53 protein-coding genes, 1 tRNA gene, 2 pseudogenes and 1 riboswitch (1 of these 57 only partly in view) are annotated in these 56,079 nt (G+C 75.0%); of the genes and pseudogenes, 26 read left to right on the forward strand and 30 right to left on the reverse strand.

Annotated elements, in window-relative coordinates; translation table 11 throughout:
• Both ACYVJ4_RS04655 and mscL read left to right on the forward strand, forming a co-directional pair.
• Positions 1–387, forward strand: a pseudogene (locus ACYVJ4_RS04655) (hypothetical protein); the annotation flags it as partial.
• A gap of 80 nt (positions 388–467) precedes the next feature.
• Positions 468–899 carry a large conductance mechanosensitive channel protein MscL gene (gene mscL / locus ACYVJ4_RS04660; RefSeq protein WP_460458946.1) on the forward strand — a complete coding sequence of 144 codons (432 nt, stop codon included), beginning with the start codon at positions 468–470 and terminating at the stop codon, positions 897–899.
• Positions 900–997: 98 nt separating this feature from the next.
• On the opposite strand, the gene ACYVJ4_RS04665 is transcribed toward mscL, so the two are convergent.
• Together ACYVJ4_RS04665 and ACYVJ4_RS04670 are read right to left on the reverse strand one after the other, a co-directional pair.
• Positions 998–1,234, reverse strand: a complete 237-nt coding sequence (locus ACYVJ4_RS04665; RefSeq protein WP_460458947.1) for a hypothetical protein — start codon at positions 1,232–1,234, stop codon at positions 998–1,000.
• Entirely contained in the window at positions 1,231–5,367 is a 4,137-nt protein-coding gene (locus tag ACYVJ4_RS04670; protein ID WP_460458948.1) for an AAA domain-containing protein, read from the reverse strand. Before ACYVJ4_RS04670 ends, ACYVJ4_RS04665 begins: the two co-directional genes overlap by 4 nt.
• 336 nt (positions 5,368–5,703) lie before the next feature.
• Here ACYVJ4_RS04670 and ACYVJ4_RS04675 point away from each other — a divergent pair, with 336 nt between their 5' ends.
• Entirely contained in the window at positions 5,704–6,960 is a 1,257-nt protein-coding gene (locus tag ACYVJ4_RS04675) for a geranylgeranyl reductase family protein (RefSeq protein ID WP_460458949.1), read from the forward strand.
• Positions 6,961–6,980: 20 nt separating this feature from the next.
• Here ACYVJ4_RS04675 and ACYVJ4_RS04680 read toward each other — a convergent pair whose 3' ends face one another.
• The 4 genes and pseudogenes from ACYVJ4_RS04680 to ACYVJ4_RS04695 all read right to left on the reverse strand — a co-directional run bounded on the left by ACYVJ4_RS04680 (position 6,981) and on the right by ACYVJ4_RS04695 (position 9,910).
• Positions 6,981–7,244, reverse strand: a complete 264-nt coding sequence (locus tag ACYVJ4_RS04680; RefSeq protein ID WP_460458950.1) for a DUF6295 family protein — start codon at positions 7,242–7,244, stop codon at positions 6,981–6,983.
• A gap of 10 nt (positions 7,245–7,254) precedes the next feature.
• The gene (locus ACYVJ4_RS04685; RefSeq protein WP_460458951.1) at positions 7,255–7,995 is read right to left on the reverse strand and encodes a dienelactone hydrolase family protein; all 741 of its coding nucleotides are present in this window, start codon (positions 7,993–7,995) and stop codon (positions 7,255–7,257) included.
• A 13-nt stretch (positions 7,996–8,008) separates the two neighbouring features.
• Positions 8,009–9,394: pseudogene (locus ACYVJ4_RS04690) on the reverse strand (GH1 family beta-glucosidase).
• A 15-nt stretch (positions 9,395–9,409) separates the two neighbouring features.
• Positions 9,410–9,910 (reverse strand): DUF4240 domain-containing protein, encoded by a 501-nt coding sequence (locus ACYVJ4_RS04695; protein ID WP_460458952.1) that lies wholly within the window; start codon positions 9,908–9,910, stop codon positions 9,410–9,412.
• Positions 9,911–10,008: 98 nt separating this feature from the next.
• Here ACYVJ4_RS04695 and ACYVJ4_RS04700 point away from each other — a divergent pair.
• Positions 10,009–10,081 (forward strand) — tRNA-Arg (locus ACYVJ4_RS04700).
• 17 nt (positions 10,082–10,098) lie between these two features.
• On the opposite strand, the gene ACYVJ4_RS04705 is transcribed toward ACYVJ4_RS04700, so the two are convergent.
• A complete protein-coding gene (locus ACYVJ4_RS04705) occupies positions 10,099–10,821 on the reverse strand; it encodes a GntR family transcriptional regulator (RefSeq protein ID WP_460458953.1) in 723 nt (240 codons plus the stop codon).
• A gap of 135 nt (positions 10,822–10,956) precedes the next feature.
• Here ACYVJ4_RS04705 and ACYVJ4_RS04710 point away from each other — a divergent pair, with 135 nt between their 5' ends.
• Together ACYVJ4_RS04710 and ptsP are read left to right on the forward strand one after the other, a co-directional pair.
• The gene (locus tag ACYVJ4_RS04710; RefSeq protein WP_460458954.1) at positions 10,957–11,226 is read left to right on the forward strand and encodes an HPr family phosphocarrier protein; all 270 of its coding nucleotides are present in this window, start codon (positions 10,957–10,959) and stop codon (positions 11,224–11,226) included.
• A gap of 1 nt (position 11,227) precedes the next feature.
• Positions 11,228–12,889, forward strand: coding sequence for a phosphoenolpyruvate--protein phosphotransferase (ptsP, locus tag ACYVJ4_RS04715; RefSeq protein ID WP_460458955.1), 1,662 nt, complete (start codon positions 11,228–11,230; stop codon positions 12,887–12,889).
• 4 nt (positions 12,890–12,893) lie between these two features.
• Here the strand turns inward: ptsP and nagA are convergent, their stop codons facing one another.
• The 3 genes from nagA to ACYVJ4_RS04730 are packed head-to-tail and all read right to left on the reverse strand — an operon-like array spanning position 12,894 to position 16,031.
• The gene (gene nagA / locus ACYVJ4_RS04720) at positions 12,894–13,994 is read right to left on the reverse strand and encodes an N-acetylglucosamine-6-phosphate deacetylase (RefSeq protein WP_460458956.1); all 1,101 of its coding nucleotides are present in this window, start codon (positions 13,992–13,994) and stop codon (positions 12,894–12,896) included.
• Between the two features lie 22 nt (positions 13,995–14,016).
• The gene (locus ACYVJ4_RS04725) at positions 14,017–15,273 is read right to left on the reverse strand and encodes a PTS transporter subunit EIIC (protein WP_460458957.1); all 1,257 of its coding nucleotides are present in this window, start codon (positions 15,271–15,273) and stop codon (positions 14,017–14,019) included.
• The gene (locus ACYVJ4_RS04730; RefSeq protein WP_460458958.1) at positions 15,270–16,031 is read right to left on the reverse strand and encodes a GntR family transcriptional regulator; all 762 of its coding nucleotides are present in this window, start codon (positions 16,029–16,031) and stop codon (positions 15,270–15,272) included. Before ACYVJ4_RS04730 ends, ACYVJ4_RS04725 begins: the two co-directional genes overlap by 4 nt.
• 122 nt (positions 16,032–16,153) lie before the next feature.
• On the opposite strand from ACYVJ4_RS04730, the gene ACYVJ4_RS04735 reads away from it, so the two are divergent.
• Entirely contained in the window at positions 16,154–16,384 is a 231-nt protein-coding gene (locus tag ACYVJ4_RS04735; RefSeq protein ID WP_460458959.1) for a PTS transporter subunit EIIB, read from the forward strand.
• A complete protein-coding gene (locus tag ACYVJ4_RS04740; RefSeq protein WP_460458960.1) occupies positions 16,381–16,830 on the forward strand; it encodes a PTS sugar transporter subunit IIA in 450 nt (149 codons plus the stop codon). Before ACYVJ4_RS04735 ends, ACYVJ4_RS04740 begins: the two co-directional genes overlap by 4 nt.
• 82 nt (positions 16,831–16,912) lie before the next feature.
• Here ACYVJ4_RS04740 and ACYVJ4_RS04745 read toward each other — a convergent pair whose 3' ends face one another.
• Positions 16,913–17,116, reverse strand: a complete 204-nt coding sequence (locus tag ACYVJ4_RS04745) for a cold-shock protein (protein ID WP_460458961.1) — start codon at positions 17,114–17,116, stop codon at positions 16,913–16,915.
• 244 nt (positions 17,117–17,360) lie between these two features.
• On the opposite strand from ACYVJ4_RS04745, the gene ACYVJ4_RS04750 reads away from it, so the two are divergent.
• From ACYVJ4_RS04750 to ACYVJ4_RS04760, 3 genes are all read left to right on the forward strand, one after another.
• Complete coding sequence (locus ACYVJ4_RS04750; protein ID WP_460458962.1) at positions 17,361–17,654, forward strand: TFIIB-type zinc ribbon-containing protein; 294 nt, start codon at positions 17,361–17,363, stop codon at positions 17,652–17,654.
• A gap of 52 nt (positions 17,655–17,706) precedes the next feature.
• Positions 17,707–18,360 (forward strand): DUF2461 domain-containing protein, encoded by a 654-nt coding sequence (locus ACYVJ4_RS04755; protein WP_460458963.1) that lies wholly within the window; start codon positions 17,707–17,709, stop codon positions 18,358–18,360.
• 88 nt (positions 18,361–18,448) lie between these two features.
• Positions 18,449–18,829, forward strand: coding sequence for a hypothetical protein (locus ACYVJ4_RS04760; protein ID WP_460458964.1), 381 nt, complete (start codon positions 18,449–18,451; stop codon positions 18,827–18,829).
• 7 nt (positions 18,830–18,836) lie between these two features.
• Here the strand turns inward: ACYVJ4_RS04760 and ACYVJ4_RS04765 are convergent, their stop codons facing one another.
• A complete protein-coding gene (locus tag ACYVJ4_RS04765; RefSeq protein WP_460458965.1) occupies positions 18,837–20,279 on the reverse strand; it encodes an MFS transporter in 1,443 nt (480 codons plus the stop codon).
• Positions 20,280–20,384: 105 nt separating this feature from the next.
• On the opposite strand from ACYVJ4_RS04765, the gene ACYVJ4_RS04770 reads away from it, so the two are divergent.
• The gene (locus ACYVJ4_RS04770) at positions 20,385–20,816 is read left to right on the forward strand and encodes a MarR family winged helix-turn-helix transcriptional regulator (protein WP_460458966.1); all 432 of its coding nucleotides are present in this window, start codon (positions 20,385–20,387) and stop codon (positions 20,814–20,816) included.
• Positions 20,817–20,828: 12 nt separating this feature from the next.
• Here ACYVJ4_RS04770 and ACYVJ4_RS04775 read toward each other — a convergent pair whose 3' ends face one another.
• From ACYVJ4_RS04775 to ACYVJ4_RS04790, 4 genes are all read right to left on the reverse strand, one after another.
• Complete coding sequence (locus tag ACYVJ4_RS04775; RefSeq protein WP_460458967.1) at positions 20,829–21,533, reverse strand: DsbA family oxidoreductase; 705 nt, start codon at positions 21,531–21,533, stop codon at positions 20,829–20,831.
• 39 nt (positions 21,534–21,572) lie between these two features.
• On the reverse strand, positions 21,573–22,085 hold the full coding sequence (locus ACYVJ4_RS04780; protein ID WP_460458968.1) for an HNH endonuclease: 513 nt from the start codon (positions 22,083–22,085) through the stop codon (positions 21,573–21,575).
• 208 nt (positions 22,086–22,293) lie between these two features.
• Positions 22,294–23,055 (reverse strand): C40 family peptidase, encoded by a 762-nt coding sequence (locus ACYVJ4_RS04785; protein ID WP_460458969.1) that lies wholly within the window; start codon positions 23,053–23,055, stop codon positions 22,294–22,296.
• 3 nt (positions 23,056–23,058) lie between these two features.
• A riboswitch (cyclic di-AMP (ydaO/yuaA leader) is annotated at positions 23,059–23,244 on the reverse strand.
• Between the two features lie 159 nt (positions 23,245–23,403).
• Complete coding sequence (locus ACYVJ4_RS04790) at positions 23,404–24,096, reverse strand: metal-dependent transcriptional regulator (protein ID WP_460458970.1); 693 nt, start codon at positions 24,094–24,096, stop codon at positions 23,404–23,406.
• A gap of 132 nt (positions 24,097–24,228) precedes the next feature.
• Here ACYVJ4_RS04790 and ACYVJ4_RS04795 point away from each other — a divergent pair, with 132 nt between their 5' ends.
• The 6 genes from ACYVJ4_RS04795 to ACYVJ4_RS04820 all read left to right on the forward strand — a co-directional run bounded on the left by ACYVJ4_RS04795 (position 24,229) and on the right by ACYVJ4_RS04820 (position 29,773).
• Positions 24,229–25,596: a cryptochrome/photolyase family protein gene (locus ACYVJ4_RS04795; protein WP_460458971.1), complete on the forward strand. Its 1,368-nt coding sequence runs from the start codon at positions 24,229–24,231 to the stop codon at positions 25,594–25,596.
• Between the two features lie 25 nt (positions 25,597–25,621).
• Complete coding sequence (locus ACYVJ4_RS04800; protein WP_460458972.1) at positions 25,622–26,371, forward strand: hypothetical protein; 750 nt, start codon at positions 25,622–25,624, stop codon at positions 26,369–26,371.
• A 55-nt stretch (positions 26,372–26,426) separates the two neighbouring features.
• Complete coding sequence (locus ACYVJ4_RS04805; RefSeq protein WP_460458973.1) at positions 26,427–27,068, forward strand: malonic semialdehyde reductase; 642 nt, start codon at positions 26,427–26,429, stop codon at positions 27,066–27,068.
• A gap of 162 nt (positions 27,069–27,230) precedes the next feature.
• Entirely contained in the window at positions 27,231–28,346 is a 1,116-nt protein-coding gene (locus tag ACYVJ4_RS04810; protein ID WP_460458974.1) for a phosphodiester glycosidase family protein, read from the forward strand.
• A 93-nt stretch (positions 28,347–28,439) separates the two neighbouring features.
• Entirely contained in the window at positions 28,440–29,057 is a 618-nt protein-coding gene (locus tag ACYVJ4_RS04815) for a sigma-70 family RNA polymerase sigma factor (protein WP_460458975.1), read from the forward strand.
• Positions 29,054–29,773, forward strand: coding sequence for an anti-sigma factor (locus ACYVJ4_RS04820; RefSeq protein ID WP_460458976.1), 720 nt, complete (start codon positions 29,054–29,056; stop codon positions 29,771–29,773). Before ACYVJ4_RS04815 ends, ACYVJ4_RS04820 begins: the two co-directional genes overlap by 4 nt.
• 304 nt (positions 29,774–30,077) lie before the next feature.
• Here the strand turns inward: ACYVJ4_RS04820 and eda are convergent, their stop codons facing one another.
• The 4 genes from eda to pdxH all read right to left on the reverse strand — a co-directional run bounded on the left by eda (position 30,078) and on the right by pdxH (position 34,419).
• Positions 30,078–30,728, reverse strand: coding sequence for a bifunctional 4-hydroxy-2-oxoglutarate aldolase/2-dehydro-3-deoxy-phosphogluconate aldolase (eda, locus tag ACYVJ4_RS04825; protein WP_460458977.1), 651 nt, complete (start codon positions 30,726–30,728; stop codon positions 30,078–30,080).
• Positions 30,725–32,578 (reverse strand): phosphogluconate dehydratase, encoded by a 1,854-nt coding sequence (edd, locus tag ACYVJ4_RS04830; protein ID WP_460458978.1) that lies wholly within the window; start codon positions 32,576–32,578, stop codon positions 30,725–30,727. Before edd ends, eda begins: the two co-directional genes overlap by 4 nt.
• 181 nt (positions 32,579–32,759) lie before the next feature.
• A complete protein-coding gene (locus ACYVJ4_RS04835) occupies positions 32,760–33,698 on the reverse strand; it encodes a homocysteine S-methyltransferase family protein (protein WP_460458979.1) in 939 nt (312 codons plus the stop codon).
• Positions 33,699–33,723: 25 nt separating this feature from the next.
• Complete coding sequence (gene pdxH, locus ACYVJ4_RS04840; RefSeq protein ID WP_460458980.1) at positions 33,724–34,419, reverse strand: pyridoxamine 5'-phosphate oxidase; 696 nt, start codon at positions 34,417–34,419, stop codon at positions 33,724–33,726.
• Between the two features lie 87 nt (positions 34,420–34,506).
• Between pdxH and ACYVJ4_RS04845 the strand changes: the two genes are divergently transcribed.
• Both ACYVJ4_RS04845 and serC read left to right on the forward strand, forming a co-directional pair.
• Positions 34,507–35,634 carry a citrate synthase 2 gene (locus ACYVJ4_RS04845; RefSeq protein WP_460458981.1) on the forward strand — a complete coding sequence of 376 codons (1,128 nt, stop codon included), beginning with the start codon at positions 34,507–34,509 and terminating at the stop codon, positions 35,632–35,634.
• A 1-nt stretch (position 35,635) separates the two neighbouring features.
• On the forward strand, positions 35,636–36,763 hold the full coding sequence (gene serC / locus ACYVJ4_RS04850) for a phosphoserine transaminase (protein ID WP_460458982.1): 1,128 nt from the start codon (positions 35,636–35,638) through the stop codon (positions 36,761–36,763).
• Here the strand turns inward: serC and ACYVJ4_RS04855 are convergent.
• On the reverse strand, positions 36,726–37,814 hold the full coding sequence (locus tag ACYVJ4_RS04855) for a hypothetical protein (protein ID WP_460458983.1): 1,089 nt from the start codon (positions 37,812–37,814) through the stop codon (positions 36,726–36,728). The genes serC and ACYVJ4_RS04855 overlap by 38 nt on opposite strands.
• Positions 37,811–38,986 (reverse strand): class I SAM-dependent methyltransferase, encoded by a 1,176-nt coding sequence (locus ACYVJ4_RS04860; protein WP_460458984.1) that lies wholly within the window; start codon positions 38,984–38,986, stop codon positions 37,811–37,813. Before ACYVJ4_RS04860 ends, ACYVJ4_RS04855 begins: the two co-directional genes overlap by 4 nt.
• A gap of 97 nt (positions 38,987–39,083) precedes the next feature.
• On the opposite strand from ACYVJ4_RS04860, the gene ACYVJ4_RS04865 reads away from it, so the two are divergent.
• From ACYVJ4_RS04865 to ACYVJ4_RS04875, 3 genes are all read left to right on the forward strand, one after another.
• Positions 39,084–39,695, forward strand: a complete 612-nt coding sequence (locus ACYVJ4_RS04865; protein WP_460458985.1) for an ArsR/SmtB family transcription factor — start codon at positions 39,084–39,086, stop codon at positions 39,693–39,695.
• Positions 39,695–41,047: an MFS transporter gene (locus ACYVJ4_RS04870; protein WP_460458986.1), complete on the forward strand. Its 1,353-nt coding sequence runs from the start codon at positions 39,695–39,697 to the stop codon at positions 41,045–41,047. Before ACYVJ4_RS04865 ends, ACYVJ4_RS04870 begins: the two co-directional genes overlap by 1 nt.
• Positions 41,048–41,148: 101 nt before the next feature.
• Positions 41,149–42,483: a lytic transglycosylase domain-containing protein gene (locus tag ACYVJ4_RS04875; protein WP_460458987.1), complete on the forward strand. Its 1,335-nt coding sequence runs from the start codon at positions 41,149–41,151 to the stop codon at positions 42,481–42,483.
• Between the two features lie 3 nt (positions 42,484–42,486).
• Here the strand turns inward: ACYVJ4_RS04875 and ACYVJ4_RS04880 are convergent, their stop codons facing one another.
• From ACYVJ4_RS04880 to ACYVJ4_RS04900, 5 genes are all read right to left on the reverse strand, one after another.
• Positions 42,487–45,543: a hypothetical protein gene (locus ACYVJ4_RS04880; RefSeq protein WP_460458988.1), complete on the reverse strand. Its 3,057-nt coding sequence runs from the start codon at positions 45,541–45,543 to the stop codon at positions 42,487–42,489.
• 193 nt (positions 45,544–45,736) lie between these two features.
• Positions 45,737–47,062 carry an MFS transporter gene (locus ACYVJ4_RS04885; RefSeq protein ID WP_460458989.1) on the reverse strand — a complete coding sequence of 442 codons (1,326 nt, stop codon included), beginning with the start codon at positions 47,060–47,062 and terminating at the stop codon, positions 45,737–45,739.
• Positions 47,059–47,526: a MarR family winged helix-turn-helix transcriptional regulator gene (locus ACYVJ4_RS04890; protein ID WP_460458990.1), complete on the reverse strand. Its 468-nt coding sequence runs from the start codon at positions 47,524–47,526 to the stop codon at positions 47,059–47,061. Before ACYVJ4_RS04890 ends, ACYVJ4_RS04885 begins: the two co-directional genes overlap by 4 nt.
• A gap of 81 nt (positions 47,527–47,607) precedes the next feature.
• Positions 47,608–48,420 (reverse strand): maleylpyruvate isomerase N-terminal domain-containing protein, encoded by an 813-nt coding sequence (locus ACYVJ4_RS04895; protein ID WP_460458991.1) that lies wholly within the window; start codon positions 48,418–48,420, stop codon positions 47,608–47,610.
• A gap of 34 nt (positions 48,421–48,454) precedes the next feature.
• Entirely contained in the window at positions 48,455–49,978 is a 1,524-nt protein-coding gene (locus ACYVJ4_RS04900; protein ID WP_460458992.1) for an NCS2 family permease, read from the reverse strand.
• Positions 49,979–50,096: 118 nt separating this feature from the next.
• Between ACYVJ4_RS04900 and ACYVJ4_RS04905 the strand changes: the two genes are divergently transcribed.
• Positions 50,097–50,348: a DUF2530 domain-containing protein gene (locus ACYVJ4_RS04905; RefSeq protein ID WP_460458993.1), complete on the forward strand. Its 252-nt coding sequence runs from the start codon at positions 50,097–50,099 to the stop codon at positions 50,346–50,348.
• 89 nt (positions 50,349–50,437) lie between these two features.
• Here ACYVJ4_RS04905 and ACYVJ4_RS04910 read toward each other — a convergent pair whose 3' ends face one another.
• Entirely contained in the window at positions 50,438–51,331 is an 894-nt protein-coding gene (locus tag ACYVJ4_RS04910; RefSeq protein ID WP_460458994.1) for a DUF3027 domain-containing protein, read from the reverse strand.
• Between the two features lie 79 nt (positions 51,332–51,410).
• Here ACYVJ4_RS04910 and ACYVJ4_RS04915 point away from each other — a divergent pair, with 79 nt between their 5' ends.
• The gene (locus ACYVJ4_RS04915; RefSeq protein ID WP_460458995.1) at positions 51,411–52,808 is read left to right on the forward strand and encodes an MFS transporter; all 1,398 of its coding nucleotides are present in this window, start codon (positions 51,411–51,413) and stop codon (positions 52,806–52,808) included.
• Between the two features lie 20 nt (positions 52,809–52,828).
• Here ACYVJ4_RS04915 and ACYVJ4_RS04920 read toward each other — a convergent pair whose 3' ends face one another.
• Positions 52,829–53,212 carry a cold-shock protein gene (locus ACYVJ4_RS04920; RefSeq protein ID WP_460458996.1) on the reverse strand — a complete coding sequence of 128 codons (384 nt, stop codon included), beginning with the start codon at positions 53,210–53,212 and terminating at the stop codon, positions 52,829–52,831.
• Positions 53,213–53,343: 131 nt separating this feature from the next.
• Positions 53,344–54,753: an ATP-dependent sacrificial sulfur transferase LarE gene (larE, locus tag ACYVJ4_RS04925; protein WP_460459009.1), complete on the reverse strand. Its 1,410-nt coding sequence runs from the start codon at positions 54,751–54,753 to the stop codon at positions 53,344–53,346.
• A 115-nt stretch (positions 54,754–54,868) separates the two neighbouring features.
• On the opposite strand from larE, the gene ACYVJ4_RS04930 reads away from it, so the two are divergent.
• A protein-coding gene (locus ACYVJ4_RS04930) for an MFS transporter (RefSeq protein ID WP_460458997.1) crosses the window boundary here: on the forward strand, positions 54,869–56,079 show its 5' portion. 91 nt of this gene lie beyond the right edge of the window; the window shows 1,211 of its 1,302 coding nt (coding positions 1–1,211); it begins with the start codon at positions 54,869–54,871; its stop codon lies beyond the right edge, outside the window.

Consider the following 56,079-nt stretch of genomic DNA (forward strand, 5'->3'; position numbering starts at 1 on the left):
GCCGTCGACGCCGGCGAGGTGCTCGTGCCGTCCCGGTTGGTCGGCGCCGGGCTGCTGGCCGGACGTCCCGCCGACGAGGTCGCGGCCCGGGTGCTGGCGGCCGACCCCGAGGTGGCGACGCTGCTGCGAGCGGGCCAGCGGGTCGACGTCCTGGCCGCGGTCGAGGGCGGCACCTCCGCCCGCACGGTCGCCCGCGGCGCGACGGTGCTGGCGGGCGCCCGAGCTGCCTCGTCGTCCGGTGCAGGGCTGTCCGGCGCAGGTCTGCTCGGCGGCGGGTCGGGCGACGGCGACGGGGGCGGCCTCGTGGTGCTCGCGGTCGACCCGCCGACGGCGGCCGACCTGGCCCAGGCCGCGGCCCAGGGGGTGCTCTCGGTGGTGCTCGACTGATCGTTCCCGCGCGCGACGGGGTGCGGTACGTTCGGCCCCGCTGGATCTTGTCCTCAGTTCTCGAGCAGACGGGCAGACACATGGTCAAGGGCTTCAAGGACTTCCTGATGCGGGGCAACGTCGTCGACCTCGCGGTCGCCGTCGTCATCGGCGCGGCGTTCGGCGCCGTGGTCAAGGCCCTCATCGACGGCTTCATCAACCCCCTGATCGCGGCGATCTTCGGCAAGCCGGACCTGTCCGGGGTCGGGGCGTTCACGATCAACAACGCGCAGTTCTCGATCGGCGTGATCCTCAACGCGATCATCAACTTCGTGCTGGTGGCCGGCGCGGTGTACTTCGTGATCGTCGTGCCGATGAACCACCTGGCCGAGCGACGCAAGAAGGGCATCGAGCCCGAGCCGGAGGCGCCCGCCGAGGACGTCATCCTGCTCACCGAGATCCGCGACCTGCTGGCCCGTCAGGGCGGTGGCACCACCACCGCCACGACGCCGCCCCCCGCCGGCGGCATCTGAGCCCCGACCCGTCGCACGACGAAGGGCCTGACCGTCGCGGTCGGGCCCTTCGTCGTGCCGGCACTGCCCGCCTCGGCGCTGCTCAGCTCCGGCGCAGCTCAGTCCCAGTGCGGCGGGCGCTGCTCGTGCAGCCATCGTTCGTGGTCGTCCTCGGCCGGGTCGCGCGGCGTCCGCTCGCCCCAGCCGACGTCGCCGTCGTCCGCGGCCGTGCCCGACGCCCCCGACCCCGTCCCGGGCCGCGTGGCGCGTCGGCGTCGCCGTCGAGAGCGCGGCTCGGCCTCCTCGACCTGGTCGGCCTCCTCGGCGGGCGCGTCGCCGCCGGACGGCTCGCTCACGACCCGGACCCGCGCACCCGCGCGATGGCGGCGTCGACCGCGGCGTCGATCCGGCTTCCGCGCCGGGTCAGGCCGAGGTGCTGGCGGGTCAGCGCCGCCACCTCCTCGTGGGTCCGCAGCAGGGTGTCGGAGGTGATCCAGCCGACCACGCGGTCGAGGTCGCCCTCGCTGTACTCGTCGATCGGCAGCCCGGTGGGCACGCGCGGCCGCGGGCCGACCCGCTGCGGCGCCGTCGACCCCGGCGCCGTCGTGGCACCGGAGGTCGTGGCACCGGACGTCGGCGCGGACGGCGGGTGGTCGGCGTCCCAGCGCACGCCCGGCAGCGGCTCCTCGCCCGAGCGACCGCGCGCCTCCGGCTCGGACGCCGGCGTCCCGGCTGCGGCGTGGGCTGCAGGCGCGGTCACCGGGACGTCGACCGCCGCGAGCGCGCGGATCCGGGCCACCTCGCGAGCCGGGTCGCGGAACACGTCGGTCGACCAGACCCGTAGGTGCCGCCAGCCCAGCCGCTCGAGCTGCTCGACCCGCAGCCGGTCGCGCTCGCGGGTGCTGCGGACCGCGGCGTACCCCGGCCCGTCGGCCTCGACCGCCAGGGTCAGCGGGCCGTTCTCGAGGCCGACGGCGAGGTCGACCGTGGCGTGCGAGGAACCGAGGTCGCGCTCGACGCGCAACCCCTGGTCGCGCAGGCGCGTGGCCAGGTCGCCCAGCAGCGCGTCGTCGACGACGTCCTGCGGCGCCGCGTCGCCGTCCGCGGGCTCGAGCACCTGTCCGCCGCTCGCGGCGTAGGTCAGGTAGTCGCGCAGCAGCCGCGCGCCGTCGGCCGACAGGCGCGCCGGGTCGAGGTCGGTCGGCCCGAACGACGCCACCACGGTCATCCGGGCTCGGGCTCGGGTGATGGCCACGTTCAGCCGGCGCTCGCCCCCGGCCTGGTTGAGCGGCCCGAACCGGTGCAGCACCCGGCCGTGCGGCGTGCGGCCGTAGCCGACGGTCAGCACCACGGCGTCGCGCTCGTCGCCCTGCACCCGCTCGAGGTTCTTGACGAAGAACCGCTCCGGCCGGTCGTCGGCGAAGAAGGCCGCGAGCTCGGGGTGGTCGGCGAGCGCCAGGCGCAGCGCGTCCTCGACCCGGTGCGCGTGCCGCAGGCCGAGCGCGATGACGCCCAGCGACTCCTGCGGCCGCATGCGCGCGTGCCCGAGCACCAGCTCGACGACCCGGGCCACCTCGGCGTCCGTGCTCTCGACCGACTCGGCGTCCGGCGCGAGCACCCCGCGGCCGTCGACCTCCTCGAACGACAGCACCGGCGCGCCGCCGACACCGGGGAAGGTGACGAGCCGCCCGTCGTACACGTGCCGGTTGGCGAAGGCGACCAGCCGCTCGTCGCGCGAGCGGTAGTGCCACCGCAGCTGGGCGACGGGCAACGTCGCCGAGAGCACATCCAGCACCGACTCGAAGCCCTCGGTGAACGCGGCGGACGACGGGTCGTCGGCGGGGCCGTCGTCCGGGACGGCGCTGGTGAAGAAGGCCGTCGGGGGCAGCTGGCGCTCGTCGCCGGCGACGACGACCTGGCGCGCGCGGCTGATGGCGGCCACGGCCTGCGCGGGCGGCACCTGCGAGGCCTCGTCGAAGACCACGACGTCGAACAGCTCGCCCGGCGGCAGCACCTGCGAGACCACCAGCGGGCTCATCGCCCAGCACGGCTTGGCCGCGGTCAGGACGTCGGGGCAGCCGCGCACCAGGTCGCGCAGCGGGCGGTGCCGGCGCTGCTTGGCCGCCTCCGCCCGCAGCAGCGCGGACTGCTCGGCGTGCCGGTCGAGCGAGGCGACCAGCCGCTCGGCGGTGGCGCGCCGCACGCGCTGGGCGCCGCTGGCCAGGTGGTCGCGGTCGGCCTGGCCGAACTCGGTGCCGACCTGGCGCAGCAGGTCGCCGTCGTGCGCGCCGTACCGGGGGTCGCCGACGGCCAGCTGCTCGAGCACCGAGGTCCACCAGACCAGCTCGAGCTCGCTGCCGACGTCCGCCGCCGCGACGTCGCGCGAGGCGAGGTCGGCGAGCAGCGGCTCCAGCCCGGCGCCGCGCAGCCGCTCGCGCAGCGCCACGGTGCGCGGGACGACGGGGAGCGACGCCGTGCGCTCGCCGAGCAGCTCGAGCCGCCCGGTGAGCACCTCGAGCTCGAGGTCGGCGAGGTCGCCGCCGGCCGGCGTCTCGGCCAGCCGCTCGGACAGCCAGGCCACGGGCTCGGCGGCGTCCAGGTAGGCCTGCTCGGCGGCGTCCAGGCCCGGCGGCAGCTGCGGGCGCGCCCCGCGGCCGGCCAGCACCTGCCACTCCTCGCGCTGGCGGTGGGCGAGGGCGAGCGCCGCGTGCAGGTCGTCCGGCGGGGCACCGGGCCGCAGCAGCTTGCGGGCCTGGCGGGCCAGCCGGCGCCGCTGCCACCAGCCCAGCGAGATCCCGCGCTCCTGGCGCCAGTCCTTGGTCGCCGTGGCCGCGACGGCGTCGGACAGCGAGGTGTCGAAGACCGTGGGCGCGAAGACGTCGAGCGTGCGGCGCACCGAGCCGACCAGCGCCAGGCAGCGGCCCCACTGCGCCAGCGTGCGCGCCGCCGGCATGCCGGCCTCGGCCAGCAGCGCGGTCATGGCGTGCTGCGCCTGCGGCAGCGCCTGCTGCACCAGCAGGGTGACCTTCTCGAGCGCCTCGGCGGCCTCCTCGGGCGTGCGCAGCAGGGCGCCGAACCACGGGTCGTCGTCCGGGCCGGCGCGGAAGGCACCCAGGCTGGCCGCCTCGCGCAGCTCCTCGCGCAGCACGTCGAGCTCGGCGCGGTCGAGCTGCTCCAGCGCGGCGCCGCGCACCCGCACGCGCGAGCGCGGCGCCGGACGGCGGTCGGTGAGCCGGGCCAGCGCCTGCTGGGCGTCGTAGGCGGACACCCCCCAGGGCTGGCGCTGCTCGTGCAGGGCCTCGGCGTGCCCGGCCAGCCGCGAGCGGCGCTCGACCAGCGTCGCGACGGTGGCGTCGACGTCCGGCCTGGCCACGCGTCCGGCCCGCTCGAGCGTCAGCGCGATGTCGCGCGCAACCCGGCGCCGGTTGCTCGCGCCGTCGTGCAGGTCGAGCACCAGGTCGTCGAGGCCGACCGCGGCCAGGCGCGAGAGGACGGCGTCGATGGCCGCGCGCTTCTCGGCGACGAACAGCGTGCGGCGCCCCGCGGCGGCCAGGCTGGCCACCAGGTTGGCGATCGTCTGGGACTTGCCGGTGCCGGGCGGGCCCTTCACCACCAGGTGCGAGCCGGCCAGCACGGCGTCGACGACCGCCTGCTGCGAGGCGTCGGCGTCCAGCACCAGGTGCTCGGACGACGGGTCGGCGTCCCCCGCGGGGGCGAGAGCCGAGGTCGCCCCGGCGCCGACCGCGGCCAGGGCCCCCGGGTCGCCGGCGATCGCGGCGACCACGTCGTGCCGGGCCAGCTGGTCGCGCTGCGCCTCGAGGTCGGTCACCATCGGCAGCCGCGCGTACGAGAACGTGCCGACCACCAGCCGGTGCTCGACGGCGAAGCCCGGCACGTCGCGGCAGGTCTCGGCGACGCGCTCGAGCACCGGGCGCGGGTCGAACCCGTCGTCGGTCATGGCCAGGTCGGCGATGACGTCGGCGTCGAGGTGCACCCCGTGCTCGCTGGCCAGGTAGTGCACGAGCACCGGGTTGAGCTCGGCGGCCGGGCCGAGGTCGACGTCGAAGTCCTCGCCGGCGGCGCCGCGCGGGCGCAGGCCGCACGCGCGCAGGAGCACGGGCGCGGCGGGAGGCCGGGCGGCGTCCGGGGCGTCCCAGGTGGCCAGGCCGACCGCGAGCCAGCCCGCCTCGATGCCGCGCTCCTCGGCGAGCTCGACGGTCTTGGACCGGATCGCGCGGGCCCGGCGGCGGCTGTCGGCGAGCGAGCCCGGCTCGCGCACCAGCGCCGACAGCCGGGTGGGCCGGCCGGCGAGCAGCATGGCCAGTCCGCTGGGGTGGGCGTGCGTGAGGTCGAGGGTGCCGACCGCGAGGTCGCGGTACCACAGCAGCGTGTTGCGCCCGCCGAGGTCGACCAGCTCGCGCGCCCAGCCGTCGACGGCGCTCGCGACCCGCTGCTCGCGGGAGGGGCTCTCGGACGGTGCTGCGCTCACTCCCCCACGCTAGCCGTCCGGGCGGCGCGGCCCGGACACCGCTGCTGGGTGTCGGCGCTGGTGTCGGGGCCCTGACGAACCAGGACGAGCCCGGACATGGCTGACGGTGTGCACCGCGCAGGGGGGGCAAGCGGTGCACACCGTCCCGCCCAGGATGCGCCAGGACCGGTTGCATCGTCAAGCACAAGTCAGGAACTGGTCCGGTGCTGGCGCCGGGGCGTGCGGATTCGTGCCGTTGCGCCCGGTTCGGACGACGGAATCCGTCGTGAGAGCGCGTCCATCAGCGGTCCGGGGCCTCGGTGCAGAGCACTCCCGGCGACCAGGGACAATCGAGCCGTGAGCACCGTCCCCGCCGAGCGCACCCCGCCGACGTCCACGGACGTGCTCGTCGTGGGCGCCGGCCCCGCCGGGGCGGCCGCGGCCGCGTGGTCCGCGCGGGCCGGGCTGGACGTCGTGCTCGCCGACAAGTCCACCTTCCCCCGCGACAAGGCGTGCGGCGACGGCCTGACGCCCCGCGCGATCGCCGAGCTGCGCCGGCTCGGGCTGGGCGGCTGGCTCGGCGGCCGCACCGTGAACTGGGGCCTGCGGGCGCACGGCTTCGGCCAGGAGCTCTACCTGCCCTGGCCCGGTGGCAGCCTGCCGGCGTACGGCAGCGCCGTGCCGCGCACCGAGCTCGACCACACCATCCGGGCCGTCGCGCTCGACAGCGGGGCCACCGGTCTGGACGACGCCCGGGCCGTCGACGTCGTCCGTGACGGCGACCGCGTGGCCGGCGCGGTCTTCCGGCGCGGCTCGTCGACGTTCGAGGTCGGCTGCCGGCGGCTCGTCGTCGCCGACGGCGCGCGCTCGCAGCTGGGCCGCGTCCTGGGGCGCGAGTGGCACCGCACCACCGCGTACGGCGTGGCGATCCGCGGCTACGTGAAGTCCGGTCGCGCCGACGACCCGTGGATCAGCTCGCACCTGGAGCTGCGCGGCGCGGACGACGAGATCCTGTCGGGCTACGGCTGGGTGTTCCCGCTCGGCGACGGCGAGGTCAACGTCGGCGTCGGCACGCTGGCCACCGCCCGGCGTCCGGCCGACGTCGCCCTGCGCGGGCTGCTCGACGTCTACACGAACGCGCGGCGCGACGACTGGCAGCTCGACGGCGAGGTGCGCGCCCCGTGGTCGGCGCTGCTGCCCATGGGCGGTGCGGTGTCGGGCGTGGCCGGGCCGAACTGGGGCTTCGTCGGCGACGCGGCCGGGTGCGTCAACCCGCTCAACGGCGAGGGCATCGACTACGGGCTCGAGACCGGGCGGCTGCTGGCCGAGCTGCTGGTCGAGGGTGGCGACCTGGCCGCCGCGTGGCCGGCCGAGCTGCGGCGCCACTACGGCGAGGCGTTCTCGATCGCGCGGCGGCTGGCCGGCCTGCTGACGGTGCCGGGCCTGCTGCCGCTGGCCGGACCGGTCGGCATGCGCTCGCGAGCGCTGATGACGTTGGCGCTGCGGTTGATGGGCAACCTCGTGCAGCCCGAGGACACCGACGTGGTGGCCCGCCTGTGGCGCGCGGCCGGCCGCGCGTCGTCCGCCCTCGACGACCGCCCGCCCTTCAGCTGACCTCCCGCTGGTCCCGCCGGTCAGGTGGTGAGGTCGGCCGGGACGGCGGCGAGGGCCTCGGTGATGGCGGCGGCCAGGGCGCGAGCGGACGACGCCGTGAGCTCGACCGCCACGCGCGCCGACGGTCCGCGGTCGGGCGCCAGGAAGTCGAGGTTCAGGGTGTGCTCGGCCTGGGCGTGCACCGGGTGGTCGAAGTAGACCGACGCGGTGCTGACCGTGAACCAGCCCTGCGCCCCCTTGCCGCTGCCCTCGAGCGCGACGGCGTGCGTGTCGTAGGTGCACATGCGGTCCTCCTCAGGCCAGCGTGCGGGCGAAGAAGTCATTGATGAGCGCCCAGCCCTCGGTGGCCGCCGCCGATCGGTAGCCCGGGCGGTCGACCGCGAAGAAGCCGTGACCGGCCTCGGTGAAACGGTGGAAATCGTACGGCTTCCCGTTGTCCTGCAACGCCTTCTCCAGCTCGTCGACGTGCTCGGGCGAGGGGTACTTGTCCTCGTCGCCGAACAGCCCGAGCAGCGGGCAGGACAGCTGCGGCGTGCGGTCGACCAGCGGCCGCACCTGCAGCGGGTGGCCCTCGGGCGGCTCGCCGACGACGAACGCGCCGTAGCAGTCGACGGCCGCGTCGAGCTCGAGGCTGGTGGCGGCGAGGAAGGCCTGGCGGCCGCCCGAGCAGTGGCCGATCACGGCGACCTTGCCGTTCGACGAGTCCAGCGACCGCAGGTGCGCCGCCGCGCCCTCGACGTCGCCGACCAGGCGGTCGTCGGGCACGCCGCCGCGGGCCCGCACCGCGGCCGCCGCGTCGTCCGGGTCGGCGCCAGGAGCCTCGCGGGAGTAGAGGTTCGGGCAGATCGCGTCGTAGCCCATCACCGCGAAGCGGCGCACCATCTCCTTCGTCGACGCGTCGTAGCCGGGCATGTGGTGGATCACCACGACGCCGCCGCGCGGTCCGGGCCGCTGCGGCCGGGCCAGGTAGGCCTCGAGCTCGTCGCCGCCCGCGCCGGTGGTGGTGGTCGTGCCGGCGGTGATCGTGTCGTCCACGGTGGTGCCCTCCTCAGGAACGGTTGCGCTGCGCCAGCTCGGCGTACCAGCGGAACGAGCTCTTCGGCGTCCGGCGCTGGGACTCGAAGTCCACGTGCACCAGACCGAAACGCTGGGTGTACCCCTCGGCTCACTCGAAGTTGTCGAGCAGCGACCAGGCGAAGTACCCGCCGACGTCCACGCCGTCGTCCATCGCGCGGCGCACCGCCCGCAGGTGCCCGTCGTAGAAGGCGATCCGCCGGACGTCGTCGACCTGGCCGTCCGCGTCCGGGACGTCGGGGAAGCTGCAGCCGTTCTCGGTGACGAAGACCTGCGGCAGCCGGTCGCCGTACCGGTCGCGCAGACCGACGAGCTGCTCGTGCAGGCCGTCCGGGACGACGGGCCAGCCGAAGCCAGTCACCTCGTCGGCCGGCACCGGCGCCATGGCGAACGGCATGCCCGCGAAGGCCGGGTCGACGTCCACTCCCTGCAGCGCAACGGATCCCGAGGCCGCGATGCGAGTCGGGTTGTAGTAGTTCACGCCGTAGAAATCGAGCGGCGCGCCGACCAGCCGCACGTCGTCGGCCACCGGTCCGGGCATCGCGTCGGCCATGCCCTCGGGGTACTCCCCCAGCAGCACCGGCTCCGCGAACAGCCGGTTCCACAGCAGGTCGTAGAGCCCGGCCGCGTCGACGTCGGCCTGGTCGTCGGTGGCGGCGTGCACCGGCGTGTGGTTGGTGGCGGTGCCGACCGACCGGGCGCCGCCCGCGCGCAGGGCCTGCACGCCCAGCCCGTGGGCCAGCAGCAGGTGGTGGGCCACCGGCAGCACCTCGAAGCCGAGGGTGCGGCCCGGGGCGTGCGCGCCGACGGCGTAGCCGAGCGTCATCACCACGTTGGGCTCGTTGACCGGCGCCCACATCGCGACGCGGTCGCCGAGCCGGTCGGCGCAGAGGGAGGCGTAGTCGCCGAAGCGTTCCGCCGTGTCGCGCTCGAGCCAGCCGCCGCGGTCCTCGAGGGCCTGCGGCAGGTCCCAGTGGAAGAGCGTGGCGAACGACGCCACGCCGGCGGCCAGCAGCTCGTCGACCAGCCGGTCGTAGTAGCCCAGGCCCTCGGCGTTCGCCGGGCCGGAGCCGTCCGGCTGCACGCGCGGCCACGCGACCGAGAACCGGTACGCCCCCGCACCGAGGTCGCGCAGCAGCGCGACGTCCTCGGCGTAGCGGTGGTACTGGTCGCAGGCGACCGCGCCGCTCGAGCCGTCGCGCACACGGCCGGGCTCGGCGCAGAAGGTGTCCCAGACCGACCGGCCGCGGCCGCCCTCGTCGACCGCGCCCTCGACCTGGTACGACGCGGTCGCGGCGCCCCAGACGAAGTCGTCGGGAAACGTCGGGAAGTCGGCGGCGAGCAGTCCCGGGTCGCTCATGGCCGCGACGCTACGTCAGCCGAACCGCTCCGTCAGCCGGGGGTAGCGGGTGGCCAGCCACTCGGCGTCCTCGGCGAACGGCTCGCCCGCCGGCTCGGAGGGCAACGGCTGCAGCCCGGTGACCCGAGACATGCTGCCGCCCAACGCTTCCAGCGCCGCCGCCCCGACGTAGCCGAACGCCTCGGGATCGCCGACGCCGTCGTCCGGCACCAGGTCGACCAGGGCCTCGGGGTCGGCGCGCACCGCGTCGTAGGCTGCACGGCCCTGCGACACGACCCACGCCCGGAAGTCGGTGAAGCCGTCGTCGCTGAGCCCGCCCTCGACGACGTAGCCCGCGCCCCAGAGGTCCCACGTGAAGAGCGACTGCGCATGCTGCTGGTAGAGCCGCACGAAGTCGGCGACCTCGTCGAGCGGGAGGCGCTGCAGGCGCGCCAGCAGGCGGTCGGCGTGCGCCTCGACGTCGCCGTCGTCCCCGCGCGTCTGGTCGACCACGGCCCAGAACTGGTCGGCGTCCACGACCCCTCCTCGCTCGGCGTGCCCGGAGCCTACGGCCTGCCCAGCGCCCGCGCCGTCAGGTCGGGCGCGAGCGACGCAGGTGGCAGGATGGTGCGGTCGCCCCCGTAGCTCAGGGGATAGAGCAAGGGTTTCCTAAACCCTGTGTCGCAGGTTCGATTCCTGTCGGGGGCACGCGACGCGCCACACCGTTACTGCGTCAACGTCATCTGCAGCTCGTAGCGATCCGAGCGGTACCACGACGCGGCGTGCTCGAGCGGCTGGTCCTGGTGGTAGGCCACGCGGGCGAACTTCAGCACCGGCGACCCCGGCCGGACGCCGAGCACCGTCGACACGACGTCGTCCGCCTCGGCGGCGTGCACGGTCTGCTCGGCGCGGTCGACCGGCAGTCCGTAGACCTCGTCCAGCGCCTGGTAGATCGAGCCCTGCAGGTCGACCTGGTCGAGCCCGGGCAGCCGGCCCAGGTGGTACCAGGCGTCGTCGACCGACATCGGCGCCCCGCCGGCCAGCCGCAGCCGGCGCAGGTGCAGCGCCTGGTCGCGCGAGCGCAGCCCCAGGCTCACCACCGTCTTGGGCGGCGGGACGGCGATCTCGGTCAGCAGGACGACGGTGGTGGGCGTCAGCCCGAGCCGGCGCATGTCCTCGTGGAACGACGCGAGGTGCAGCTGCGAGCGCGCGTGCGGCTCGGCGACGAAGGTGCCCTTGCCGTGGATCCGCACCAGCATGCCCTCGCGCACCAGCTGGCCGACCGCGTCGCGCACCGTCGTCCGGCTCACGCCGTACAGCTCGCACAGCTGGCGCTCGGACGGCAGGGCTTCTCCCGCCGCGAGCTCGTCGCGGCACATGGCGGCCAGCCGCGCGCGCAGCTGCTCGTGCTTCGCGACGGCGCCTGCGCGCAGCGTGTCCCGGCCCACGGCGCCATCGTCGCACAGTGGTCGTGACCACCGGACGTCGACGCGCGCCCTCCGCCTTGACACGCCTCGCCGTCGCGCGGAATGCTGACGCAACTGGTCATGACCACTTCACCGAGAGCTGTCAGGAGCGCCACCATGCCCGAGCGCCGGGTCACCATCGGGTCGAGCGTCGGACTGCACGCCCGTCCGGCCGCCACCTTCGCGCGCGCCGCGGCCGAGACCGGCGTGGCGGTCACGATCGCCACGGCCGACAAGGGCCCGCTGCCGGCCGGCAGCCTGCTGTCGGTGATGACGCTGGGCGCCGAGCACGGCACCGAGGTCGTGCTGGCGGCCGAGGGCGACGGCGCCGACGCGGCCCTCGACCAGCTCGCGACGTTGCTGGAGTCCGACCTGGACGCCGGCTGACGTGGCCTCGTCGCTGCAGGGCCGCGGGGTCAGCGCCGGGCTGGTCTGCGCGCCGGTGCTGCAGCTCGTCGTGCCCGCGTCGTCCGGCGCGCGGTCGACCCCACCGCCGGACGACGGCACGCCGGAGCAGCGCCGAGGACGGGTCGTCGAGGCCCTGGACGCCGTGGCGCGCGACATGGAGCAGCGGCTCGCCACGGCGCCGACGGCCGCGGCCGAGGTGCTGCAGATGACGGCCCAGCTGGCGCGCGACCCCTCGCTCGAGACGGCGGTCGCCGGCCACCTCGACCAGGGCCTGGACGCCGAGGCCGCCCTGAGCGCTGCCGTCGAGGACTACTGCAGCCAGCTGGAGTCCCTGGGCGGCTACCTCGCCGAGCGCACGACCGACCTGCGCGACGTCCGCGACCGGGCCACGGCGCACCTGCGCGGCGAGCAGGCGCCGGTCGTCCCGACGCCGGGCCACCCGTTCGTGCTGGCCGCGCGCGACCTCGCGCCGGCCGACACCGCCACCCTCGACGGCTCGGACGTCGTCGGGATCGTCACGGACGAGGGCGGCCCGACCAGCCACACCGCGATCCTGGCGCGGTCGTTGGGCCTGCCCGCCGTGGTCGGCTGCGCGGGCGCCACGGGCATCGCTGACGGCACGGTCGTCGTCCTCGACGGCACCAGCGGGGTCGTCGAGCTGGACGTCGACGACGACCGCCGCGCGGCCGTCGAGCAGTTGCAGCGCAACGCCTCTGGCCCGGCGTCCACCGGTACGGGCCGCACCCGGGACGGCCACGCCGTCGCCCTGCTCGCCAACGTCGGCACCCTCGCCGACGCCGAGCGCGCCGCGGGCGTCGAGAACGAGGGGGTGGGCCTGTTCCGCACCGAGTTTCTCTTCCTCGACCGCACCGAGCGCCCGGACGTCGACGAGCAGACCGCCATCTACGAGCGCGTGCTGCAGCACTTCGACGGCAAGCCGGTCACCGTGCGCACCCTCGACGCCGGGTCGGACAAGCCGATCGCGTACCTGCCGCTCGAGCCCGAGGAGAACCCCGCGCTCGGCATCCGCGGCCTGCGCGTCGCGCGGGTCGAGCCCACGCACCTCGCCGAGCAGCTGGAGGCGCTGGCGCGCGCCCGGCGCAGCACCGGCGCGCGGCTGAAGGTCATGGCGCCCATGGTGTCGACGCCCGACGAGGCCCGGGACTTCGTGGCGACCGCCCGCGCCGCCGGGCTCGCGGACGTCGGCGTGATGGTCGAGGTGCCGGCCGCGGCGCTGCGCGCCACCCACCTGCTGGCGGAGGTCGACTTCGCCAGCATCGGGACGAACGACCTGTCGCAGTACACGTTCGCCGCCGATCGGCTGCTCGCCGGCGTCGGCGACCTGCTCGACCCGTGGCAGCCCGCCCTGCTCGACCTGGTCGCCGCGGTGGCGGCCGCGGGCAGGGCCGCCGACAAGCCGGTGGGCGTGTGCGGCGAGGCCGCGTCCGACCCGCAGCTCGCGGTGGTCCTGGTCGGTCTGGGCGTCTCGACGCTCTCGATGGCCGCGCCGGCGCTGCGCGGCGTGCGCGACCAGCTGGCGCAGGTCGACCTGGCGCGGTGCGAGCAGGCGGCCGATCTGGCGCGCGCCGCACGGTCGGCGGCCGACGCGCGCACCGCCGTGCTGGACCTGCTGCGGCAGTAGTCTTCTAGGCCACCCAGCGGCCGCGGTGCAGCACCCGCTGCACCGCCAGCTCGTCGTCCAGCACCACCACGTCGGCCCGGGCGCCGGTCTCGAGCGTCCCGACGCCGTGGAGGCCGAGCATCGCCGCGGGGGTGGTCGACGCGGCGCGCACCGCGTCCGCCAGCGGCACGCCCGCCACCTGCACCGCCACCTTCAGCGCGGCGCCGACGGTCAGCGTCGAGCCCGCGATGGCGCCGCCCCCGGCCAGCCGGGCGACCCCGTCGCGCACCTCGACGGTCATCCGCCCGAGCCGGTACTCGCCGTCCGCCGCGGCCGCCGCGGCCATGGCGTCGGACACCAGCGCCGTCCGGCTGACCTTCGCGGCCAGCACGAGCCGGAGCACCGCCGGGTGCACGTGCACCCCGTCGGCGACGAGCTCGACGTAGGCGTCCGGGCGCTCCAGCAGCGCGGCCACCGGCCCGGGCTCGCGGTGGTGCGGGCGCCGCATCGCGTTGAAGAGATGGGTGCCGACGCGGGCGCCGGCGTCCAGCGCCGCGCGCGCCACCTCGTACGTCGCGTCGGTGTGGCCGATCGCCGGCACCACCCCCGCGGCGGCCAGCTGCCGCACCGCGTCGAGCCCGCCGGGCAGCTCGGGCGCGAGCGTCACCATGCGCAGCTGCCCGCGCGCCGCCCGCACCAGCGCGTCGACGTCCGCGGACGTCGGCTCGCACAGCAGCGCTGCGTCGTGCGCCCCCGCGTGCGCCGGGCTGAGCCACGGCCCCTCCAGGTGAACGCCCGCCAGCACGCCGTCGTCCACGACGTCGGCCAGCGCCGAGACCCGTTGCACGAGAGCGGAGACGCGGTCGCCCACCAGGCTGGCGACCATCGTGGTGGTGCCGTGCCGGCGGTGCGTCTCGACCACCGTGGCCGCGGCCTCGGCGGAGCCGGTGTCGAAGGACGCACCGCCACCGCCGTGCACGTGGACGTCGACGAAGCCGGGCACCAGCGTGGTCCCCGGCAGGTCGACGTCCGCGGGGAACGGCGGCATGCCCTCGCCGACGTCCACGACCGTCTCCCCCTGGACGTGCAGCCACCCCGGCGCGAGCACGCGCGCCGGGGTGACCACCCGTGGAGCCGTCAGGAGCACATCAGGCACTCGTGTCGGGGCCGACGAGCGACTCGGCCTCCTCGTCCTCGCGGCCCGGGGTGCGCAGGTTCCAGCGCCGGATCACGAACCGGAAGAGGAAGTAGTACACGACGGCGTAGCCGAGCCCGATCACGATGAGCCACAACGGCTTCGTCGCGATGTTGAAGTTCAGCACGTAGTCGAACAGACCGGCCGAGAAGCCGAAGCCGTCCTTGATGCCGAGCGCGTTGACCAGCGCCAGCGAGGTGCCCGTGAGGAGCGCGTGGATGACGTACAGCGGCCACGCCACGAACATGAACGCGAACTCGAGCGGCTCGGTCACGCCGGTGAGGAAGGCGGTCAGCGCGGCGGAGAGCATGATGCCGCCGACGACCTTCTGCTGCGCCGGGCGCGCCTCGCGCCAGATCGCCAGCGCCGCGGCCGGAAGGGCGAACATCATGATCGGGAAGAAGCCGGTCATGAACGCACCGGCCGTCGGGTCGCCCGACAGGAACCGCGCGATGTCGCCGTGCACGACCGCGCCGCCGCCCGCGGGCGTGTACGAGCCGAACACGAACCACGGCGGGTTGTTGATGATGTGGTGCAGGCCCAGCGGGATCAGCAGCCGGTTGAGCGTGCCGTAGACGAACCCGCCGATGACGTCGTTGTTGGTGACCCACTCGCCGAGCGAGGTGATGCCCGAGTTGAACGCCGGGTAGACCAGGCCGAGCAGCACCGAGATGACGATGGCCGCGAGCGCCGTGATGATCGGCACGAACCGTCGTCCGCCGAAGAAGGCGAGGTACGGCGGCAGGCTGATCCGGTGGTAGCGCTGCCACAGGAAGGCCGAGACCAGGCCCATGACGATGCCGCCGAGGACCCCGTAGTTGATCAGCTCCTGCGCGGCGTCACCCTCGGGCAGGCCGAGGACGAACGGCGAGATCGCGTCGCCGACCGAGGTGAAGACCAGGTACCCGACGACGGCGGCGAGCGCCGTGGAGCCGTCGGCCTTGCGGGCCATGCCGATCGCGACGCCGACCGCGAACAGCAGCGGCAGGTTGGCGAACAGCCCGTTGCCCGCGGCGCCCAGGACGGCCGCGACCTTCTCCCACCCGAGGCCGTCCGCGCCGAGCAGGTCGGGCTGGCCGAGCCGCAGCAGCAGGGCCGCGGCCGGCAGCGAGGCGATCGGCAGCATGAGGCTGCGGCCGAACTTCTGCAGCGGGGCGAGGTTGATCCTGCGCCCTGCGGTCGCGCCCGTGGACGCTTCAGCTGTGCTCACAGTGCAGTTCCTTCCAGGTGGTTGCTGCTCGGACCGGTCTGGTCGCCGCCGAGCGACATGTGGATCTGGTAGCGGTCACCGCGGTACCGCGACACGACGTGCTCGACCGGGACGCCCGCGGCGCACGAGACCCGGCGGAAGACGAGGAGGGGCGTGGTGACGGGCGCGTCCAGCCGGCGGGCGGTGGCGGCGTCCGCCGTCTCGCCCCACAGCGTCTGCTCGGCGCCGTCGATGGTCAGGCCGTAGCGCGTGGCGAACAGCTCGTAGAGCGAGCCGCCGAGGTCCTGCCGGTCGAGGTCCGGCAGCAGCTCGCTCGGGTACCAGCCGTGCTCGAGGGCGATCGGAGCGCCGTCGGCCAGCCGCACGCGGTCGACCCGCCAAGCGGCCTGCGAGGGCCCGAGGCGCAGCGAGCCCGCGACGTCCGGCGGCGGCTCCTCGCGCCCCACCTGCAGCAGCACGGTCGAGGGCTGCAGGCCGCGCCGGCGCATGTCCTGGCTGAACGACGCGAGGTGCAGGCGGCTCTCCAGGCGCGGTGTCGCGACGAACGTCCCCTTGCCGTGGATGCGGTGCAGCAGGCCGTCGACGACGAGGCCGTCGATCGCCGTCCGCACCGTCGCGCGGGAGACGCCGTAGGTCTGCATGAGCTCGCGCTCGGACGGGATCGCGGCCTCGGGTCCGAGGTCGTGCACCGCGAGGTCGGCCAGGACGTCGCGCAGCTGCGCGTGCTTGGGGCGCGGGCCGTCGCTGATGCGGCGCACCGGGCGGCTCCTGGGCATCGCGACCTCTCGACCTCGGGGAGGACCACTGGTACGTTCTGGTCCGTACCAGTGGGCGAGCGTGCCGTTGGTCCGCCCGGTTGTCAAGAGTCGTGGAGGAGCACATGAGCAAGGCCGAGCAGATCCTGGCCGGGCTCGGCGGCGCCGAGAACGTCGTCGAGATCGAGCCCTGCATCACGCGCCTGCGCACGGAGGTGAAGGACGCCTCCAAGGTCGACGAGGCCGCGCTGAAGGGCGCCGGCGCCTACGGCGTCGTCGTCAGCGGGACGGTGGTGCAGGTCGTCGTCGGCCCGCAGGCCGACAACATCGCCGACGACATCGAGGACCTGATGTGACGACGGTCGTGGCCCCCTGCCCCGGGCGGCTGCTGCCGCTGGCGCAGGTGCCCGACCCCGTGTTCGCCGCCGAGATGGTCGGGCCCGGCGTGGGCCTGGACCCCGACCCGGGCGAGGTGGCCGTGGTCTCCCCGATCGCCGGGACGGCGGTCAAGGTGCACCCGCACGCGTTCGTCGTGCAGGGCGCGGACGGCCTCGGGGTGCTGGTGCACCTCGGCATCAACACGGTGCGGCTCGAGGGCCGCGGCTTCGAGGTGCTGGCCCAGGAGGGCGCGGCGCTCGAGGCGGGCACGCCCGTGGTGCGCTGGGACCCCTCGACGATCTCGGGCCCGGACCTGTCGCCGGTGGTGCTCGTCGTCGCGCTGGACCAGCCGGCCGGCTCGGTGCCGGCGCCGGTCGAGGGCACCGCGGTCGTCGCGGGCGACCCGCTGTTCGACGTCGGCTGAGCTCGACCAAGGCTGGGCAGCAGGAAGGCCCCGCCGTCGCCGGCGGGGCCTCCTGGGTGTCCGGTCGTCGACCGGACGGGTGTCAGATCGCGCGGACGTTCTCGGCCTGCGGGCCCTTGGGGCCCTGGGTGACCTCGAACTCGACGCGCTGGTTCTCGTCCAGCGAGCGGTAGCCGTCGCTGGCGATGGCCGAGTAGTGCACGAAGACGTCGGCGCCGCCGCCGTCCTGGGCGATGAAGCCGAAGCCCTTCTCGGCGTTGAACCACTTCACGGAACCCTGGGTCATGACATACCTCCTGGTGGTGCGGTACGGACCCGCACGTCGCGGGTCCGGGCTGCCGCGTGATCGACGTCCACGAAGAAGGCGTGCCTTGCAACGAGAAGACGCCCGCGGAAGAGATCCTGCGGGCGTCTGAGTCAAACGAGCGAGGAACTGCAACTGCAGCCGATGTCCAGGGTACCCGCCCCGGCCCGTCCGGCCCAACTCGTGCCCTCGGAACCTCGGCCGGACGTCGGCCGTTGGGCCGGGCATGAGCACCCTGACCTGCCCCAAGTGCCAGAGCGAGATGCGCAGCTACGAGCGGCACCGCGTGCTCGTCGACCAGTGCAGCGGCTGCGGCGGCCTGTTCCTGGACCGCGGCGAGCTCGAGCAGCTCGCCGCCGCCGAGAACGGCTGGCACCAGGGCCCGCCGGTGCAGCAGCAGAGCCACCCGCAGGGCCACCCGCAGGGCTACCAGCAGAGCTACCAGCAGGGGTACCCCCAGCAGCACGGCAAGCCCTACCGCAAGAAGAAGTCCTTCCTGTCCGAGCTCTTCGACGACTGAGCCTCGACGACCGGCGCTTGTCGCGGCCCGGCCGGCCTGCCAGGGTCGGGCCGTGACGACGTCCGTGCCGCGCGACTTCACCGGCTTCTCGCCCCGCGCCACCGCCTTCTACGCCGAGCTCGAGGCGACCTGCACCAAGGCCTGGTGGGACGAGCACAAGAGCGAGTACGAGGCCGAGGTGCGCGGGCCGCTGCTCGCGCTCACCGCGGCGCTCGAGCCGGAGTTCGGACCGGCCAAGCTCTTCCGTCCGTACCGCGACACGCGCTTCTCGCACGACAAGACGCCGTACAAGACGCACCAGGGCGCGCTCGTCGGCGACGGCCAGGGCGTCGGGTACTACCTGCAGCTGGACTCCGACGGGCTGCTGGTGGGCGGCGGGTTCCGCGCGCACTCCGCCGACCAGGTGGCGCGCTACCGCGCCGCGGTGGACGACGACGCCTCGGGCGAGCGGCTGGCCGCCGTCGTCGCGACGCTGCGCCGCCAGGACTTCGAGGTCGAGGGCGAGCAGCTGAAGACCCGGCCGCGCGGGGTGGCCGCCGACCACCCGCGCCTGGAGCTGATGCGCAACCGCTCGCTGATGGTGCTGCGCCGGTGCGGGACGCCGGCCTGGCTGGCCACGCCGCAGGCGCTGGACGTCGTGCGCGACGCCTGGCGCGACGTCCGCCCGCTGCGCGACTGGGTGGCCGAGCACGTCGGGTCACCTTAGGGCCACAACGACTTCTGATGGCCACCTGTCGGGCTGTCGGTGGCCGCCGGTACAACAGAGCTCTGTCGCCGCCCCCGGAGGAGCCCCGTTGCCCGACGTCCTGGTCCGCACCGCCGAGTCGCTCACCGCCGACCTCGCCCGTCGCATGCTCGCCGCCCGGCCGGGCGAGTGCGTGCTCTGCCACACCTGCCGGCTGGTCGACGACTTCGGCTGCAACGGCACCCCGCGCTTCTCGGTGGGCTGGCTCGAGCAGCACCGCCGCAGCCGCCCGGACGTCGCCGGCGACCAGCCGGGCACGGCCGACGACGGCCCGGTGTGCGACTGCTCGCTGCTGCTGACGGTCTGGACGCTGCGAGACGACCTGCTGGTCTGGTCGGCCGAGCTCGGGGCGCTGGACTGGCCCGCCACGACCCCGCCCTGCGCGGGCGCCGCCGAGGGGCGGGCCTGCGCGGTGTGGGTGCGGCAGTGACCGGGCGTCAGGCGGGCACCCGCAGCAGCGCCTCCTGCTCCTCGACGTGGGCGAGCACGTCGGCGCGCGCCGGCAGCAGCAGGCTGGCGGCGGCCGACAGGGTGTACCCCACGACCGAGACCCAGCCCGCGGCCAGCAGGCCCGCCCGCAGCGACGCCGCGGAGAAATCCGCCCCCACGACGTGGAAGAACACCACGCCCGAGACCGCGACGCCCAGCGCCGCCCCGACCTGCTGGAAGGTGCCGTACACGCCCGAGGCGGCACCGGCGTCCGCCGTGGGCACGGTGGCCAGCGCGACGTCGACGAGCGGCACGACGAGCAGGCCCAGCCCCACGCCCATCACCGCGAGCGGCGGCGCGAGCTGCCAGCCGCCGAGGTCGTCGAGGCGGTCGCGCACCACCGCGAGCGCCCACAGCACGCCCCCGGCCTGCAGCAGGCCGCCGGCCACCATGACCGCCTTGCCCACGCGGGTGCCCAGGGGCACCGCCACCGCGGTGCCGACGAACGCGCCCAGGCTGAACGGCAGCAAGGTCAGCCCGGCCGCCATCGCGGTGAAGCCGAGCCCGGTCTGCAGGTAGAGCGCGAGCACCAGCACCAGCGCACCCATCGCGCCCTGGAACGTCGCCTGCGTGACCAGCCCGGCCGAGAAGCCGCGGTTCGCGAAGAGCTGCGGCGGCAGCAGGGCCGAGGCGTCGCGCCGGTCGCGCGCCCGCTGCTGCACCACGAAGCCGGCCAGCACGGCGAGCCCGGCCGCCAGCACCCCCCACAGCCACACCGGCCAGCCGAGCTGGCGACCCTCGACGAGCGGGTAGACCACCCCCAGCAGGCCGGCGCTGCCGAGGCCGACGCCGAGCAGGTCGAGGGCCGGGGCGTGCTCCGAGCGGGTGTCGGGCACCCAGCGCAACGCGGCCACGGCGAGCACGACCCCCACCGGCAGGTTGATCAGGAACACGCTGCGCCAGCCCAGTCCGAGGGCGTCGCTGGTCACCAGCCACCCGCCGAGCAGCGGGCCAGCCACGGCGGCCAGGCCCGACACCGCGCCGAGCACGCCGTAGATCGGTGCCCGCTCGCGCGGCGCGTACAGGGCCTGCACGGTCGACAGCGCCTGCGGCACCATCAGCGCCGCGAACAGGCCCTGCAGCACCCTGGCCGCGACGAGCGTGCCACCGCCCTGCGCCGCGGCGGCGAGGGCCGAGCCCGCCGTGAACCCCAGCACGCCCACCACGAACACCCGCTGCCGCCCGACGACGTCGCCGAGCCGGCCACCGGTGATGAGCAGCACCGCGAAGGCGAGCAGGTACGCGCCCACCACCCACTCCAGCTGGGACGCGCTGGCGTGCAGCCCGTCCCGGATCGACGGCAGGGCGACGTTCACGATCGTCGCGTCCATCAGGTCCATGAAGGAGGCCACGACCAGCACCCCGGTCGCCAGCCCACGAGATCGCACCACGACCCGCTCCGTCCACTAGTCTCGATGGGACGGAGAGTTCCCACGACGAGATATCTCTGATTCGGGATCTCTCCGATTCGGAGAGAGTAGAGGAGGGACGTCGCCGTGTCCACCCGCGCGCAGGTGACCGAGCGCATCACCCAGGTCATGCAGGAGGTGATCGCCTCGAGCGTGCTCACGAACGAGCGGATCGCCCGGCACGTGGGGTTGAACGTCGTCGACTGGCAGACCTACGGCGTGATCGGCCGGCACGAGGGCGCGATGACCCCTGGCCAGGTGAGCGCGGCCACCGGGCTGCCCTCCAGCACTACCACCCGCGTGCTCGACCGGTTGGAGGCCAAGGGCCTGGTGCAGCGCGACGCCGCGCCCGACGACCGTCGCAAGGTGCTCGTCACCGCGCTGCCGGTCACGGTCGTCGAGGTGGGCGAGGCGTACGAGCGCATCCTCGACCAGCTCGAGCAGGTGCACCGCGAGTTCACGGTCGACCAGCTCGAGACGGTCGCGCGCTACCTCGAGGCGGTCAAGGACGTCGGGTGACGCGCGGCGGCGTCAGCAGCCCTCGGGGCCGCACGCCTCGGCGTCCTCGGCGCCGCGCACGCCGACCAGCGCCGGCGTCCGCTCGCCCCAGGCCTGCCGCAGCGCCTGCTCGAACAGCGCGGCCGGCTGCGCCCCGCTGACGCCGTAGCGACGGTCGAGCACGAAGAACGGCACCCCCGTCGCCCCCAACGCCGCCGCCTCGGCCTGGTCGGCCTCGACGTCGCGCGCGAACTCCTCGGAGGCCAGCACCTCCCGCACCCGCTCAGGGGGCAGGCCCACCTCGTCGGCCAGCCCCGCCAGCACCTCGTGGTCGCCCACGGCCAGCGACTCGGTGAAGTAGGCGCGCAGCAGCCGCTCCTTCAGCTCGTCCTGGCGCCCGTGCTCGGCCGCCAGGTGCAGCAGCCGGTGGGCGTCACCGGTGTTCGCCCGCTGCGCGTCGTCCAGGTGGTACTCCAGCCCGTCCTGCGCCGCGACCTCGCTGACCCGCGCGTTCATCGCCAGCCCCGCGTCGCGGCCGCCGCCGTACTTGCGCCCGAGGTAGGTGGCGGTGTCCTCGACCGACTGGCGCGGGGCGGTCGGGTCGAGCTGGAACGAGCGCCAGACGACGTCCACCGGGACGCCGGTCGCCGCCACCGCCTGCTCGAACCGGCGCTTGCCGATGTAGCACCAGGGGCACACGACGTCGGACCAGATCTCGACCTTCAGCGCTTCGCTCACGAGGGGGCCAACCGCGGGCGGCGCCGCCCTCTTCCCGGCTCAGGCGGCCAGGCCGAGGAACTCCTCCCAGGTGGGGTCGACCGCCTCGGCGCCGCGCAGCACCCAGACCGGTCCGGCCGGGGCGTGCGGGCGCACGTGCAGCCGCCAGCCCATCTCGTCCGGCGTCCGGTCGCCCTTGACGCCGTTGCAGCGCAGGCAGCAGGCCACGAGGTTCTCCCAGGTGTCCGCTCCCCCGCGCGAGCGCGGCACCACGTGGTCGACCGTCGCGGCCGACCCCTGGCAGTAGGCGCAGCGGTGCCCGTCGCGCCGCAGCACGCCGCGTCGGCTGACCGCGACGGCTCGACGGCGGGGCGCCCGCACGTAGCGCACCAGCAGGATCACCGACGGGGTGCCGAAGGCCAGGCCGGTGCGGTGCAGGGGGCCGGCGCTGCGCAGCGGCTCGCCGGTGTCGGCCAGGACGGTCGCCTTGCCGGCCAGCACGAGCACGACGGCCCGCTTGAAGGACACCACCGACAACGGCTCGTAGCCGGCGTTGAGCACGAGCGTGCGCATCGCGCGCTCCCTCCTCGCCGGCGGGCCCAGCTGGCGTGCGGGACACGGCGGCGTCCGCGGTCCGCCCGGGGTGACGGCCCAGTCGAAGGGTAAGCGGCGGCGTGCCGTCAGGTCACGCACATTGCGCGCCCGGCCGACGTCCGAGTGCCGGGACGACGACGGGCCCGGCACCACGGGGGTGCCGGGCCCGGTCGTCGGGGCGCGCTGGTCAGCCGACGACGCGGCCGTACGTGGCGCTGCTGGAGTAGACCGCCCGCTTGCTCACCGACTCGCCGGTGCGCGGGGAGTCCCACATCATGCCGTTGCCGGCGTAGATGCCGACGTGGCCGGGGAAGAAGACCAGGTCGCCCGGGACGGCCTCGGCGCGCGAGATGCGCGTGGTGGCCGCGCGCTGGGCGCTCGAGGTGCGGGGCAGGCTGATGCCGACCTGGTTGAAGACGTACCCGGTGTAGCCCGAGCAGTCGAAGCCGTTGGGCGTGGTGCCGCCGTACTGGTACGGGGTGCCGGCGTAGCGGGCGGCGATCGCCATGACCGCCGCGCCGAACTCGGCCGAGCCCGGGTCGCCGGCCTTGATGTGCACCGGCGCGGGGATCTCGCGGCGCTCGGTGCTGCGGCTGACCTTCTGGACGGCGCGCTGGATCTGCACCACCGGCTTGGGCTTCGGCTTCGGCTTGGCCTTGGCGGTGAAGCCGATCTCGCCGAACTCCGGGGCCTTGGCGACGCCGCTGGTGAGCGCGGCGGGGACGCCGGACGCCTGCTGGGTCGTGGCCTCGGCGGTGTTCGCCGCGGTGTCGACCGTCGCCGGGGTCGCGGCGTGGGCCTGCAGACCGAGCGAGGCGACCAGACCGCTGGAGACCGCGATGACGGCGCCGGTCTTGGCGACGGCGCCGGACGGCGTCTGGGCGATGGCGAGGACGGGGGACGCAGAACGCGCAGGCGCCCGATGGCGCCCGGTGCTACGGGTCGTCACGTGGAAGTGCCTCTCTGACGCCTTCGAGGTGAGCTGTCGGGTTCGGGTGGAGAGTGATCACCCGGCCACGTCGCGCCACGACCCGCAGGTCGTGCCGCTCGGTGGCTTCACCCCGAGGACGGTCGCGGCTGGCTGCTGCGTTCGTCCGGAAGTGGGTCCCCCGCCTCTGCCAGACGGTGTCGTACGAGGCCTCGGTACGTGGTGGCAGAGCTCGGCGTCCACGCTGAGGGCCCCCCGACAGGGACGGGAGGCACGGGCCAAACTACACAAGAGGACGCCGCGCTGTCACCTTCCCGGCGTGCCGCGGTCACCCCGCCGCAGGTGCGGCTGCCGACCGTGGCCGGGCGGTCACCCGCTGGTGACGAAGACGTGCTCGGCGATCTGCTTCTGCACCTCGACCTCGGCGCCGTCGCCGCCGGCGACGAGCAGCTGCCCGGCGTCCAGGCGCACCTGCACGCTCTGGCCCGGCCGCAGCCCGGCCGAGTGCAGGGTCTGCAGCACGGTCGGGTCGGCCTGGGCCGGCTCCCCGATCCGGTGCACGACGACCTGCTGGACCGTGCTCGAGGCGAGCTCGGTGAGCTGGCTGAGCCCCTCGCGCAGGAACAGCTCGCCCTGACCGGCCTCGCCCAGCTCGTCCAGCCCCGGGATCGGGTTGCCGTAGGGCGACAGCGTGGGGTGGTCGAGGATCTGCAGCAGCTTGCGCTCGACCCGCTCGCTCATGACGTGCTCCCAGCGGCAGGCCTCCTCGTGCACGAACTCCCACTCCAGGCCGACGACGTCGACCAGCAGGCGCTCGGCCAGGCGGTGCTTGCGCATCACGCGGGTGGCCTTGGCTCGGCCGTCGACGCTGAGCTCGAGGTGGCGGTCGCCGCTGACGTGCAGCAGACCGGCCCGCTCCATGCGCGCCACCGTCTGCGAGACGGTCGGGCCGCTGTGCCCGAGCCGCTCGGCGATGCGCGCGCGCAGGGGGACGGTGCCCTCCTCCTCGAGCTCGAAGATGGTGCGCAGGTACATCTCGGTGGTGTCGATCAGGTCGCTCACGCGCGCTGGCCCTCTCTGCTGGTCGCCCAGGTGGAGCGTACGCGGTCGGCGAGACATTCCGGTCCGGCCGGCTGGCGCGCTCCGCCGTCCGCCGGGCGGGCCGGACGTCGACCCCGCCCCTAGCGTGGGCGGGTGCCCGACACCGTGCTGTGGCTGCGCCGCGACCTGCGGCTGCACGACCACCCCGCCCTGCACGCCGCGGCCGAGCAGGCCGATGGCGGCCGGGTGCTGCTGCTGTTCGTCGTCGACCCGGCGCTGTGGGGGCCGTCCGGCGCCCCGCGCCAGGCCTGGCTGGTGCGCTCGCTCGCCGCGCTGCGCACCGCCACCGACGGCGCGCTGGTGCTGCGCCGGGGCGACCCGGTCGACGTCCTGCCCCGCGTGGCCCGCGAGCTGGGCGCCGCCTCGGTGCACGTCACCGCCGACGCCGGCCCCTACGGCCGTCGCCGCGACGACGCGGTGGAGCAGGCGCTGGCCGAGCACGACGTCCCCCTGGTGCGCACCGGCACGCCCTACGCCGTGGGGCCGGGCACCGTCACCAAGGACGACGGCACGCCGTACCAGGTGTTCACGCCGTTCAGCCGGGCCTGGCGCGACCACGGCTGGCCCGCCCCGGCCGGCCCGCCGCCGTCCGGGCTGCGCTGGGCGCGGTCGGTCGAGGGCGTCGACCTGCCCGCCGAGCCGGGGCTGGGCGACCTCGAGCTGCCGGACGTCGGCGAGCAGGCGGCGCTCGAGCGCTGGCACGCGTTCGTGGACGACGACCTGGCCGGCTACGCCGAGGGGCGCGACCGGCCCGACCTCGACGCCACGTCCGGGCTGTCGGCGCACCTGAAGTACGGCGAGGTGCACCCCCGCACGCTGCTGGCCGACCTGGCCGGACGACGGGGCCGCGGCGCCGACACCTTCCGCACCGAGCTGTGCTGGCGCGAGTTCTACGCCGACGTCCTGTGGCACCGACCGGAGACCGCCCGCGAGTACCTGCGGCCCGAGTACGCGCGCATGGACTACGCCCGCCCCACCAGCAACGCCTTCCACGCCTGGCAGGAGGGCCGCACCGGCTACCCGTTCGTCGACGCCGGCATGCGCCAGCTGCTCGCCACCGGCTGGATGCACAACCGGGTGCGCATGGTGACCGCGAGCTTCCTGGTCAAGGACCTGCACGTCGAGTGGCAGCACGGCGCGCGGCACTTCCTGCGCTGGCTGCGCGACGGCGACCTGGCCAGCAACAACCACGGCTGGCAGTGGGTGGCCGGCAGCGGCACCGACGCCGCCCCCTACTTCCGCGTCTTCAACCCCGTCACCCAGGGCAAGAAGTTCGACCCGGACGGCGCGTACGTGCGCCGCTGGGTGCCCGAGCTCGCGCACCTGGCGGGCGCCGCAGCGCACGAGCCGTGGGAGGCCGACGACGGCTACGACCACGGCTACCCCGAGCGGGTCGTCGACCACGGCGAGGAGCGCGGCGAGGCGCTGCGCCGCTACGAGCAGATCCGTCGCCGCGGCTAGGACCGGCCGTGGCTAGGTTGTCGGCGTGAGCGCGCCCCTCGTCGTCCCGGCCCGGTTCAACGGCCCGCCCCGCTCCGGCAACGGCGGCTGGACCTGCGGGGCGCTCGCGGCCCGGCTGCGTCCCGGCCCCGGCGAGGCGGTCCAGGTGCGGCTCAGCGCTCCCCCGCCGCTCGACGTCCCGCTCGAGGTGACGACCGAGGACGACGGCTCGGTGCTCGCGCTGGACGCCGGCCGCCCGGTCGCCCGGGCCGTGCGGGTCGCGTCGCCGTTCACCGACCCGGCACCGGCGCTGGTGACCTGGGACGTCGCCGTCGCCGCCGAGCCCGGGTACCGGGGCTGGTCCGACCACCCCTTCCCGACCTGCTTCAGCTGCGGCACGGCCCGCCCGGCGTCCGACGGCCTGGCCCTGCGGCCCGGCCCCCTGCCCGGCCAGGACGACGTGACGGCGTGCACCTGGACGCCCGACGCCTCGCTCGCCGACCCGGACGACGCCGGCCGCGTGAGCGCCGAGGTCACCTGGGCCGCGCTGGACTGCCCCGGCGGCTGGTCGGTCGACCTGGCCGGACGACCGATGGTGCTCGGCACGATGACCGCGGCGCTGGACGGCCGTCCCGAGGTCGGCCGCCCGCACGTGGTCGTCGGCCGGGTGCTGCGGCTGGAGGGCCGCAAGGCCTGGACCGAGACCGCGTTGCACGCGCTGGACGACGGGCGCCTGCTCGGCCGCGCGTCCGCCGTCTGGATCGCGGTCGACCCGGCGGCCGTCGCGCCGGTGTGACGCGCGCCTCACCGGCCGCGGGAAGCAGCACCGGTAGTTGCCCGTTCAACTACCCATGACCGCCACCACCCCTGACACCGACCGCTCCGACCGCTCCGACCTGCGCGACGTCCTCGCGCTGTCGCGCGAGGCCCAGGACCTGCTCTTCCGCGAGGCCCGCACGGCGAACACCTTCACCGACGAGCCGGTCACCGACGAGCAGGTCGCCGCCGTCTACGACCTGGTCCGCTGGGCCCCGACCGCGATGAACAGCCAGCCGCTGCGCGTGCTGCTCGTCCGCAGCGACGAGGCCCGCGCCCGCCTGCTCGACCACATGGCGCCCGGCAACCGGGCCAAGACCGGCTCGGCCCCGCTCGTCGCCGTCCTGACGGCCGACACCGACTTCCACGACCTGCTGCCGCGCACGTTCCCGCACTTCGCCGGGGCCCGCGACGCCTTCGCGGACGACGCGGCGCGCGAGCGCAGCGGCCGGTTCAACGCCGCGCTGCAGGTCGGCTACTTCATCCTCGGCGTGCGGGCGGCCGGCCTGGCCGCCGGCCCGATGACCGGCTTCGACGCCGCCGGGCTCGAGCGCGAGTTCTTCGCCGGCACCGCTCAGCGCGTGCTGGCCGTGGTCAACGTCGGCCGCCCCGGCCCGGACGCCTCGTTCGCGCGCAGCCCGCGGCTGGAGCTCGAGGACGTCGTCACGACCGTGTGACACCAGGGGCCGCGCACGACCTGTGGCCGAGACCAAACGATCTTGCAGGCCGGCCTCAAGCCCTCCGGACGGGCGGCCGATGGCAGTCAGGTCGTCCCGGGGGGAAGCCGGGTCCATCCGGCGGGCTCACCTCGACGCCCGCCCACCCGGAGGGTCTCGATCGTGCCTGCCACCCTGCGCCGCGGCGCCGTCCTGCTCGTCGCCGCCGGCCTCGGCGGCGCCGTGCTCGCCGGTCCGCCGGCCACCGCGTCCGCGCTGACCTCGAGCGCCGCGGCCACCGCCGTCGCCGCGCGCTCCGACGCCGTCAGCTGCCCCGCCGTCCGGCTGGTGCGCACCTCCGCCCGCGCGGCCTCTCGCGGCGTCACCGAGTACAGCGGCACGCTGGCCGGATCGTTCGCCAAGGTCATCAGCATCGATCCCGCCAGGGCCCGCGTGAAGCCGGTGACGCAGTCGACGATCGGAGGCGGCAAGGGCCCGGCCACCGACGTCTTCGGCCTGGCCCGCAGCACCTGGCGCCCGACCCTCACGGTGAACGGCGACTACTTCCTGCGCGACATCCCCCGCGGCCCGCTCGTCCTCTCGGGCTACGTGCGCCACCTCGACCCCAACGTCCGCCAGGACGCCGCGCTCGTCCTCGACGCGCACGGCCGGCCCTCGCTCGCGCACCACGTCACGAGCGGCTCGCGACTCGTCGTGGGCGACGAGAGCTGGCCGGTGATCGGCGTGAACGCCGCCGCGCGCCGCGTCGAGCACGGCATCTACGCCTACTCCTCGCACTGGACCGGCCCGGTGCCGCACACCCGCGTCCTGCACGTCGGCAGCTACCGGCTCGTCGTCACCAGCCGCGACACCTACCTGCACCTCCGCTCGCTACACGCCCGGCCGCGCCTGGTGCTGCGCGCCCTCGACGACGCCGACGAGCGCATCCTGAGCAGCACCGGCGTGGGCTCGGAGGTGCTGCGCGACGGCGTCGTCCGCTGCGAGCCGCAGTTCCTGGAAGAGCGCAGCCGGATCGCCATCGGCTGGAACGCCCGTCGGTCGCGGATCTTCGTCGTGACCACGTCCTTCGGCCTCGGCCCCGCCCGCAGCACCAAGGGCATGGCGCCCTACGCCGTCGCCTCGGCCATGCGCCAGCTGGGCGCCACCACCGCGGTGCTCCTGGACGGCGGCGGGTCCGTGACGATGATCCGTGGCCAGCGCTCGCGGTTCAACGTCGCCGTCCCGGTCGCGGCGTCGCTGCGCAAGGTGCCCGTCGCGCTCGCGATCTCGTCCCGCTGAGCGCAGCATGGTCGCAGCGGCGACCAATCCAGGTGGGCTCGCACGACGAAGACGGGGTGGACAGTGGCACTGCGGCGCGCGAAGGGAGCTCGGATGGGCTCGCACGAGCGACGGCTGAGCACGGTGACCGACCTCGACCTCGACGTCGTGCCGGACACCGACCAGCCGGAGACCCTCGAGGCCGTGGTCGGCCGCGTCGCGCGCGGTGACGAGCCGGCCTTCGAGGAGCTGTTCCGCCGCACGGCCGGCTCGGTGCTGGGGCTGGTGCGGCGCGTGCTGCGCGACCCGGCGCAGTCCGAGGAGGTCGCGCAAGAGGTCATGGTCGAGGTCTGGCGCACCGCCACCCGGTTCGACGCGGGCCGCGGCAGCGCGACGTCCTGGATCATGACGATGGCCCACGCGCGGGCGGTCGACCGGGTGCGCTCGGCGCAGGCCTCGCGCGACCGCGACCAGCGGGTGGGCGCGCGCGAGCACGTGCGCGAGTACGACGAGGTGGCCGAGGAGGTCGAGGTGCGGCTGGAGCAGCAGGCCGTGCGGCGCTGCCTGTCCGGGCTGACCGACATCCAGCGCGAGTCCGTGCAGCTCGCCTACTACGGCGGGTACACCTACAAGGAGGTCGCCGAGCTGCTCGACGTGCCGCTCGGCACCGTGAAGACCCGACTGCGCGACGGCCTGATCCGCCTGCGCGACTGCCTGGGGGTGACGGCGTGACCCACGACCCGCACACGATGACCGGTGCCTACGCCCTGGACGCGCTGGACGACGACGAGCGCCGCGCGTTCGAGCAGCACCTCGCCGGGTGCCCGGAGTGCACGGCCGAGGTCGAGGGCCTGCGTGCCACCGGCGCGGTGCTCGGCCTGGCCGCGACCACCGGCGTCCCGGCGGCGTTCGCCAGCTCGGTGATGGCCGAGGTGCGCACGACCCGCCAGCTGCCGCCGCTCGCCGACAGCTCGGACGACGAGGGCCGGGTGCTGCCGCTGCTGCGCCGGGCCCGGACGACGTCGCGCGCCCTGCTCGCCGTCGCCGCCGCCCTGCTCGTGGTCGCCGGCTCGCTCGGCGGTCTCGCGGTGCGCGAGCAGCACCAGGCCGCGCAGGCCCGTCAGGTCGCCGCCCAGATGTCGTCGGTCATCGGTGCGTCCGATGCCCGCCAGGTCGACGGCGGGGGCGTCGCCCGGGTGATCGTCTCGCCGTCGCAGGGCAAGGCCGTCTTCGTCGGCCAGCAGCTCCCGCCGGTCGACGCCGACCACGTGCTGCAGCTGTGGGTGCTCGACGGCGGCACCCGCTCGGTCGGCGTCATCGAGGGCTCGACCGCGCTGCTGGCCACGGGCGTGCGCCCCGGCGCGAAGCTCGGTGTCACCGTCGAGCCGGCGGGCGGCTCGCGGCAGCCGACGACCGCCCCGGTCATGACGATGGACCTGTCGGCCTGACCCCGTGCGCGAGCCGCAGCCGCCCCGCGCGCGGTAACCCGTTGCACCCTCCGAGGACCCGACGTACCGTTGCGGCACACGGGAAAGGAGGTGGTCCGAGAAGTGAGTGATCTACGGACGCGTGAGGTGGCTGCCCGCTAGCCGCCGTCGAACTCGGACGGGCTTCTGATCCCACCGCAGCTCTCGCCCCTCGGGGCAGGCAGGCCGGCGAGATCCAGGCAGTCACCGTCGGCCCGCAGGAGCCGCGCCTCGTCCAGCGCGGCAGGTCCTTCCCAGGACCGGCCTGCGGGCCTTCACCTGCCCGTCAGCGGGCGAGCGCGGCCGCCTCTCGCGCGAGGGTCTCGACGACGTCCCAGCGGCCCTCGTCCACCGCCGACCGCGGCGTGAGCCACGAACCGCCGACGCAGGCCACCGACGGCAGCGCGAGGTAGGCCGGCGCCGAGGCGGCCGTGATGCCGCCCGTGGGGCAGAACCGCAGGTCGGGAAGCGGGCCCGCCACCGCTGCGAGGTAGTTGCGCCCGCCGCTGGCCTCGGCCGGGAAGAACTTCATCGCGCTGAGCCCGTGCTCGACCAGCCGCATCATCTCGGTCAGCGTGCTCGCCCCGGCCAGCAGCGGCAGGCCGCTCGCCAGCGCGGCCCGCAGCAGGCCGTCCGGCGCGCCGGGTGTCACCACGAACGACGCACCGGCCGCCGCGACGGCCTCGACCTGCGCCGGCGTCACCACCGTGCCGGCGCCCACGACCATCCCCGGCACCTCGGCGGCGACCCGCTCGATCGCCGCCAGCCCGGCCGGCGTGCGCAGCGTGATCTCGACGACGCCGATGCCGCCGTCCAGCAGCGCTCGGGCCAGCGGGACGGCGTCCGCGACGTCGTCGACGACCACGACCGGGACGACGGGCGAGACCGCCAGCACATCCTCGACCCCACGCACCACCGGTGCACCCACCACGCTCACAACGCACTCTCCTGGAGGTCGACGCCCTGCGGCGCAACGGTTCCGAACACGTGGGCGCCCTCGTCGGCGCGACCCACCGCGCGCCGCAGCGCGCCGAACAGCTCGCGGCCGGTGCCGCGCTGCTCCTGGTGCGACGGTGGTGCCGCGGGTCGGGCCGCGAACTCCACCGGGTCGACCAGGACGTCGAGACTGCCTGTCTCGCAGTCGATCCGGACGACGTCGCCGTCCTGCAGCCGCGAGATCGGCCCGGCGTGCACCGACTCCGGCGTCACGTGGATCGCCGCCGGCACCGCGCCCGACGCGCCCGACATGCGGCCGTCGGTCACGAGCGCCACCGCGTGGCCGCGCCGCTGCAGCACCGACAGCGACGGCGTGAGCTGGTGCAGCTCGGGCATGCCGTTGGCCGACGGCCCTTGGTCGCGCACCACGACCACGACGTCGCGGTCGAGCTCGCGGCGCGAGAACGCCTCGAGCACGGCGGTCTGGTCGGTGAAGACCCGCGCCGGTGCCACGACGACGCGGTGCTCGGCCGCCACCGACGACACCTTCACCACCGCGTGGCCGAGCGAACCACGCAGCACGCGCAGCCCGCCGTCCGGCGAGAACGGGTCGGACGCCGGGCGCAGCACGTCGAGGTCGCGGCTGGGCCCCCTCTCGTCGTCCCACCGCAGCGTGCCGTCCGCGTCGAGGGCGGGCCGGACGCGGTACCGGTCGAGACCCGCACCGGCGAGGGTCAGGACGTCGCGGTGCAGCAGGCCGGCGTCCAGCAGCGTGCCGACGAGGTACGGCGTGCCGCCGGCCGCGTGGAAGTGGTTCACGTCCGCGGTGCCGCTCGGGTACAGCCGCGTGCAGAGCGGGACGACGCGCGAGAGGTCGTCCAGGTCCTCCCAGGTGAGCTGCACGCCCGCCGCGGCCGCCATCGCCACCAGGTGCATCGTGTGGTTGGTCGAACCGCCGGTGGCCAGCAGCGCCACCGCGCCGTTCACGACGACGCGCTCGTCGACGACGTCGCCGATGCCGTACGGCGCCTCGCTCGCGGCGATCTCGGCGACCCGCCGGGTGGCGGCGTCGGTGAGGGCCGCCCGCAGCGGGTCGTCGGGGTTCACGAAGGCGGCACCGGGCAGGTGCAGGCCCATGACGTCCATCAGCAGCTGGTTGGAGTTGGCGGTGCCGTAGAAGGTGCACGTGCCGGGCGAGTGGTACGACGCCACCTCGGACGCGAGCAGCTCGGCGCGACCGACCCGGCCCTCGGCCGCCTCGCGGCGCACCCGGGCCTTCTCGGCGTTCGGCAGCCCGCTGGCCATCGGCCCGGCCGGCACGAACGCGGTCGGCAGGTGGCCGAACGCGAGCGCGCCCTCGACCAGACCCGGCACGATCTTGTCGCAGACGCCGAGCATCAGCGCGGCGTCGAAGACGTCGTGCGACAGCGCGATCGCCGTCGACATCGCGATGACGTCGCGGCTGAAGAGGCTGAGCTCCATGCCGTCACGGCCCTGCGTGATGCCGTCGCACATCGCGGGGACACCGCCCGCGACGCGGGCGACCGCGCCGACCGACGCCGCGGCCGCCTTGATCTGCTGCGGGTACGTCTCGTACGGCGCGTGCGCCGAGAGCATGTCGTTGTAGGCCGTGACGACCGCGATGCTCGGGGCGTCGTCGCCGCTGAGGGCGGCGCGCTCGGAGGGTCCGCACGCGGCGACGGCGTGCGCCAGGTTGCTGCAGCCCAGGGCGCCGCGGCGTCCGGGGGTGGCGCGGGCGCGCTCGAGCTGGTCGAGGTAGGCGGCCCGCGTGGCGCTGCTGCGGGCGGCGATGCGTTCGGTGACGTCGTGCACGACGCGGTGGACGCTCATGAACTCCCTGTCGCCGGCGACCCCGGTAGGACGGAGGTCGGCGGACGGCGACGGTGGCGCCCGCGGTGAAGACGTGCTGTGACGGGGATCACGCTAGCGGGCGGGTCGTCCGACCGTGCAAACCTACTGCGGCGTAGTCCCGCGATGCGGACGTGGAGACCACGAGTCGGACCCGGGGACGCTACCCCTGGAGGCGGGCCGCGAGGGCCCCGATGTGCCGGACGTCGGTGCCGCAGCAGCCGCCGAGCACCGTCATCGCGGGCATGGCGTCGCGCACCGCCACCAGCTCCTCGGCCAGCGCGACCGGGTCGCCGTCGTCCAGCTCGGTCGCCTCGTCGAGCTCGGCGTGGCTGCGGGTGGAGGCGTTGGCGCGCAGGCCGACCACGCGCGCGGCCCAGGGCGCCGCGGCGTCCAGCCCGGGCGTCACGTGCTGCGGGTGCGCGCAGTTGACCATGAAGTACGCAGCGGCCGACCCGGTGGCCTCGTCGACCGCGGTGACGGCGTCGCCGAGCCCGGTGCCGTCGGGCAGCCGCCCGTCGACCTCGACGGTGAACGACACGACGCACGGCACGCCGGCCTCGGCTGCCGCGCGGACGAAGCCCACGGCCTCCTCGACGTACCCGACGGTCAGCAGGCTGACCAGGTCGACCGCGCCGCTGGCCAGCACGCCGACCTGCACCCGGTGGTAGGCGTACGCCTCGTCGGCGGTCATCCGCTGCGACACGACGTAGCCGTCACCGCGCGGGCCGACGCAGCCGCTCACCAGGCACGGACCGACCTGGTCGGGCACCGCGTCGCGCACCGCGACCACCAGGTCGACGGCGTCCCGGTTGGCCTGGTCGACCTCGGCGGTGGTCCAGCCGACCGGCGCGGCCCAGTCGTGGCTGGCCCGCCAGGTCGGCGTCTCGAGCACGACCCCGAGCCCGTGGTCGCGCGCCGTCTCGAGGTGCTCGCGGAAGTACTGCTCCAGCAGCGCCCGCCCGTCGTCGTCGCGCAGCAGCACGAACGACGCGAAGGCCGGCAGGTCGGCGCCGTGGTGGAAGATCAGGTCGGTCTCGAGGCCGGAGTCCGTGACCAGCACGGTCCCGTCCAGCTGGGGCAGGTCGTGGCGTCCCGGCATGGCCACCTCCTTCGACCCCCTGACGCTAGGGCTGGAGGCGCTCCGAGCGCCAGGCGTGCGGGTCGTCGAGCCCGCCGTCCGACGTCCGGCGGAAGACGAGGCGGTCGTGCAGGCGCGAACGCTGGCCCACCCACAGCTCGACGACGTCGGGCCGGACGACGTACCCGCCCCAGGTGGACGGCGCCGGGACGTCGTCGGGCGAGCCGGTGCTGGGCCAGCGGTCGTCCTCGGCGGCGACCCGCGCCTCGAGCTCGGCGCGCGAGGAGATCGGCTGCGACTGCCGCGACGCGCGGGTGGCCACCTGGGACCCGCGCGGGCGCGACGCGAAGTAGGCCGCCGCCTCCTCCGGCGAGGTCTGGCGGACCGGGCCGCGCACGCGGATCTGGCGGTACATCGGGTGCCACAGCAGCACCAGTGCGGCGTAGGGAGCCCCCGCCAGCTGGTGCCCCTTGGCCGAGCGGGTGTTGGTGAAGAACGTCAGCCCCTCGGGCGACAACCCCTTGAGCAGCACCGTCCGCGCGTCCGGCAGGCCCTCGGCGTCGACCGTCGCCACGACCATCGCGCCGGGCTCGTCGACCCGCTCGTCGGCCTGCGCGTCGGCGTACCAGCGCTCGATCCACGACAACGGCGCCCCGCTGCCGCCGGACCCCGTCTCCGCGACGTCGAGCAGCTCGCCGTCGTAGTCCAGCCGCGCCCTCGGGTCCACCACGCCGTCGCTCACGGACCGAGCCTAGGTGCTCCCGGCGACGGGCGTACCGGTCGGTACGTGCACAATGAGGCCGACTCGACGAGGAGTGGGAGGAGCGTCATGACCGACGCCGACACGACGTTCCGGCCGGGGCTCGAGGGCGTGATCGCGTTCGAGACCGACATCGCCGAGCCCGACAAGGCCGGGGGCTCGCTGCGCTACCGCGGCATCGACATCGACGACCTGGTGGGCAAGGTCTCGTTCGGCAACGTCTGGGGGCTGCTCGTCGACGACGAGTTCAACCCGGGCCTGCCGCCGGCCGAGCCGTTCCCGCTGCCGGTGCACACCGGTGACGTGCGGGTGGACGTGCAGAGCGCGCTCGCGCAGCTCGCGCCCATCTGGGGCTACCGGCCGCTGCTCGACATCGACGCCGACCAGACCCGCGAGGACCTCGCGCGCGCCTCGGTGATGGCGCTGTCGTTCATCGCGCAGTCGGCCCGCGGCCAGGAGCAGCCGATGGTGCCGCAGCGCGAGGTCGACAAGGCGCACACGATCGTCGAGCGGTTCATGATCCGCTGGCGCGGCGAGCCCGACCCGCGGCACGTCGAGGCCGTCGACGCCTACTGGGTGTCGGCCGCCGAGCACGGCATGAACGCCTCGACGTTCACCGCCCGGGTCATCGCCTCGACCGGCGCCGACGTCGCCGCGTGCCTGTCGGGCGCCGTCGGCGCGATGAGCGGGCCGCTGCACGGCGGCGCGCCCTCGCGGGTGCTGCACATGATCGAGGGCGTCGAGGCCAGCGGCGACGCCGGCGCGTACGTCCGCGGGGTGCTCGACCGCGGCGAGCGGCTGATGGGCTTCGGCCACCGCGTCTACCGCGCCGAGGACCCGCGCGCCCGGGTGCTGCGCGCCACCGCCGAGCGGCTCGGCGCCCCGCGCTTCGAGGTGGCCGCAGCGCTCGAGCAGGCCGCGCTCGACGAGCTGCACTCGCGCCGTCCCGACCGCGTGCTGGCCACGAACGTCGAGTTCTGGGCGGCCGTCATCCTCGACTTCGCCGAGGTGCCGGCGTCCATGTTCACGCCGATGTTCACCTGCGCGCGCACGGCCGGCTGGTCGGCCCACGTGCTGGAGCAGAAGCGCACCGGCCGGCTGATCCGGCCCTCGGCGCGGTACGTCGGCCACGGCCCGCGCACCCCGCAGGAGGTCACGGGCTGGACCGAGGCCGTCAGCCCGGGCCACACCAGCTGAGATGCCGCTGACCATCCCGGCCCACCTGCTGCCGTCAGACGGGCGCTTCGGCTCGGGGCCCAGCAAGGTGCGTCCGGCCCAGGTCGACGCGGTGGCGGCCGCGGGTCGCACGCTGCTCGGCACGTCGCACCGCCAGGCGCCGGTGCGCGCGCTGGTCGGACGGCTGCGGGCCGGGCTGCGCGAGCTGTTCGCGCTGCCCGACGGCTACGAGGTCGTGCTGGGCAACGGCGGCTCGACGATGTTCTGGGACGTCGCGACGTCCTGCCTGGTGCGCGAGCGCGCCCAGCACCTGGTGCTCGGCGAGTTCAGCGCGAAGTTCGCCGCGGCCACGGCGGCAGCGCCGTTCCTGGGCCAGCCGACCGTCGTCGAGTCGCCGCCCGGGTCGCGGCCGGCACCGCACGCCGAGGCCGGGGTCGACGTCCACGCCTGGCCGCACAACGAGACCTCCACCGGCGTCGTCGTCCCGGTGCAGCGCGTGCTGGGCACGGCGCTGCCGGACGACGGCGGTCCCCTCGTGCTCGTCGACGGGACGTCGGCGGCAGCCGGCGTGCCGGTCGACGTCAGCGAGTGCGACGCCTACTACTTCGCCCCGCAGAAGGGGTTCGCGTCGGACGGCGGCCTGTGGTTCGCGTTCCTGTCCCCCGCCGCCGTCGCGCGCGCCGAGGAGCTCGCCGCCGCCGACCGCTGGGTGCCGGCGAGCCTCGACCTGATGACGGCCGTCACCAACAGCCGTCTCGACCAGACGTACAACACCCCGGCGCTGGCGACGCTGGTGATGATGGTGGAGCAGGTCGACTGGCTGCTCGAGCAGGGCGGGCTGCCGTGGTCGACCGGGCGCTCGGCCGACTCGGCCCGGCGGCTGTACGGCTGGGCCGAGGCGTCCTCGTTCGCCACGCCGTTCGTCACCGACCCCGAGCACCGCTCACCGGTCGTCGGCACGATCGACTTCTCCGACCACGTCGACGCCGCTGCCGTCGCGGCGACGTTGCGGCACAACGGGATCGTGGACGTCGAGCCCTACCGCAAGCTCGGCCGCAACCAGCTGCGCATCGCGATGTTCCCGGCGATCGAGCCGGACGACGTCGAGGCGCTCACCGCGTGCGTCGACCACGTCGTCGAGCACCTCTGACCGCCGCGCCCAGCCCGAGCAGCGCCACCGCGCCGACGCCGATCGCGCCCAGCGCGGCCCAGAACGGCGTCCACGACGAGGCCGCGGGGGCGGCCTCCTCGGTGGCCTCGCCCGCCTCGGGGATCTTCGTGGCCGACAACGTCCTTCCGTCGCCGGGGCCGACCGCAAGTTCCGGCGCGGGCACCTGGACCCACCACAGCGGTTGACGAACGCCCTCCGACCCGACCAGGACGGCGTCCTCTCCCCAGAGGTAGGCAACGGTCTCGCCCTGCTGCTGCTCCGGGAGCACGACGTCGTTCTCGGCCTCGAGACCATCGCCCTCGACGCGGTAGATCGTGGCCGATCCGTAGCCGCGCACCAGAACGCGGTCGAAGTAGAGCGCGGTCCCGTCGGTGGCGAGGCTCTCGGGGATCGTCGTGACCTCGCGAGCCACCACAGGCTCGGCCACGTCTCGGCCGGCGAGCGCCTCAGCCACCGCGGCGGGCGGCACCTCGAGCACGCTGGACCGCAGCAGTCCCTTGGTCACCACCAGGAGCCGCACGCCGTCCCAGACGAGGGTCTCGGCGTCGGCCGGTCCGTCGGGGTAGCGCACCCGCAGCGAGGTGACCTCCACCGCCTGCGACCGCACGGTCGACGGCTCGGAGAACAGCCGCAGCACCACGCTCTCGCGCACCGCCCGGTTGTCACCGATGTCGCCCACCCAGATCCGGGCACGCCCCGTCTTGATGTCGCCGAACGTCGCCATGGCTTCCATGTCGCGGGCGTCGACGGGTCGGCCGTCGTGGTCCTGCAACCTCAGCACGGCCCGGGTGCGGCCGGTGCGGGTCGAGACGCCGTAGACGACGGCGTCGGACCCCGAGTCGTTCACGGTCCAGACCAGGTCACGGTGCGACGGGCTGACGACGAGCCCGCTCGACTCGTCGATGCGGGCGTCGCGCACGGTCACGACCTTCGACGCGCCGCTCGGGTCCGCTTGCGCCGCAGGCAGTCCGGCGCCGCCCACCGTCGCGGCCACCACGAGCAGCAGCGCCCCCCGCGCCCGCCACCTCACGAGAGCGCTCGGACGACCTCGGCGTCCAGCATGCGCGCGAGCGCCGGGTGCACGCCCCAGTCCGCGGTGAGCGCGCGGTACTCGGCCACCAGCGCCGGCTTGGCCGGCGAGGTCGTGCGGGTGGCGCGGATCATGGCGTTGCGCGGGGTGTGCCGGGAGTCGACGAACTCGACGACGTCGACCTTGTAGCCGACCATCCGCAGCACCAGCGCGCGCAGCGAGTCGGTCAGGACGTCGGCGAACCGCTCGCGCAGGATCGGGTGGCGCGTCACGGCCTGGTACGGGGCCGGGGCGCCCGGACCCTCGCCCAGCTGCCGCTGCACGTCGTGGTGGCAGCAGGGCGCGGCCAGCACCACGGCGGTGTCCCACCGCACCGCTCGGGAGAGCGCCTCGTCCGTGGCGGTGTCGCAGGCGTGCAGGGCCAGCACGAGGTCGGGCGGCTCGTCGTCCGGGAACGGCCTGGCGTCCGCGATGGTGCCGGCCTCGAAGGTCAGGCCCGCGAGCTCGAGCTGCGCGGCGAGCCCGCTGTTGCGCTCGACCATGTCGGGCCGGACGTCGACCCCGACCGTGCGCACGGCCCCCAGCCGGTCGAGCAGGAACCGGTGGGCCGCGAAGGTCAGGTAGGCGTTGCCGCAGCCGAGGTCGACCACCCGCAGCGGCCGGTCCTGCGGCAGCCGCGCCAGCGTCGGCTCGAGCACCCGCAGGAAGGCGTCGACCTGGCGACGCTTGTCGCCGTCGGCGCCGAGCAGGCCGAACAGCGGGTCGTCGGGCGGCACCAGCCGCTGCCGCGCCCGGTCGTGCGAGCGCACCTCGACATCGCGGCGGCTGGCCGCGGCGCGGTGCACCTGGGCGCCGCCCTTCTTGGTCACCCGCAGCTGCACCGTCGCGTCGAGCGTCTCGACGTGCCAGTTGCCGAACGGCTCGGCGAGCAGCGCGTCGACGGTGGCCGCCGCCGCCCCGTAGGGGGTGTTGCGCGTGGTGGCCTGGCGCCCGTCGTGCGTGACGACCTGCAGCACGCGACCGCTCTTGAGGTCGACCGGCCGCAGCTCGACCCGGACGACGGAGGGCTGGCCGGTGCGCCGTCGTCCGGCCCCGACCGCCCGCACCAGCGAGCGCGGGTCGAGCAGCAGCGGGCGCAGGTCGGCGAGCGCGTCGTCGAGGAGCTGGGGCACGGCCCCATCCTCCCATCCAAGCCGGTCCCGCAGTTCGCCAAGCATTCTTTGCAAAGATCTCTTGGCAAAGACTTCTTGGCGAAGTACCGTCGTCCGCATGAGCGACGACCAGCAGACCCCGGACGGCAGCACCGACGTCAGCACCCTGCACCTGGACGCGCGCAGCCTGCGCGGCCTGGCCCACCCGCTGCGGGTGCGGCTGCTCGGCATGCTGCGCTCGGACGGCCCCTCGACCGCCACGCTGCTGGCCGAGCGCCTCGGCCTGAGCAGCGCGGCCACCAGCTACCACCTGCGCCAACTGGCCGAGCACGGCTTCGTGGTCGAGGACGAGGGGCGAGGGCAGCCCCGCGAGCGCTGGTGGAAGGCCGCCACGCGGTCGACCTCGCTCGACATCGGCGAGCAGATCAGCGACCCCGAGGTCGCCGGTTTCGCCGAGACCTACCTGCGCGCCGTCACCCGGATCAGCGCCGACCGCGTGCAGGCCCACCTCGACGAGAAGCTCGCGCTGCCCGGCCGCTGGCAGAGCGCCGGCACCTTCAACGACATCCGGCTGCGCCTGACCGCCGAGCAGTCCGACGAGCTGTCCGAGCGCATGTGGGCCCTGGTGGCCGAGTACCCGCGGGCCGACGAGCCGGTCACCTCGCCCGACCCCGAGAGCCGGTCGGTCGACGTCCAGCTCAACGTGTTCCCCGAGCCGGGTGACCGGTGATGACCAGCGTCCCGGCCACCCCGGCCCCGGCCACGCCGGCCGCCCCGAAGGCCTCGCTGCGCCCGGTCGTCGCGCTCCTCGGCGCGTTCGGCATCTCCCTCGTCGGCACCCGGCTGTCGATGATCGCGCTGCCGCTGTTCGTGCTCGAGACCACCGGCTCGGCCACCCGCACCGGTCTGGTCGCCATGGCCGAGATGGGCCCGTACGTCATCGCGCAGGCGCTGGCCGGACCCGTCACCGACAAGGTCGGCGCCCGCCGGGTCAGCATCGTCTCGGACGTCCTGTCCGTCGTCCTCGTCGGCGCGATCCCGGTGCTGCACGCCGCGGGGATGCTGCACTTCGCGGGCCTGCTCGTGCTCGTCGCGCTGGCCGGCATGGTGCGCGGCCCCGGCGACAGCGCGAAGTACGTGCTGGCCCCGCCGGTCGCGACCGCGGCCGGGCAACCGGTCGAGCGCGTGCTCGGCCTGGAGGACGGCATCAGCCGCGCGGCGTCCGTGATCGGGCCGCTCGCCGCGGCGGGCCTGGTCACGGCGGTCGGCCCGGCCACCGCGATCACGCTCGACGCCATCACCTTCGGCGTCGCCGGCCTGGTCGTCGCGCTCGGCCTGCGCCGCAGCGAGACCCGCACCACCGCCAGCCCGGACGACGACGAGCCCGGCCGCTACCTCGACCGGCTGCGCCAGGGTGCTCGCTTCGTGCGGCGCGACGGCCTGCTGCGCTCGATCGTCGCGATGGTCGGCGTCACCAACCTGCTCGACGCCGCGTACGGCACGGTGCTGGTGGCCGTCTGGGCCCAGCACCGCGGCGGCGGCGCCGGCCTGATGGGCTCGGCAGCGGCGTTCATGTCGGCCGGCGCGGTGATCGGCTCGCTGACCGCCGCCACCATCGGGCACAAGCTGCCCCGTCGAGCGGCCTTCTTCGTCGGCTTCTTCGGCATCGGGGCCCCGCGGTTCGCGGTGCTCGGGCTCGACGCACCCCTGCCGCTCATCTTCACCGTGCTGTTCCTGGGCGGCATCGGCGCCGGCCTGATCAACCCGATCCTGGGTGCGGTCGAGATGGAGCGGATCCCCGAGCACCTGCGCGGCCGGGTGATGTCGCTGATCGGCAGCGCCGCGTGGTCGCTCATCCCGTTCGGCGGGCTGGTCGGCGGGCTGCTGGCCGAGCACCTGGGCATCAGCTCGGCCCTGCTGATCTGCGGCGCCGCCTACCTCGTGGCCACCACCGTGCCCGCGCTGCGCCCCGAGTGGCGCGAGATGGACCGCGCGAAGGCGGCCAAGAGCGACGAGGCCGTCGCAAGCGCGCCCCAGGACGCACCCGAAGAGGTGGTCCCCGCCGCGTCCGACGTGCGGTAGCGCGCACCAACCGCGATCATGACCGTGACCTTCGGCGTGTCGACTCGTTGGACAGGTCGAGCCCCGGGGGTGGGGTGCGCCGAGACGAGGAAGGTTCCACCGTGGGTGCACACAGGAGTGCAGGCAGCGACACCGGTGCCGACGAGGCCGCGGGCCAGGCCGCGGTCGACGCCGGGCGCACGATCCGCGTGCGTTGGCGCAGCGTCGTGGCGATGGTGCCGGCCGCCGTGCTGGCCGCCAGCGGGCTCGCGCTCGCCCAGAACGGCACGCCGTCGACGCTGACCGACCGCCGCGAGGTGCCGGCCGTCCCCGGCCAGGCCCTCACCCAGCCCGAGCGCAGCGCGTCGAGCATCGACCCGGCGTCCACGGGCGACGCCCCGGTCGACCCCGGCCTGGCCCCCGGCCTCGAGCTGCCCCCGGGCACCTCGCCGGGCAGCTCGCAGCCCGTGCAGCTCGACGGCCCCGGCATCCCGGCCCCCGCGCTCGCCGCCTACCGGCTGGCCGCGAACCTCGTCAGCAACGCCGACCACGAGTGCGGCATCGACTGGGCCCTCGTCGGCGCGATCGGGCGGGTCGAGAGCAACCACGCGCGCTTCGGCGGCAACGCCCTCGACGCCCGCGGCGTGGCGCGCCCCGGCATCATCGGCATCCCGCTCGACGGCAGCAACGGCACCGCGCGGATCATGGACTCCGACGGCGGCAAGTGGGACCGCGACACGGTCTACGACCGCGCGGTCGGGCCGATGCAGTTCATCCCCGGCACCTGGCGCGTCGTGGGCTCGGACGCCGACGGCGACGGCGTGCGCGACCCGCAGGACATGAACGACGCCGCCACCGCCACCGCGGTCTACCTGTGCAGCGGCCCCGGCGACCTGCGCCAGTCGGGCGACCTCTACAGCGCGATCCGCCGGTACAACAACAGCGACAGCTACGTGCGCACCGTCATCGCCATCGCCGAGGCCTACCGCCGAGGCGTCACCGAGCTGCCAGCCTCCAGCCTGCCGGCCGCGCACCAGAGCGGGGCGGGCAGCACCGGCGGCGGCAGCGTCGAGGCCGGTGGCACGAGCACCCGCCCGGGTCGCACCTCCACCGGCGGCGGCGGCGCGGCCTCGACCACCCGCACCTCGGGCGGCGGCAGCGGCGGGGGTGGCGGCGGGTCCGCCACGCAGCCCGACGGCCAGCCGACGTCCGCCTCCGTTCCTCCTGCCGGCGGTGCCGGCAGCGCGGTCTCCTCCGCGGCGTCGTCCGCGGTCAGCGCCGTGACCTCGGTGGTCACCTCGCTCGTGACGGACGTCGTCAAGCTGCCCACACCGATCGTCACGACCACCACGCCGTGCGTCGTCGACCTGCTGGGCGTCAAGGTCTGCACGATCACCACGATCAGCAGCACCACGACGACGACGACCCGCACGACGACGGTCACCAAGAAGCCGTAGCGCTCACACGGCGGGGGTGGGCATGGGCTCGGCGTAGGTCGAGCCGTCGCCCGGATCCTCGGGCGGCTCGTCGCCGGGAGGCGGCGCACCCGCACCAGGGACGTCGTCCGGCCCGACGAGCTCGGCGCGCGCGGCCAGCATGGTCGTGGTGTTGAGGTAGCCGAGCAGCCGGTAGGCCTCGAAGTCGTACTCGCCGTAGAACTGGTTGCCGGTCGAGGTGATCGGGAAGCTGCGGTTCTCGGCGGCGTAGCTGTCGATCTCGATGTTCGGCTCGCCGGTACGCACGTTCTTGACGAACCACACGTCGCCGACGACGCGGTGCGGGTCGTCGACGGTGAACACCTCCAGGTGCAGCCAGCCGCGCGCGGGCAGCGCCGGCTGCTGCACCGCTGACGTCGCGCCGCGCGGGATCACCGTGACGGGGTGCTCGGCGTCGCGCCGCACCTGCGAGACCGGGCTGCCCGCGGCCGGCCGCAGCACCAGCCCGAGGTCCATGCGGGCCGTGACGATGGCGTCGCCGAGGGCGTCGAGGCTGTCCTCGAGGTCGGCCGACGCGTCGAGGACGAACAGCGTGCGCGGACGGTCGCGCAGCGCCTCGACGAGCGCGGTGTTGTCGTAGTGGCCGCCGTCGGTGACGTAGATGCGGGTGTCGTCGACCGACAGGCTGCCGAACGCCTCCTTGAAGATCCGGAACGGGCCGGGACGCATCGCCCGCCGCAGCGCCCAGCCCAGACCCTGCCGCACCGAGGACGGTGACGCCGCCAGCTGCGCGGACCCGTCGACCAGGTAGGGGTTGGGCAGCCAGACGCCGAGGCGCGCGTTGGCCAGGGCGAGCAGCATCCGGTACGGCCGCACCCGGCTGTCCATGCGACCCACCCGCGGCGAGAACGCCGCACCGCTCGCCGCCATCGCCGCCGCCAGCGTGGTGTCGAGGCCCTGCGGGTCGGACGTCGCCGAGTACGGCACCGCGGGCTGCATGCGCCCGAGCGGCAACCGGCTGTCGCTGATGCCGATCCGGCCGTGCACCTCCACGCCGTCCTCGACCACGGTGTCGGTGCGGAACTGGAACGGCGCGCAGCCCCGTGCGGCCGGCACGTAGTCGCGGTCCTGGATGTTGGCGGCGCAGCACACCACGAGGTCGGGACCGGTCAGCGAGCCGTTCTCGTGCACGTGCGTCGGCAGCCGGTACGGCAACGGCTCGGCCTCGGTCCCGTTGCGCACCACCAGGAACGAGTCCGAGAGCCGTTCGCGGTAGAACGGGTGCAGCGAGCTGAGCATCGCGTCGGTCAGCACCCGCAGAGCCAGGGCCGCCAGCGCTGCGAGCATCCCGGCGTGCACCGTGTGCAGCCGCGCCGGGTAGAGCAGGTTGTCGCGCAGCAGCACCATCAGCACGACCAGCACCGCGACCACGACGACCGCACCCGCGGCCCACGGCAGCAGCACCCGGCGGACGACGTCCGAGATCATCCCGCGCCGCGTGCCCGGCACGATCGAGGCGGTGCGGCCGGCCAGCACGCCGCGCACCGCGGCGGCGAGCGCCAGGATGCCCGCCAGCCAGGATGCCAGGGTGTCCGAGAACGAGATGTGCCCCGTGCCCGGCCGCTCGTCGCAGAACGTCGGCCGTGGCAGCCCACGGCTGGCGTAGCACCACGAGCCCGAGGGGCGAGCGGCCACCTGGCCGCCCGGCGCGAACACCACTGCGTCGTCGGTCCAGGTGCCGCCGCAGCCGCGGTAGGTGAACGGCACGGACTTCTCCTGCGCGCTGCTCGGCGCGCGCTCCCAGGCCAGCACGGCGCTCGCCGTGAGGTCGCGCTCGATCGCGCGCACGCAGCCGTCCGGCGTGGCCAGCCGCGCGGCGGCCATCACCCGGGCCACGGTGGCGGTGGGCTTGTTGGTGATCGTCGCGTTGTTCAGCGTCACGAGCAGCCACGGCAGGACGACGAGCAGCGCGCCCACCGCGACGCCGCTCGTCACGAGGGCGCGGGTGGTGCCGGCGAACACCAGCCGTCCGCGGCCGGAGTACTTCGCCACGGTCTTGCTGCCCACGAACAGCACCAACCCGGCCAGCAGCACCGCCCACCCGACCAGGAAGTGGCTGCCGTCGCTGGTGGCGAAGACCGCCTTGCTGCCGTCGCCGAGGCAGCTCGCCGCGCCCCCGGTCGGACCACCGGGGCAGACGACGTCGAGCCGGTTGTGCACCCAGCCGGTGTAGAGCGCCGCCACGTAGAGCGCGACGCCGATCAGCGTGAGGTTCACGGCGATGCCGTAGACCAGCGACAGGAACCCGGTGACGAGGGTCGAACCCGTCGGCAGCAGGAACTTGGACTTGCGCCGCAACCAGTCCTCCTCGGGCGACCCGGGTGCGAACAGCGAGGCCTGGACGTCGTCGGCGGGCGGGCTGTGCCTGCGGGCCATGTGCAGGGCGGTGGCGATGTAGCTGCCGCCGCTGACGGCGTACACGCGCTCGGCGCGGTCGTACAGCGACGGCGCCCCCTCGCCCTCGCGGTGGCGCAGCCGCTGCAGCCCGCCGAGGCAGAAGGCGGCCGCCCGGATCCCCCCGCCGGAGCACGCGATCGACACGCCCTCGAACGCCGGCGCGCCCTGCATGGCGGTGTCGAAGCCGGACGGCTGCGGCGGGGGCGCCTGGTCGTCGTCGCGCCGCGGCTTGAGCTGGACGACGATGCGCGCGGCCTCGGCGACGGCGATGAGCTGCAGCACCACCCCGACGCTCGCGGCGCCGTGCAGCCGGGCGGTCGCGGCGAGCACCAGCACCACCAGCGCGACCATTGAGACCGCCACCGGGACGACCATCGCGCGCGCCAGCTGCGGGGTGGCGACGGGGGCGCCGGCGAGCTCGCGGCGCATGCGCCACCAGACGAACGTCAGCGAGGCCGTGACCCCGAGGCCGAGCGCCAGGACGACGGGCCGGTCGACGTCCAGCAGGGGGTCGCGGCCGAGCGCGGGCACCAGCATCACCGCCGCCACGGCGGCACGCGTCACCGGACGCCGCACCGTCACGTACCGGATCCGGCGGACCAGCTCGCTCTCTGCTGCGCTCATCGCGACCTCCCGGCCGGAACGCCCCTGCGCAGCAGTTATCCCACCGCAGGTGCGGCGCGCGCCAGCATCAGCGCACGAGCGCCCCGACCGCGGCGGCCAGCACCAGCGCGACGAGCGCGACGGTGACGACGAGCCGGCGGGTGCGAGGGGTCATGGCCTCACCCTAAGACGGCGCGGCGCAGCCGGACGCCGGTCAGGCGGCCGAGCGCGAGTCGGCGGCCTGGTCGCCGGCCATCCGGGCCCGGGCCAGCTCGCGGTCGTCGGCGGTGCTGCGGACCTGCAGGTGCGGCGTCTGGCTCCAGCGGTAGCTGACGCTCAGGTGGCTGCGGCGCACCACGACCACGAGCGCGACGAGCGCGGTGGCCAGCGAGACGAGACCGCCGACGAGGATGGTCCAGCGCGGGCCGAAGGTGCTGCCGACCCAGCCGATGATCGGGGCGCCCACCGGCGTCCCGCCCATGAAGATCGCCATGTACAGCGCCATGACGCGCCCGCGCATCTGCGGGGCGACCGAGAGCTGCACGGTGGCGTTGGCGCTCGTCATCAGGGTGAGCGACGACAGGCCCACCGGGATCAGCGCGATCGCGAACAGCGTGTACGTCGGCATCAGCGAGGCGATGCTGGCGAACAGCCCGAAGGCGAACGTCGCGCCGATCACCAGGCGCAGCCGCGGGCGCTCGCGCCGAGCGGCGAGCAGGGCACCGCCGAGCGAGCCGATCGCCATGATCGAGCCGAGCAGGCCGTACTCGCCCGAGCCCTTGCCGAACGCGCCGGTCGCCATGATCGCCGTGGTCATCTGGAAGTTGAGCCCGAACGTGCCCACCAGGCAGATGATCGCCATGATCAGCACGATGTCGGGGCGGCTGCGCACGTAGCGCACGCCCTCGCGCAGCTGGCCCCGCCCGCGGGGCGCGCGGTCGGCCGGCCTGAGCTCGCTGACCCGCATGCGGGTCAGGGAGCCGATCACGGCGAGGAAGGTGATGGCGTTGATGAGGAACACCGGGCCGGTGCCGACCCACGCGATGAGCAGGCCGGCGACGCCGGGGCCGATGATGCGCGCGGCGTGGAACGAGGCGCTGTTGAGGCCGACGGCGTTCGAGAGGTCCTCGCGCGGCACCATCTCGCTGACGAACGCCTGGCGGGCGGGCGCGTCGACCGCGGCCGCGACGCCGAGGGCAGCCGCGAGCACGTAGGCGTGCCAGAGCTGCACGGCGTCGGTGACGACGAGCAGGCCGAGGACGAGCCCGACCACGCCCATGGCGGTCTGGGTGCCGATCAGCAGCCGGCGCTTGGGCACGCGGTCGGCGAGCAGGCCGGCGACCGGGGCGAGCAGCAGCATCGGGGCGAACTGCAGCCCGGTGGTGATGCCGACAGCCACCGACGAGTGGTCGGTGAGCACGGTCAGCACCAGCCAGTCCTGGGCGACGCGCTGCATCCAGGTGCCGACGTTGGACACGATCGCGCCCATGGCCCAGACGCGGTAGTTGAAGGTGCGCAGCGAGCGGAAGGTCGGGCTCACGAGGCGGCCACCCGGGCGAGGATCTCGGCCGCCTGGTGCAGCGTCTCGCGCTCGTCCGGCCCGAGCTCGGCCAGCCGCTGGGCCAGCCAGGCGTCGCGCCGCTTGCGGGTCTCCTTGACCACGGTGACGCCCTCGGGGGTCAGGCCCATCAGCACCTGGCGCCCGTCGGTGGGGTGGTCGGTGCGGCTCACGAGGCCCAGCTCCTCGAGCGCGGCCAGGGTGCGCGTCATCGACGGCGGCTGCACCTTCTCGCGAGCGGCGAGCTCGCGCGGGGTGAGCGGTCCGAGCACGTCGAGGCCGGCCAGCACGGAGTACTGGCCGGGCGTGACGTCGTCCGTGCTGCGCTCCTGGCGCAGGCGGCGCGAGGTGCGCATGACCGCCTGGCGGAGCTCGACCGCGAGCGGGCCGATGGGGCGGCGCGGCGTCGTGGTCGTGGTGGGGTGGGGTTCTTGCTGCGGTGTCATCGGTCGTTAGCCTATCTCATTACCTCTGCTAATGATATTCGGGAGGGACAACACCGCCGGGCCCCGAGGTGTTCCGGACCCCTACTGCGTGGCGACGGCGATGCGCGCGCGCAGGCGCTCGAGCACCCGCGGGTCGCCCTGCACGTCGACCGCGTCGAGATCGCCGCGGCAGGCGGCCGGCAGCGTCCCGAGCCGGCCCCACAGCTCGAGGTCGAGGCCCAGGGCGTCACCGCGCAGGACGACGTCCGCCGGGCTGCCGCTCTCGGCCGCTCGCACCGTGTGAGCGCCGTCGGCGAGGTCGACGAGCAGCGCGCCGTCGCCGTGGTCGAGCAGCGCCGTGCCCGCGCGGCCGGCGCTCGCCCGGCCGTCGGCCACGACGTCGGGGTCGCCCGCCATCCAGGTCAGGACCTCCTGGACGCCGTCGGCGGCCAACCCGGGAGCCGCCGGGTGCAGCGGCGTGCCGGTGGCGGCCTCGGCGTCGACCCGGTGCACCAGCGCCTCCTGCGCCATGCGCCGCGCCCAGGCGCCGACGGTCTGCTCGCCCGCACCCTCCATCCACGTCCAGGCGTGCGCGGCCGGGTCGAGCCCGGCCAGCCGGTCGGCCAGCTCGGCCACGACCGCGTCGTGCCGGTCGAGCGCCGCGGCGAGGTCGAGGTCGTCGCCCAGCGGCCACTCCCCCGGCTTCGGCGCGCGGCCCAGCGTCAGCACCGCGACCTTGTGCGCGTAGACGTCACCGACGTGCCGGGCCAGGTCGACCGCCGTCCAGCCCGGGCAGGTGGGCACCGGGGCGTCGTCCGCGCTGTCGCGCAGCAGCGTGGCCAGCCGGGCGGCGTCGGCCCTGAACGCTGCGAGGTAGTCGTCGTGCGAGAGCCAGGTCGAGCGGTCGTCTGCCATGCCCCCGGACCCTAGGCCCGGGGGCCGACAGCCGCTACGAGACGCCGAGCAGCTCCTTGATCGGGTCGATCGCGAAGTAGACGACGAACAGCGCCGAGGTCACCCACAGCAGCACGTGCACCCGGCCGGCCTTGCCGCGCACCGCCTGCAGCACGACGTACGACACGAAGCCGGCTCCGATGCCGGCCGTGATCGAGTACGTGAACGGCATCAGCACGATGGTCAGGAAGGCGGGGATCGCGATCTCGAGGTCGTCCCAGTCGATGCCCTTGACCTGCTGCATCATCAGGAAGCCGACGACCACCAGGGCCGGCGTGGCGGCCTCGTAGGGCACCACGGCCACGAGCGGCGACAGGAAGGTCGCCACCAGGAAGAGCAGGCCGGTGACGACCGACGCCAGGCCGGTGCGCGCACCCTCGCCGACACCGGACGCCGACTCGATGTACGAGGTGTTGCTGGAGACGCTCGCGGCGCCACCGGCGGCCGCGGCCAGCGAGTCGACCACGAGGATCCGCTCGACGTTCGGCGGGTTGCCCTCGGCGTCCAGCAGGCCGCCCTCCTTGCCGATCGCCACGACGGTGCCCATGGTGTCGAAGAAGTCGGCGAGCAGGAGCGTGAAGACGAGCAGCACGGCGCTCACGGCGCCGATGGCCGAGAACGAGCCGAGCAGGTCGAAGCGGCCGAGCAGGCCGAAGTCCGGCGTGGCCGCCCAGGTGTCGGGGATGGCCGGGACGTTCAGGCCCCAGCCGGTGGGGTTGACGACCTTGCCGGTGGCGTCGGTCTGGCTGCCGATGTTGCCGACCGCCTCGACCACGATCGCGAGGACGGTGGCGCCGACGATGCCGTAGAGGATCGCGCCGCGGACGCCGCGCACGAGCATCACGACGATGGCCAGCAGGCCGATGACGAACACCAGCACCGGCCAGCCGGCGAGGAACCCGCCGATGCCCAGCTCGACCGGCGTGGGACCGGCGGGCTTGCGCACGATGCCGGCGTCGACCAGGCCGATGATCGTGATGAACAGGCCGATGCCGACGCTGATCGCGGTCTTCAGCTGCGGCGGTACCGCGCGGAACACCGCCTGCCGGAAGCCGGTCAGCACCAGCACCAGGATGATCAGGCCCTCGATGACCACCAGGCCCATGGCGTCGGCCCAGGTCATGCCCGGCAGCTTGGCGATGCCGAACGTGACGAAGGCGTTGAGCCCCAGGCCGGTCGCGAGCGCCAGCGGGTAGTTGGCGACGACGCCCATGAGGATCGTCATGACGCCGGCCACCAGCGCCGTCGCCGCGGCGACCATCGGCAGGTTCGGAGCGCTGCCACCGCCCAGGAAGCCGCCGGTGCTGTCGGCCTGAGTGCCGATGATCAGCGGGTTGAGGACCACGATGTAGGCCATCGTGAAGAACGTGGCCAGGCCGCCGCGCACCTCGCGGCCGACGGTCGAGCCGCGCTGGTGGATGCGGAAGTACCGCTCCAGCGCGTTGCCGGTGACGGGGGCCTCGGGCACGACGGCCCGCTTCTTCTTCGTGCTGGACGACGGGCGGTCGGTCGGCGACATGGCGGGCCTCTCGGGGCGGTGCGGCGGGGGCGCAGGGACGGCGGGGCCGGGTCGGCGACGCACATGCTGCCAGAACCGCCGTACATGCAGGCGACGGCCCGCCCCTAGGCTGGACGACGTGAGCGAGCCCAGCCCCGGACAGCCCGCGCCGCTGGCGCCCGCCCGGATCGACACGGCCAAGATCGTCGTCGCCGGCACCGCCGTGTGGCTCGTCGCCCTGGTGGTGACGCTGCTGGTGCCGGCGCTGCACCGCGGCGACCGCGACTGGTGGCCCTGGACCTGCGTGGCCGGCCTGGCGCTGGGGCTCGTGGGGCTGAGCTACGTGGTGCGCGGGCGCGGCAACGCGGCCGGCGCCCGCCGCGGCGAGTAGCTCCCCCCACCCGGCTTCCCTCACCCGGGCCGGTTTCCCTCACCGGTGCCGCTCGGCAGGGTCTGCGAGCGGCATCTGCGAGGGAAAGGTCAGGTGGTCGGCTCGGCGGTGGGCTCGGTGGTGGGCTCGGCGGGGGTTTCGGCGACCGGCTCGGTGTCGGCCGGCGGGGCGTCGCGCTCGATCTCGACCGCCTCGTAGCCCAGCTCGTCCAGCACCGGCGCGTCGACGTGCTCGGGCCGGCGCTCGACGTCCACCTCGCTGTGCGCGCCGCAGCCGTGGTCGAGGCTGACGACCTTGCCGTCGGACGGCGACCACTCGTTGGCGCACACCCCGAAGACCTGGCGCAGCGCCCCGGCCATCGGCACGAAGTAGCCGCAGGTGGCGCACGCGGCGGAGGCCTGCTCGGCGTGCGGGTCCTTCGGACCGTGCTCGCCGTCGTACCAGCGCTGGGCCGCCTCGTCGCGACCGGCCAGCGACAGCACGCGCGGGCGGCCGAGGCCGAGCTCCCACTGCGCCACCTGGTCGACGTCCTGGTCACCCGTGGCCTCGAAGCCCTGCTCGAGCAGCGGGTCGTCGAGCCGCTTGGGCAGGACGTCACCGGGCGAGACGTCGCCCGGTGCCAGCCGGTCGGCCCAGGGCAGCCACTCGGGCGCGAGGACGGCCTCGGCGTCCGGCAGCAGGTGCACCTCGCTGACGGTCAGCGAGCGCGAACGAGGCGCGCGCGCGAGCGTGACCGCCCAGCGCCAGCCGCGGTAGCCCTTGGAGGTGCAGGCGAACGAGTGCGTGACGACCCGCTCGCCCTCGCCGACCGCCCCGAGGTGCTCGCCGACGCTGCCGTCCTCGGCCACCTCGGCCGCGGCCTCGCGCGCCAGGTCGACGGCGGCCACCAGCGCGGCGTCCGGGGCGGTGGCCCGGGCGCGCTTGGCGGCGGTCACCGGCGCGTCGGCGGCGGCAGGGGTCTCGGTCGTGGTGTCGGTCGGCACCCGGCGATTGTCCCGTACGCGCCGCCGGGAAGCGAACACGCCGCCCGCGCGGCCCGGTTCGTCGGCCCCTGCGGGCAGGATGGAGGACGTGGACCAGCCCCCCGGCACCGACCAGCGCTCGCGCCGCGAGCGGGTCGCGGGCGCCTCGCGCACGGTGGCCGGGGCCTCGCGGCGGTTCGCCGGGGCGTCGCGCCGTGCGGCCGGGGCGACCGGACGTCGGGTCCGCTCGGCCACGAACGCCCAGGGGGCGGGCGAGTCCGGCCTGGCCAAGGTCATCGAGCTGCACGGCGTCTCGGCCGCGGGCGACGCGCTGGTGCTGCTGTCGCTGGCCAACACCGTGTTCTTCTCGGTGCCGGTGGGCGAGGCGCGCAGCCGGGTCGCGCTCTACCTGCTGGTGACGATGCTGCCGTTCTCGGTCATGGCGCCCGTGATCGGGCCGCTGCTCGACCGGTTCCGGCACGGACGTCGGTACGCGCTCGCCGTCACGCTGGTGTCGCGGGCGTTCCTGGCCTGGGTCATGGCGGGTGCGGTCGCCGGGGGCAAGGAGGCGTTCGCGCTCTACCCCGCGGCCTTCGGGCACCTCGTGGCCAGCAAGGCCTACGGCGTCACGCGCGCGGCCGCGATCCCGCGCGTGCAGCCGCGCGGGCTCAGCCTGGTGACGGCCAATTCGCGGGTGCTGCTCGGCGGCATCGCGGCGGTCACGGTGGCGACGCCGGTGGGCGCGCTGCTGATGCGGGTGGGGCCGGAGTGGTCGCTGCGGCTGGCGTTCGTGGTGTTCGCGGTCGGCACCGGGCTGGCGCTCGCGCTGCCGCGACGCGTCGACTCGGCCGAGGGCGAGCAGCACGCGCGGCTGTCGTCCGACGAGGAGCCCGACCGCCGCAGCCGGTGGAGCATCGGGCCGCGCGTCGTCCTCGGCCTGCGGGCGGTCGCGGCGCTGCGGGCGTTCACCGGCTTCCTCACCCTGTTCCTCGCCTTCGCGCTGCGCACCGACCCGATCACCGACTCGCTGCCGCTGCTCGGCGTGATCGCGCTGGTCGCCGGGGTCGCCGGGGTGGGCAACACCCTCGGGACGTCGCTGGGCGCGGTGCTGCGCCGGCTGACCCCCGAGCTCGTCGCGACCGCGATGGTGGCCCTCGCCGCGCTCGGCGCCCTGGTGGGAGCGCTCGGCTACGGCCTGGTGCCGGTGCTGGTGACCGCGCTGTGCGCCGGGCTCGCCGCCGCGCTGGGCAAGCTGTCGCTCGACGCGCTCGTGCAGCGCGAGGTGCCCGAGACGGTGCGCACCTCGGCCTTCGCGCGGTCCGAGACCGTGCTGCAGCTCGCCTGGGTGGTCGGCGGTGCCGTCGGGATCAGCCTGCCGCTCGGCGGCGCGTGGGGGCTCGGCGTGGCCGCGGCCGGGCTGGCCGCCGTCCTCGTCGTGACGCTGCGCTCGCTCCTGCTGGCCCGCCGACGTCCGGCCCGGTCAGCTCCCCCCGCCTGACCGCACGGTCGGACGGCGGATCAGGCATCGAGGTCGTCGGCGACGGCGCGCAGCAAGGACGCGACCTTGCCGCCCGTCCCCTTGTCGGGGTAGCGCCCGCGGCGCAGCCCGTTGCCGATGCCGTCGAGCACCTTGATCAGGTCCTCGACGATCACGCCGAGGTCGTCGGCCGGACGGCGCGAGCGCGCGGCCACCGACGGCGGGGCGTCGAGCAGCGTGACCTGCAGGGCCTGGGCGCCGCGGCGGCCCTCGACCACGCTGAAGTCCACGCGCGTGCCGCCCTTGACCGACGTCGTCCCCGAGGGCAGCGCCGAGCTGGGCAGGAAGACGTCCCCGCCCTCGTCGGAGCTGATGAAGCCGAAGCCCTTGTCAGCGTCGAACCACTTGACCTTGCCAGTCGGCACCGTGAACCCCTCGCGTCGTGCGTCATGCAGGACGGGCGCACGGACTCACCAGGAGTCCGGGCGCCCGAGAACGGGTCCAGCCTAACGGCCGTGTCCAGCGGGTTCCGCGCCTGAGCCGCCCGGACGACGGCTCAGCGGTAGCGCTCGGGCTGGGCCAGCAGCTCGTTCATCGAGCCGGACCGGAACCCGCGGTCGTCCACCTCGGCGCTCGCGAACCCGGCGTCGACCGCCGCCCGCTCGAGCGCGCCCCGCCGCGCGCCCACCGCCGCCAGCGCCCCGGCGTCCAGCTCGAGGCGCGCCCGGTCGCCGCCCAGGTCGCGCACCCGCAGGTCGCGGACGTCGACCCCGGCCGCCGCGCACCACCGGCGCACCGCGGCCTCGGCCCGGTCGACCCGGGCCAGCCCGGACGTCGTGATCTGGACGCCGTACGCGATCCGGCTCGACAGGCACGCCGCCGCGGGCTTGTCCCACGTCGGCAGCCCCCAGCGCTCGGAGGCGGCGCGCACCTGCGCCTTGGTGAACCCGCTGTCGCGCAACGGGGTCAGCGCCCCGCGCTCGGCCGCGGCGCGGATCCCCGGACGGAAGCCGGCCAGCGCGTCGTCCGCGTTGGTGCCGGTGGCGACGTCCGCGATCCCGGCCTGGTCGGCGAGCGGGCCCAGCACGTCGAGCAGCTCGGCCTTGCAGAAGAAGCAGCGGTCGCCGGCGTTGGCGCGGTAGCCCTCGCGCGCCATCTCGTCGGTGGTCGGCGCCAGGTGCCGCACGCCGAGCGAGCGCGCGAACTCGGCCGCCTCGTCGAGCTCGCCGCCGGCCAGCGACCCGCTCACGGCGGTGGCCGCGACCACGCGCTCGGCCCCCAGCGCGCGCACCGCGGCCGCGAGCAGGAACGCCGAGTCGGCCCCGCCCGAGAACGCGACGACCAGTCCGTCGAGCGCGCGCAGCCGGGCGTCGAGGTCGGCCAGCCGGACGTCGAGCACGTGCTCGTCGAGCCAGGCCGGGAAGGCGGCCAGCGACGGCAGGACGACGTCGGCGCCGGCCGCCGCGAGCGCCGCCGCGTCGTGCGGGCCGGTCGGCACGCCGATCGCCACGGCACCGCCGGCGTGCGCGCCCTCGAGGTCACCCGGGTGGTCGCCGGTGTAGACGCTGACCCCGTGCCCGCGCAGGGCCGCGCCCTTGTCGGCGGCGAACAGCCGGCCCACGACGACGTCCGGCTCGAGGCCGACGTGGTCGAGCACCAGGCGCACCGCCGGCTCGGGCTTGGCGCTGACCACGACGACGCGTCCGTGCAGCGCGCGCACGGCGGCGAACGCCTCGGCCGCGCCGGGCAGCAGCACCGCGCGCGGCACCCCGAGCGTCGGGTAGAGCTCGCGGTAGCGGTCGGCGGTCGGCAGCACGAGCTCGGCCGGCAGGTACGGCGCGAGCATCGCCTCGAGCGGGATGCCGATGGTGGCGCGCAGCGCGGATTCGTCGGCCACCACGCCCTGCTCGGCGAGCGCCGCCGTCGCGGTCGCCACGATGCCGTCGCCGGAGTCGACGAGCGTCATGTCGAGGTCGAAGCCGGCGGCGAGGTCCACAACCCCAGGGTAGGTGGCGCGGACGACGGGCCGCCCGGTGGATAAGGGTTTGGGCGCTGTCGGTGGTGGTCGGCACGATGGTGCGGTGCCGTCGTCCACCCCGCGCCCCACCCTCGCCTCGTTCTGGCACGATCTGCCGCGCGAGGGCCGCCTGCTGCTCTCGACCGTCGTGGTCGACGCGCTGGGCATCGGGTTCGTGCTGCCGTTCGGGGTGGTGTACCTGCACGAGGTGCGGCACATCGCCCTGCCCACGGTGGGTGTGCTGCTGGCCGTCCCCTCGGCCGTCGCGCTGTCGTTGCTCGGCCCGATCGGCGCGATCATCGACCGCTACGGCCCGCGCCGCCTGCAGCTCGTCGCCCTCGCGCTGAACCTGCTCGGCACCGTCGTCCTGGCGTTCGCCACGAGCCCGGCGTCCGCGGCCGTGGCGTTCGTGATGTTCGGCATCGGGCAGGCGGTGTTCTGGCCGGCGTCGCAGTCGCTGGTGGCGGCGGTCGTGCCGTCGGCGATCCGGCAGCGCTACTACGGCACCAACTTCACGGTGCTCAACCTCGGCATCGGCGTCGGCGGCCTGGTCGGCGGCATGTTCGTCTCCGAGGCCCACCCGTGGACGTTCCAGGCCGTCTACCTCGCGAACGCTGCGTCCTTCCTCGCGCCGTTCCTCGTGCTGGCCTTCCCGCTGCGGCACGTCGGCAACACCGTGGTGCACCCCGTCGACGACACCGCGGACGACGCCGCGCCGGCCCCCGCGGGCAGCTACCGCGCGATGCTGCGCGACCACGTCTACCGGCGCTTCCTCGTCGTGGTGTTCTGCTCGGCCTTCGTCGGCTACGCCCAGTTCGAGGCCGGCTGGACGGCGTACGCGCGCACGGTCGCCGAGGCGTCGACCCGGCTGATCGGCATCGCGTTCGCCGTCAACACCGCGACCATCGTGGTGCTGCAGCTGGTGGTGATCCAGCGGATCGAGGGTCACCGCCGCACGCGGGTGCTGATGCTGATGAGCGCGGTGTGGGCGACGTCGTGGGCGGTCATGGGTCTGGCCGGGCTGGTGCCCGGGTCGCTCACCGCAGCGGTGCTGCTCACCTCGAGCATGGCGGTCTTCGCCCTCGGCGAGACGTTCCAGTCACCCGTCGTGCCCGCCATCACCAACGACCTCGCGCCCGAGCACCTGCGCGGCCGCTACAACGCCGTCGGGTCGATGGTCTTCCAGGTGGCGGCGATCGTCGGGCCGGTCACGGCCGGGTTCCTGCTCGGCCACCGGTCCACCTGGCAGTTCGTGCTGCTGCTGCTCGCCGGGTG

The sequence above is a fragment of the Angustibacter peucedani genome (genome assembly GCF_054779595.1).

Excerpts from the sequence above, each read along its gene's own strand:
- mscL (WP_460458946.1), top strand. The coding sequence starts at position 468 with ATGGTCAAGGGCTTCAAGGACTTCCTGATGCGGGGCAACGTCGTCGAC.
- ACYVJ4_RS04835 (WP_460458979.1), bottom strand. The coding sequence starts at position 33,698 with ATGCCGGGACGCCACGACCTGCCCCAGCTGGACGGGACCGTGCTGGTC.
- ACYVJ4_RS04845 (WP_460458981.1), top strand. The coding sequence starts at position 34,507 with ATGACCGACGCCGACACGACGTTCCGGCCGGGGCTCGAGGGCGTGATC.
- ACYVJ4_RS04880 (WP_460458988.1), bottom strand. The coding sequence starts at position 45,543 with ATGAGCGCAGCAGAGAGCGAGCTGGTCCGCCGGATCCGGTACGTGACG.
- ACYVJ4_RS04680 (WP_460458950.1), bottom strand. The coding sequence starts at position 7,244 with ATGTGCACCTACGACACGCACGCCGTCGCGCTCGAGGGCAGCGGCAAG.
- ACYVJ4_RS04750 (WP_460458962.1), top strand. The coding sequence starts at position 17,361 with ATGAGCACCCTGACCTGCCCCAAGTGCCAGAGCGAGATGCGCAGCTAC.
- ACYVJ4_RS04890 (WP_460458990.1), bottom strand. The coding sequence starts at position 47,526 with ATGACACCGCAGCAAGAACCCCACCCCACCACGACCACGACGCCGCGC.
- ACYVJ4_RS04915 (WP_460458995.1), top strand. The coding sequence starts at position 51,411 with ATGGAGGACGTGGACCAGCCCCCCGGCACCGACCAGCGCTCGCGCCGC.
- larE (WP_460459009.1), bottom strand. The coding sequence starts at position 54,753 with ATGACGCTCGTCGACTCCGGCGACGGCATCGTGGCGACCGCGACGGCG.
- ACYVJ4_RS04745 (WP_460458961.1), bottom strand. The coding sequence starts at position 17,116 with ATGACCCAGGGTTCCGTGAAGTGGTTCAACGCCGAGAAGGGCTTCGGC.
- ACYVJ4_RS04815 (WP_460458975.1), top strand. The coding sequence starts at position 28,440 with ATGGGCTCGCACGAGCGACGGCTGAGCACGGTGACCGACCTCGACCTC.
- ACYVJ4_RS04900 (WP_460458992.1), bottom strand. The coding sequence starts at position 49,978 with ATGTCGCCGACCGACCGCCCGTCGTCCAGCACGAAGAAGAAGCGGGCC.
- ACYVJ4_RS04805 (WP_460458973.1), top strand. The coding sequence starts at position 26,427 with ATGACCGCCACCACCCCTGACACCGACCGCTCCGACCGCTCCGACCTG.
- ACYVJ4_RS04735 (WP_460458959.1), top strand. The coding sequence starts at position 16,154 with ATGAGCAAGGCCGAGCAGATCCTGGCCGGGCTCGGCGGCGCCGAGAAC.
- serC (WP_460458982.1), top strand. The coding sequence starts at position 35,636 with ATGCCGCTGACCATCCCGGCCCACCTGCTGCCGTCAGACGGGCGCTTC.
- ACYVJ4_RS04780 (WP_460458968.1), bottom strand. The coding sequence starts at position 22,085 with ATGCGCACGCTCGTGCTCAACGCCGGCTACGAGCCGTTGTCGGTGGTG.
- edd (WP_460458978.1), bottom strand. The coding sequence starts at position 32,578 with ATGAGCGTCCACCGCGTCGTGCACGACGTCACCGAACGCATCGCCGCC.
- ACYVJ4_RS04865 (WP_460458985.1), top strand. The coding sequence starts at position 39,084 with ATGAGCGACGACCAGCAGACCCCGGACGGCAGCACCGACGTCAGCACC.
- ACYVJ4_RS04870 (WP_460458986.1), top strand. The coding sequence starts at position 39,695 with ATGACCAGCGTCCCGGCCACCCCGGCCCCGGCCACGCCGGCCGCCCCG.
- ACYVJ4_RS04895 (WP_460458991.1), bottom strand. The coding sequence starts at position 48,420 with ATGGCAGACGACCGCTCGACCTGGCTCTCGCACGACGACTACCTCGCA.
- ACYVJ4_RS04710 (WP_460458954.1), top strand. The coding sequence starts at position 10,957 with ATGCCCGAGCGCCGGGTCACCATCGGGTCGAGCGTCGGACTGCACGCC.